Source organism: Synechococcus sp. MU1642 (genome assembly GCF_020514115.1).
Classification (GTDB): Bacteria; Cyanobacteriota; Cyanobacteriia; order PCC-6307; family Cyanobiaceae; genus Parasynechococcus.
In genome coordinates this window covers 1-55,428 of the sequence record NZ_VTKZ01000009.1, presented here as the reverse complement: position 1 = coordinate 55,428, position 55,428 = coordinate 1, and the positions used below count along the sequence as shown (strand labels likewise).

Here is a 55,428-nt window from a genome sequence, read left to right as displayed (position 1 = left end):
CCCAGCGGTACAACGAGGAGCGCTACGCGGAACCTCCCCGCTACGACGAGCGGCCGGCTGAGCGGGCTCGGACCTTCAACGCGCCCGCGCCCTACGAGCAGGAGCCTGCCTACGAAGAACAGGCTGCTTACGAAGATCAGCCCCCACGGCGGGCCATGCCAGCCTCCCGCCGCGCGGTTCAGCAGTCCGGCGAACCCCTGGATGTGGAACCGATGGAAGACAGAGCGCCCCAGCGCCGGAGCCAGGATCTCGACGATCCCTGGTGAACGGGCCGGAGGCGCAGAAAGTAGTTCAGGACGCCTTGAAGTCCAACGATGCGCTGTTGACGCAATAGCGCTGGCCCGTAGGCGCGGGGCCATCGGGGAAGACATGCCCGAGATGAGCATCACATTGAGCGCAATTGATTTCGGTGCGCACCATCCCGTGGGTCAGATCCTCCTTGGTGGTGATCGCCTCGGCACTCACACCGTCCCAGAAGCTGGGCCAGCCCGTGCCCGAATCGAACTTGGCCTCAGAGTTGAACAGCGGTGCACCACAGCAGACGCAGTGGTACATCCCCGTAGCTTTGTTGTTCCAGTAAGCCCCGGTGAATGCCCGCTCCGTGCCGCCGCAGCGGGCCACCTGGAACTGCTCCGGCGTGAGTGATTGCTTCCACTCCTCAGCGCTGCGTTCGACCGGATTGGACGGGGTCATGGTCGTCGAAACCAAGGTCGATTGCAGCCTAGGAAGCGTTGAGCTCTCGAGGAAGCAACCCCCTCACCTCGGCGGCCAATGCCGCCACAGCCCCTGGCTCTCCCCGCAAGGCCTGGAGGTCCTGGCGCTGCCCCTCCAACCGCTCGGGCGCCTTCAGCCAATCGCAGGCCTCCAGCGCAATCGCCTCGGGGGTGATCGCCCCCACCCGCTCCGGCACCACGGCGCGGCCCGCACTGATGTTTGGCCAGGCCATAAACCCGTTGTTGCGCAGACGCCAGAGGGTCAACAGAACTCCGATCAGACGCCGCAGACCAGGCAGCCGCGCTAGCAGCCCCAGCCCGCCGTCCCAGGCCTGCATCACCTCCAGGTGCTGGGTGGGAACAATCACGATCATCGGCACCGCAAGGGCACCGAGTTCGGCTGTGTTAGCACCGACCGTGGTCAGGGCCAGGGCGCACTGGCTCAAGGGGCCATGGGCCGGATGCTGCTCCAGCAGAAGAATTCGGGTCCCCGCCGCAGTCACGATCTCAGTCACAGACCCACTCCGGTCGAGCGACGCCACAGAGGCGCTGTAGCGGGCAGCAATCGGGTTGGATGCGCCGGCGAAACGCAGCAGCTCATCAACGCTTGTGGTGGGAGCCAGTGGCAGCAGAAAGCGGCATCCGGGTTGCAACCGAGCCAGACGATCTGCGGTGTCGAGCAGAAAGGGCATACCAACGCTCAACTTGGCCGACTTAGATCCCGGCAGCAGGGCCACCCACCGGCCCTCAGGGAGGGGATCCTCGCGGCGAGCGAAGGACGTCAGATCCGCCATCAGATCGCCTACAACGCGGCATCGAGGCTGGTAACGGACCGGCAGCTGGCGCCGCACCGCGTCCGACATCGCCGCAATCCGATCGTTCCAGCCCGGCCAACGCGCCACCCACTCGGCATAGGTGATGTGGCGGTAGCCGAGACGGGCCGAGAGCAGGACAGTCCAGAACTGATCACCGCCCAGGAAAACCACCACACCCTTTTGCGGCCATGGGCCATAGCGCTGGGGACGCAACAGCAGGGACCAGAAGCGCCCTGCCGGCACGATGCGCTCAAACAAGCCCCAGGGCTCAGCTGCCGCACGCTCCTGGCCAGTGGCATTGGGACAGGGCACCAACACCAAATGCAGTGATGCTGGTGCATTAGAAGACCGAGGACGCAGGCGAACGCTGGCGTGCAGCCGTTCGGCCAGTGGGCGGACCCAGGTAGTCAACTCACCGGGACCGTTCGAAACAAGAACTACAGCCGGTCCTGGTTCTGCTGGGCGGGGTCGGGCCAAAGAAAAAAATGCGGATGGCGAGACTTGAACTCGCAAGGCCGAAGCCACACGCCCCTCAAACGTGCGTGTCTACCAATTCCACCACATCCGCGTGGTCGACTTCACCACTCGGGTGTTGTCGAGGTCAGATCATACCGGGCGAAGTCTTCGCTCTCGGCATCTTCGGTCTGCGCTGATACGATCCGGCGTCAGGCCTGAACATGCTGCGGGATGCCCATCGGCAAAGTGCTGATCGCCAACCGCGGCGAGATTGCCCTCAGGATCATTCGAAGCTGCCGCGAGCTCGGCATTGCCACCGTGGCGGTTTACAGCTCGGTGGATAAAGACGCTCTCCATGTGCAGCTCGCAGATGAAGCGGTCTGCGTCGGCGAAGCCTTGAGCAGTAAGAGCTACCTCAACATTCCCAACATCCTGGCGGCCGCAACCTCCCGCGGTGCTGACGCCATCCACCCCGGTTACGGCTTCTTGGCTGAGAACGACAAGTTCGCCGAGATGTGCCGTGATCACGGCCTCACCTTCGTTGGACCGTCCCCCCACGCGATTCGCTCGATGGGGGACAAGTCGACCGCGAAGTCGACCATGCAGTCGGTGGGGGTTCCGACGGTGCCCGGCAGTGCAGGTCTGCTCAGCAGCACAAAGCAGGCGGCCGCACTTGCCGAAGAGATGGGCTACCCCGTGATGATCAAGGCCACCGCCGGCGGCGGCGGTCGCGGCATGCGCCTTGTTCCAGACGCCAGTCAGCTGGAAAGCCTCTACAAAGCAGCCCAGGGTGAAGCGGAAGCCGCCTTCGGCAACCCCGGCCTATACATGGAAAAATTCATCGATCGGCCGCGCCACGTGGAAGTGCAGGTGTTGGCCGACCGCCACGGCAACGTGGTGCACCTTGGCGAGCGGGACTGCTCGATTCAGCGCCGTCACCAGAAACTGCTTGAAGAGGCCCCAAGCCCCGCCCTGGATCCCGAGTTGCGCCGCCGCATGGGCGAAGCCGCCGTAGCTGCTGCCCAGAGCATCAATTACGAAGGCGCCGGAACGGTGGAATTCCTACTGGACCGCAGCGGGGGGTTTTATTTCATGGAGATGAACACCCGGATCCAGGTGGAGCACCCTGTAACCGAAATGGTCACGGGTGTGGATCTGATCGCTGAGCAGTTGCGCATCGCCGGCGGCGAACCCATCAGCGTGCGTCAGGAGGAGATCCAACTCACCGGCCATGCGATCGAATGCCGGATCAATGCTGAGGATGCACGCCATAACTTCCGTCCCGCCCCCGGACGAATCACCGGATGGCTGCCCCCCGGAGGGCCGGGTGTGCGCGTCGATAGCCACGTTTATACCGGCTACGACATCCCACCCTTCTACGACTCCCTGATCGGCAAGCTGATCGTTTGGGGCAAGGATCGCGACCACGCCATGACCCGGATGAAGCGGGCCCTGAACGAATGTGCCGTCACTGGGATCCCAACAACAGTGGAATTCCACCTGGAGATGCTGGATCGGCCTGAGTTCATCAACGGCGATGTACACACCAAGTTTGTGGAGCAAGAGATGCTCCCCTGAGCTCAGGCAGCCGCCTGGGAGTTCATCAGGATCTGTGATAGCAGCCCCTGCTGACCGACTAATAACTCGCGCACGAGACTGATCAAGCCCACCCAAATCACCGGGGTGACATCGACCCCACCGATCGGGGCGACCACGCGGCGGCTGACGGCCAGCACCGGCTCCGTCGGCCAAGCCACCACAGGCCAAGCCCCCTGATTCAGGTCGACCTGGGGATACCAGGTGAGCACGATGCGCAGCAGGAATGTCAGGGTCCAGGCAGCCAAAAGCAGGCCGAGAAACAGATGGAGAACTGGCAGGGCCTGGAGCAGCAGCGGCGTCACAAAGCTCAAAGCAAATCGTCTCCTCATCGTAGAAAGACGGCATCGCTTCTTAAGATCGTCGCGGCTTTGATGCAGACGGCAGTAACCCCATGACCCCCTCCCTCTCCAACTTCCTGAGCAGCCTCCTTTGGGGAGGCGTGATCGTCGTGATTCCTGCCTCCATTGCCCTGTTCCTGCTAAGCCAGACCGACCAAGTCGATCGCAAGCTCTGATCTGCCCCTGGCGCCCCTCGTAGACTGACCCCTAAGCGGAAGCAGAGCTTTGGTTAACGCCAGTCTCAATTGGGCCAGCATCGTCGGCATCGTTCTGGCCGTCGGCGGCGCTCTGCTCTATTTCATGCGGTCGTTCAAGCCCGCCCTGGCCCGGGACTACGACGTGTTCTTTGCAGCCATCGGGCTGCTCTGCGGCGGCATCCTGTTCTTCCAGGGATGGCGCCTCGACCCGATTCTCCAGTTCGGCCAGTTCCTTTTGGCGGGAACCACCGTTTTCTTCGCCTATGAAAGCGTGCGCCTGCGCGGCGTCGCCACCGAGCAGGCTCGGCGCTCCGCCTATTTCGATGACGAACCGGCACCGGAACGAGGCGGAGGCCCAGGGGGTCTCCGAGGCGGTTGGGAAGAAGGCGGTTACGACCGTTTTGATGAACCCCAACCAGTGCGACGCCGCTTCTCCGGCCGCGACGATGACGCCGAAGACCGGCCCGAAGAAGAGTTCTACAGGCCGCGTCGCGCCAGCCGTGCCGCCATTCCTGAGGAAGCCGCCAGCCGTCGCTCCGCAGGACCTAATCAAGGCGATTCCGGCTGGGAGCAAAACGATGAACGCTCCCGCCGCATGGCTCGCTTCCGTGCCGGCGAAGCAAGGGATGAACGACGCCCCGACTTTGGCTCCAGAAGGACAGATCGAGACGAACAACGCCGCGGCAGCCGTCCGATTGGGCGCCCTGAGCGTCCTTCCGGCGAACCCGCTCCAACAGGAGCAGAAGATGCCGCCTTCGCCCCCAGCCGCATCTCAACGCCGAGCAGTGCGGTACCGAAACGGGGACGCCCCAGCTCCAATGCGAGTGCCGCGAGTGACTCCAAGCGATCCGCGGAACCGCCACTGGCCTCGAACCGGCCCAGCAGCAACCGCCAACCCCCCCGCAGCTCACGGCCCTCGTCCGGCAGACCACGGGACAACAGCTCCCGCTTCGACGACTGAGCCAGTTGCCTCGCCCGCTGCTGATCCTGCTGGCCAGTCTGATGCTGGCGGGCTGCAACGGTCGCAGTGAACGGGCCGGTGGTGCCTTACTCGCTACCAGTCAGCAAGCACCAGCCTTGAGTGGCAGTGGTGAGTGGCTGGCTGTCATCAGCGATCGCGGCGGCAGACCCACGGTGCAGCTGCGCCGTCTTAGCGACAGATCAGTTGTGTCTGTTCCTCAGCTGAGTCGACATCAGCCCCACAGCTCCCCCTCTTTGAGCTGGAACGGCCGCTACCTGGCAGCGATCACCCAGCGGGGGCGCCGCAGACTCGCTGTGGTGACCGACCGTCTAAACGGCCGGATGCATCCCCTGCCGCTCCCCGGGGGCCGAGACCCAGTGCAGCTCAGCCTGGCGCCGGATGGACAGCAAATCGCCCTCCAGGTGACGGATCAGGGCCGGTGGCGCGTGGAACTGCTGGATCTGAGTGATCTGCTCGAACCGGACCGTCCTCCGGGGCAGAGCCTCTCCACACCAGCGTTGTCGTCAGAGCCATGATCCGCATCGCTCTGCTTTTAAGCCTGATGCTGATGACCGGGTGCAGCAGCCCCAGGCCCACCCCCCGGCCCGACCTCAACGGCATGCTGCGTCAATCGGTGAACAGCCGGCGGGATCCATCTCTGGGGGGACGCTGGCTAGCCAGCCTGGGCCAACGCAATGGACGGGAGCGGGTCGAACTGATTGACCTACGCAGTCGCAACCCTGTGCCACTGCCGGGCCTCAACCGTGCGGATGCCCAACCGATCAGTGTCAGCGTCAGTGCCGATGGGCAACGTTTGGCTGTGGTCCAGCAGCGGGAAGACCGCACCGAACTGGTGCTCTACCGGCGCAACGTTGGGGCGACGCAACGGCTTCCCCTGGATCCACCGGGTGTGCCCCGCAGCGTCAGCCTGGACGGCTCAGGCCGGCGATTGGCGGTGCAGGTAAGCCGAAACGGCCGCTGGGATGTGGATCTGATCCGCCTGCCCTGATCACGGAAGCAGCCCCGCCCAGTGCAGGAACGTGTCGCCGCTGAGGACCTCGATCAGCAGCACAGCCACAAAACCCACCATGGCGAAGCGGCCATTCACCCGCTCGGCATAGCCACTCCAGCCAAAGGCCGGCACATCGTTGGTGGTGGCGGACGTCTCCGGAACGGACGTGGTGTCAGGGGTCTCGCTAGTGGAGGTCATCCGGCCGGTTCAGGAACGCCCGAAGTCATAGCTGGTCGCCGGGATCAGCCGCCAGTCTCGATCGCCGCTGAGCTCAAGAACAGTGTCATGGAAGTCCTTCAGGGTTGGCCGGTGACCCACGCTGATGAAGGCCACCTCCCGGTCTCGCAACAGGGAATACAGGCGGGATTCGGTCTCGACATCCAAGGCACTGGTGGCTTCATCCAGCACCACGACCTTGGGCGAATTGAGCAGCAGCCGCGCAAAGGCCAGCCGCTGCTGTTCACCCAAAGAGAGCAGCCGCGGCCAGTCCTGCTTGATGTCGAAGTCGGGATAACGCTGCAGCAATTTGCCCAGCATCACCTGATCCAAAACAGCCCGAAGCTGCTCATCGCTGAAACGGGCCTGATCGAGGGGATAACAAAGCTGTTCACGCAGGGATCCCAACGCCATGTAGGGCTTTTGGGGAATGAACAAAAGGTCTCCCTGCTCCGGGGAATAGACGGTGCCCGTCGGCGAGCCCCAAAGACCACTGACCACCCGCAGCAGTGAGGTTTTGCCACAGCCTGAGGGCCCCACCACCAACAGCCCCTCGGCGTTGTCCAGTGAAAAACTGAGGTCACGAACCAGCACGTTGTCTGTGCGCGGTGTTTTGACCGTCACCCCCTGAAGCGCCAGGTGTTCGGATGGCACAATCCGCGGCACGTAATCACTCCACTCCTCGCGATCCAGGTTGGAGATGTTCGATTGAAAACCTTCAAGCCGGTTGATCGATGCCGAAAAACGAGCCAAGGCTTCGATGTTGTAGATGATGAAAAACAACGATCCCTCAACCAGGTTGTAAGCAACGTTCGCCTGAGCGAAGCCGCCGTAATCCATTTCACCGGCAAGAATCGGTGCTGCAAGGATCAGATAAGGGATGAAATTGCTGGCGTAGATGCTTGAGCGCTGCAGCACCCGCAGCAGCACCTCCCAGACAATCAGCAGATTGAAGTTCTCAACGACGGTGGCCAGACGACGCGTCACCTCCTTGGCTTCCTGCTGCTCTCCGGCATAGAAGGCAATCGATTCGGCGTTGTCCCGCACCCGCACAAGGCCATAGCGGTAATCCGCTTCAAAACGCAGCTGGAAATTGTTCAACCGCACCAACTTGCGGCCAGCCACAATCATCAGAACGGACACCGCCGACGCATAGGCCAGAAGCGCGAAGGTGAGACCCTCACTCACCGAGTAGAGGATGAGGATGTTGAGGGAAAAGGTGAGGATCGAGTCAAAGATATTCAGCGCGAATCCCAGGGCCTGGGCCGTGAAATCACGAACATCCTCGGAAATGCGCTGATCAGGGTTATCAACATTGGTGGCCGCTTCATCATTGGGATTGAGCACGTAATAGGCCCTATCCCGCAGGTAGTCGTCCACCAGGCTCAGCGACAACCATTCCCGCCAGAACAGCCCCAGTTTCTGGGTGAAATAAAACTGCAGGCTGCGAATCGGCAGCGCGACCGCAAAACAGGCGCCATAGATCCAGAGGTTGCGATACGACGCATCGCCGTCTTTGGAGATCAGCGCATTGGTCAGATCCCTGGCGATGAATGTGATGCCGGCATTGATGCCGTTCACGCTCAACAGCATCAGAATGATCAGACCAAGAAACAGCCACGGCAGCCAGCGGCGATGCCTGAGTTGGCCCCGCACGGAAGCGAAGACCACAGCCCCCAGGACAAACAGGGCACTAATCCCCGCCCCCCATCCACGGGACCAGAGCATGGCCAGGGAGGACTGGACACCACCGAGGTACTGGCCGGTCAACTCAGGCAACAGCCACGACAGGCCGTTCATCAACCCGGTGACCAGGAACAGCACGATCCCGGCCACACAGAAGAGCAGGCTCACCAGCAGTCCTAAGAACTGCCACCCGTTGTCTTCTGTGTAAGGGAAAAAGTAGGGCTGCGAAAGCCGACGCAGCTTGGCGGCCTGATTGCGCAGGTTCTGAAGCTGGTGGGTCATGCCACTGCTGAACTGTGCTCAGTCTGGCTGTCGCCGCGCCGCTTCGCCGCTGACATCAACCGGGAGGCCATGCCAGAGGACGCCCACCGATCACGTGCACATGAAGGTGAAACACCGTCTGACCAGCACCAGCGCCGCTGTTGACCACCGTGCGGAAGTCATACAGCCCCTCCTGTTTGGCCACGCGCGCAGCCACCAGCAACAGATGGCCCAGCAAAGCCGCATCCTCAGCAGCAGCGGAACGCAGGCTCTCGATCGGCTTGCGGGGAATCACCAGCACATGCACCGGAGCTTGGGGGGCGACATCGCGAAAGGCCAGGCACTGCTCATCGCTGTAGGCCTCATCACACGGGATCTCGCCACGAAGAATCTTCCCGAAGATCGTGTCGTCTGCCATAGGCCTCGAAAAGGAAGGAACAGCGGGACCGGTGTGACAGCAGAGGCATGAATCTCCTGCGTCACCTTCCACAGAATGCTGGCACGTTGTCTCAGTGCATCCCTGCAAGGCCTGGAGGCCAGACCGGTGGTGGTGGATCTCGCCCCGGGTCTACCGGGCGTCCAGCTGGTGGGTCTGCCGGACAAAGCGATTCAGGAATCACGGGAGCGGGTCCGCTCCGCCCTGCGCAACAACGGCTTCCGCGGCCACCTGGTGCGCGTGGTGATCAACCTGGCACCTGCCGATCTGCGCAAGGGAGGTCCCTCATTTGATCTCCCCATCGCCCCGACCCTGTTGGTGGCCAGCGGGCAGCTCGCCCGCTCTCAGCTGGAGGGCCTCTGGTGCGCCGGAGAATTGGGACTCGACGGCAGCCTGAGGCCCTGTCGCGGGGTGATTGCCCTCGCCGCAAAGGCCCATCTGCAAAAGGCCCGGGCCCTGGTGGTTCCTCCTAAGAATGCCCATGAAGCCAGCCTGATTGAAGGGCTAGCGATCCGCACAGCGCCCAACCTGCGCGCGCTGGTTCAGCACCTCAAAGGGAAACAACCCTGATCCGGGATCGGCTGCAGCGCTGCGGCAAAGCGGAGCCAGCGAAACAACGGCACTCGACCTCTTGCAAGAGCTGATCAACCAGCACGGCCTGAGCACACGCAGCAGCCTTCAACTGTTGCGCGAGGCGCGCACCATTGCCGACCTCAACGATCGGACCAGCGTCGATCGAAACGCCCTGGCGGAAGCGAGTTGCTTCCGCTGCACAGATCTGGTCAGGCAGCCTGGATCTCAGTAATCGCGAGCTCGCTTATCAGGCGTGTCCCGGTAGGGCTGGGTGCCAATCGGTGGGGGCTGGAGATGGCGGTCATCGAACGACCCCAGCGCATGGGTCATCGCTTCACCGAACCAGTGGAACCATTGCACAACCGTTGTTTTCATCACAGCCTCCTGGGGTCTTCCTTCAGTGTGAAATCACTGACAAAGAAGAACAACAGGTGTTTACACCGGTTCTGCACTGGCTCAGTAGGACGGAGCAGTAGAACTCTCGCTCTGTTCAGTCTCAGCAGGCAACTTGTTTGGGCTGGAACCAGCCACTGGTGCGCTGTCCCGATAAACGTAGAGATGGCCCAGGCTCTTCTTGCCGTAGGCCCGTCGCTTCAAGGTCCAGCCCGGCTCAAGCTTGAGCTGAACAAAGCCGCTTGCGGCACCACCGGCCCGAGCCACGAGCATGGTCGGCTGGGAAGGATTCTTTGTCGGAGTGGCCAGCAAATCGATATCTCTACCGGTGTTCACCACGCTGAGCCGGTATCGGGTGCCGAGGTCATTACCACCGATGCGCAGGGAATAACCATTGCCATCGATGTAGCGGTTGCAGACCCCTGTGAAATCAAACTTGGACAACAAGGGATCCACCATGGCCGGTGATCCTGCGGCCACAGCGAAACAGGGACGTTTCGTGGTGCGCTGCTCGTAAATGTTCAGCTGCGAACGCTCGCCCTGACCGATCGGGGCCGACACCAAAACGAAATTGCCTAACTCCACGGGCACCGCCGTGAACAGCGAACCCTGGGCTAGGGCCACCGGTGCAGAGGTCGCTGCGAGAGCGAGGCCGGCAGCGGCCACGAGTCGAAAGCGTGCCATCACGTCCATGGAGGAACTGAGCGGATCGTAAAAGTGATGCCTAGATCGGTCCCCCCCGATCAGGCCGGTTTGTTCAGGCGAATGGCGAACAGAAGAGTCCCCACTGTTCCAGGGGCCGCAAGGGCCAAGATCCAACTGGTGGTTTTGACCCCGAGATCGGGATCGCCGTAGGCAAGTTCAAACACACAGCCGGTGCTGGCGATACCCAGAACACAGGCGAGGGCCAGGAAAACGCCGGCCAGGGGTTTCATCGGCATAACTCAGGCGACGCTCCGCACATCTTGGCGCTCGAAACCTTTCTCCTTGAGCTCCTTTTGCAGACCGTCTTCATCGGTGACGCGATCAACAAACAACACGCCATTGAGATGGTCCATCTCGTGCTGAATGCAGCGGGCCATCAGGCCATCGGCCTTCATCTTCCGGGGCCGACCCATCTCATCGCGGAAGCTCAGTTCAATGGCAGTAGGGCGTACGACATCGAGGTAAACCCCAGGGATGCTGAGACAGCCCTCTTCGTAGGTGTCGAGCCCAGCGCTCGCCGCCGTGATTTCCGGATTGATCAGCACCAGGGGCGGCGTGGCTGCATTTTCAAGATCGAGATCAATCACCAGCAGCTGCTGGTGGATCCCCACCTGAGGAGCCGCCAGGCCGATGCCCTTAGCGGTGTACATACTGCGCAGCATGTCGCGAGCCAGCTCCCTCACCTGCTCATTCACCTTGCCGATGCGGCGCGCGGATTGACGCAACACCTCATCGCCCAGGGTGTGAATCTCCAGCGGAGGTGTTTCGAGGGCCGTCTTGGGCAGCAGCATCGTGTCCCGTGACTTATCGGCCTGACGGGCCAACTCTGCAAAGCTTCCTGCCAAGACCAATGCCGCGTTGATTCAGCATGGTAATTGGCCTGAATCAGCCGTTATGGGAGCCGTTCCGTTATCCGCGCAACATGCCGTTGGCCGTTTGCCAGGACTCAAGGAACCGTCCCTGGTCAGTGGCCCCGATGCAACGCTGTGGCTGATCTGGCTGGAACAGCGCCCCCAGGAGCGCGGCCGCACCACAGCCTTGATCCGCCGTTTCGGCGATTCCGAGGCAACGCCCCAGGAGCTGACGCCGGCCCCCTGCAATCTGCGCAGTCGCGTGCATGACTACGGCGGCGGCGTGGTCGCCACCGCTGTGGAGCAGGACAGGTTGATCCTGACCTGGATCGAGCAGGGCTGTCTCTGGTGTCAGGACTGGCACCTGCCGCAGACCAGCACAGATCACCCCACACCCCAGGCAGCAGCCCAACGGCTCAGCCTGGAGGGCGACTGGGAGCTTGCGGATGGCGTCCTCGATCTGCCGAGACAGCGCTGGATCGGAATCCGTGAAATCAACGGCCATGACGAGCTGGTGATGCTCAAGCTGAACGCAACGGATCAGACGCCGCTTCTACTGCACCAACCGACGGACTTTGCCGGCTATGGCTGCTTGAGCCCCGATGGCCAGCGGTTCGCCTGGGTGGAGTGGCAGCAACCCGCCATGCCCTGGGACAGCAGCAGTCTCTGGTGCGCGGAGTTCAGCGACACGGGCGGGCTGCTCAGGTCCCGTCAGCTGGCCGGAGGTGACGGCGTCTCGGTGTTTCAACCCCAATGGCTGCCCGACGGGCAGTTGCTTGTGGCGGAGGACAGCACGGGTTGGTGGAACCTGATGCTCCAGCCCAGCGCCGACGCCGCTTGGGAGAGGCCCTGGCCAATGGCTGCCGAAACTGCCATGCCCCAGTGGATCTATGGGATGAGCACCACGGCCTGGGATGGCGAAAGGCTGATCGCTGCCGTCTGCAGCCGCGGGGCCTGGTCGTTGCAACGGCTCGGTCTGGATGGAACGGTGCAGCCGTTGTCGCAACCGTTTGATGACCTCGCGGGATTGAGCGCCTGCCACGGTCGCGCCGTGGCCGTGGCCAGCAACAGCACCAGCGTGGCCGGTCTGCTGGAACTCGACCTGCGACCGGCCACCCCGCTCTGGAGCCACAGCCCCGCCATCGAGGCACCATTGCCGGTTGAGGCGATCAGCGTGGCCGAACCGCTGTGGTTCAACGGACATCAAGGGGAACGCACCCATGCCTGGTACTACCCCCCCAGCGGCAACCAAACAGGGGCCGCCCCACTGCTGGTGAAAAGCCACAGCGGACCAACGGCCATGGCCCGCCGCGGCCTCAGCCTGGCAATTCAGTACTGGACCTCCCGGGGCTGGGGCGTCGTGGACGTGAATTACGGCGGCTCAACGGGATTCGGCCGGGACTATCGGGAGCGCCTAAACGGGTGCTGGGGCGTGGTGGATGTGGCCGACTGCGCCGCCGCAGCCCAGGCCCTGATCGAGGCCGGTCGCGCCAATCCCGGCAAGATCGCCATCGAAGGCGGCAGTGCCGGCGGCTTCACCTCCCTGGCGGCCCTCTGTTTCACCAAAGTGTTCCGGGCCGGAGCCTGCCGCTATGCGGTCTGTGATCTCACCGCCATGGCTGAAGACACGCACCGATTTGAAGCGCGCTATGTGGATGGCCTGGTGGGGGAATGGCCCGCGGCGCGTTCTTTGTATGAGCAACGGTCGCCACTGCTTCATGCCGATCAAATCCGCTGTCCGGTGCTGTTCTTCCAGGGTTTACAGGACAAGGTGGTACCTCCGGAACAAACCCAGCGCATGGCCGAGGCCCTGCGAAGCAATGGCATCCCGGTGGAAGTTCGGTTGTTCAACGACGAAGGCCACGGCTTCCGCAACCAGGCCACCCAGATCGAAGTACTTGAGGAGACCGAGGCCTTTTTCCGACGTGAATTGGGCCTGGCGGAACAGCCGACTTAAACACTAACAAGAATGCTCAAATCACGACAGGTCGAGACAAATAAACAACAGAATTCAAACTCCCAATAGGATTAAAAGACATTTATATTCAGACCATCTTTCGGCGCTGGCACAGAGAATTTGTTGAGTTCTTTTGCACCAAGGGAAACGCTCTGAGCGTCGCCATTGCATTCATCGTGGGGCAGCAATTCACAAGAATCATTGACTCCATCACCAAAGACGTCCCTACGCCACTGCTCAACCCATTGGTATCGAGCGGAAGCTTCAAGGAAATCAAAATTGCTTACTTCTGCGGCGCCATTGAAGTTGGCAACTTGATTGACACGGTGTTTGAAGCGTTATTGGTGGCCTGGATTCTCTTCCTCATCGTCAAAGCGATGAAACGCATGGAACGACAAACCCCGGCCGACAGCAACGAGGGCTGAACTGCCACACGGTTACAACCCACACAACCCTGTTCAGCAGTTGTGATGGGTTGAGCGAGCATCCAGCAGGAATGTTCAACCTGTGCCTCACGGAACCCATCGAACATCGGCAAGCCTGACAAGGTGACTGCTGTTTCGAAAAAACTGATGCGGATCCTGCGTTATCGCGGTAACAGCTATGCCAGCCCTGAACCGATCAACGCGGCTCCCCGTCCCGGCGCACGCTCTTACCGCTGGGTGAAGTACGCCATCGAGACCAACAAGGTTGTCCCCCTGCGCCAACGCGAATCATCAGCAAGCAACGATCAGCTGGCGGCCTGAGCCAGCTCAGCTGTGTTCGCGCAGGAAGGAGACGGTGGAGGCAAGCTCCTCGCTGAAACGATCAATCTCCTCAAAGGTGCTGGTGAAGCTCAAGCTGGCCCGCGCTGAAGCCGTCACGTCGTAGAGACGGTGCAAGGGCTGACAGCAATGGTGACCACTGCGGATGCATATCCCGGAGGCATCGATCAGAGCGGCAATGTCGTTGGCATGCACCCCATCCACCAGGAATGTGGCCAGGGCGCCGCGCTCGGGCTGCTGATCCGGCGTAGGGCCCAAGATCCGCACACCATCAATGGCCTCCAGCCGGTTAAACAAATGCCGGGTGAGCTGGGCCTCCCAGGCCTGAATCGCCTCCAGACCAACCGACTGCAAATAACGAATCGCGGCCCCCATGCCCACCGCTTCACCAATAGCAGGGGTACCCGCTTCGAACTTGTGGGGCAACACCGCCCAGGTGCTGTGGTCGAGGTAAACGTCTTGGATCATCTCCCCGCCGCCCAGGAAAGGAGGCATTGCATCTAGGAGAGACTCCCGCGCCCAAAGGAAACCCATACCGGTGGGGCCGCAAAGCTTGTGGGAGGAACCCACCAAAAAATCAGCATCGAGAACCGCCACATCAATCGGCTTGTGGGCCAGGCTCTGGCAGGCATCCACGAGCACACAGGCACCCACGGCATGGGCTGCGGGGATCACCTGATCAAGGGGGTTGGAGCAACCCAGGGAATTACTGATGTGCACCAGGCTCACCAGCCGAGTGCGCTCGTTGAGCTGAGCCCGGAAATCCTCGAGATCCAGCTCACCGGATTCAGTGATGCCAACGTGGCGCAACACGCAGCCGGTGCGCTGAGCCAGCAGTTGCCAGGGCACCAGGTTGCTGTGGTGCTCCATCACCGTGAGGAGAATTTCGTCCCCTTCCTTTAAGTAAGAGTCACCCCAGGTGCGTGCCACCAGATTGATCGCTTCGCTGGCATTGCGGGTGAAGACAATCTCGCGGGCACTGGCGGCACCCACGAATGCCGCAGTCGTGCTGCGGGCGGCTTCGAAGGCATCGGTGGCGCGTGCACTCAGCTGGTGAGCACCGCGATGCACGTTGGCGTTGTCGCAGCTGTAGTACATCTGCAGCGCCTCGAGCACCTGGCTGGGCTTCTGGCTGGTGGCAGCGTGATCGAGATAAATCAGCGGTCGGCCGTCAGGAGCACGCTGCTCAAGAATCGGGAAATCGGCACGATATCGAGACGATAAATCTACAAAATCAGCACTAGATCGTGCTTCGGCGGCGATCGTCATGAGGCGAGACTCTCCATCACACGCTCCAAAGGACGCCAAACCTGCGCCGCAGCAGGAAGCTGGGCGATCACCTCCTGGCAGGCCCCTCGCAGCAGCAACGCCGTTGCCTCCGCCGCAGCGATGCCCCGGCTCTGGAGATAGAACAGCTCATCGTCCTGAAGCTGCGACACGGTGGCGCCGTGGGCGCAGCGCACATCGTCCGCCACGATCTCCAGCTCGGGCTTGGTGTCCACCCGGGCCCGATCAGACAGCAGCAGGTTGCGGCTTAACTGGGCCGCGTTGGTGCGCTGGGCATCGCGAGGAACATTGATGGCGCCGTTAAAAATCGCGTGGGAGCGGCCGCCGGCCAGGCATTTCTGCAACTGATCCAACTCCCCCTCAGGCCCGTCGAAGCGCACCGCGGTGTGGGTGGCCAACTGCTGATCGGCGCCAGTCACGGCCAGACCTTTGAGCACGGTCTGCGCCTGGCCATCCACTTGCACAACCCGAGGCTCAAGCCGTCCCAGGTTCCATCCCTGAACCACCGAGGTGAGGGAATAGGAGCTGCGGGGCTCCTGCTCGACAGCCAAATGGGCCATCAGCGATGACGCGCCATCCGCCGTTGCCAGCACGCCATGGCGCAGTTGGGCCTCCTGCCCCAGATGCACTTCCAACAAATGACTGTGAGCCGACGCCCCCTCCGCCAACAACACCTGCATCAGCTCCAGCTCTGCCTTTTCCTCGACAAGCAGCAAAACCCGCGTGGCGTTCAACCCGGCACCGGCCGCCAGGACCAGCTCCAACGGTCCGACCCTTCCACGCACCCTGAGGGCCAGGATTTGCTGGGCCTTAGCGTGATTGAACTCCACGGGCCAGACCTGGGCACAACCGCAGCGGTCCAGGGTATGGCCGAGGGCCTGCTCCAGCTCTTCGGCATTCAGCGCCGTGATTCCCTCCGGAAGAACCTGCCCAGCCAAGGGATCGTCAAACCCATTAATCACCATTCGGGTCACCCCTTTCAGGCTGGCCGGCAGGGAAGTCGGCAGCGGCGAGGAACTGGCCGGCAATGCCGATACGGCCTCAAGCCGTTTGAGGTCGGTCAGACGCCAGGGCTCCTGGCGGCGGTTGGGCAAACCAAGCTGTTCCAGGGCGGCTCGACCACGCTCCTGCACTGGCGCCAGCACACTGCTCGCCATGGTCAAGCAGCTCCTTGAGCGGCCAGCTCCTGATCCACCCAGTCGTATCCGGTCTGCTCCAGCTCAAGGGCCAGTTCCCGACCTCCGGTGCGCAGGATTCGACCTGCCGCCATCACATGCACATAGTCCGGGGTGATCTCATCGAGCAGACGCTGGTAGTGGGTGATCAGCAGAGTGGCGTTGTCTTCCGTCGCCAGCTGATTCACACCTCCAGCCACGATGCGCAGCGCATCGATATCCAGGCCGGAATCAGTTTCATCCAGGATCGCCACAACAGGTTCCAGCAACGCCATCTGCAGAATCTCGTTGCGCTTTTTCTCTCCCCCGGAAAAGCCTTCATTCACACTGCGTTCGAGGAAGGCAGGGTCCATCTGCACCACCTTGAGCTTGTCGTGCACGTGGTCCTCGAAGGCAAAGGTGTCGAGCTCCTCCTCGCCCTGCTTTTCCCGCCGGGCATTGGTGGACACCCGCAGGAATTCCAGGTTGCTAACGCCAGGAATTTCAACGGGATACTGAAATCCAAGGAACACCCCAAGACGGGCCCGCTCTTCAGGCTCCAGCTCAAACAGATCTTGGCCGCGATAACGGACGGTGCCGCCCGTGACCCGATAGGCCGGATGTCCTGCCAGCACCTTGGAGAGGGTGCTCTTGCCACTGCCGTTGCGGCCCATTACGGCATGCACCTCACCAGCCCTCACCTGCAGGTTCACACCCTTGAGGATGGGCTTGTCCTCGACGGAGGCATGCAGGTCTTGGATGTCGAGCAGCAGCTCAGCGTCAGGGCGAATCACGGAAGGCGTCGTTGAAAAAACAGAGACAAAGCGGGGGAGGGAATCAGCCCACAGACCCCTCGAGTTTGAGAGCCAGCAATTTGTCAGCCTCAGCGGCAAACTCCATCGGCAGCTGGTTGAAGACGTCGCGACAGAAGCCGCTGACCATCATCGAGACGGCCTCTTCAAACCCAATGCCACGGCTTTGCAGATAAAAGAGCTGGTCTTCGGAGATGCGGCAGGTGCTGGCCTCATGCTCGATGGCCGCCTGCGGCTGCTGCGAACGGATGTAGGGGTATGTGTTCGCAGCGGCTTGGTCACCGATCAGCATCGAATCGCACTGGCTGTAATTGCGAGCGCCCTTGGCATTGGGGCCCATTTGCACGAGACCGCGATAGCTGTTGCTGGAGCGGCCGGCACTGATGCCCTTGCTCACAATCGTGGAGCGGGTGCGAGGTCCGACATGGACCATCTTGGTACCGGTATCGGCCTGCTGGCAGTTGTTGGTGAGGGCCACGGAATAGAACTCACCCACCGAATCAGCACCCTGCAGCACGCAACTGGGGTATTTCCAGGTGATGGCTGAACCGGTCTCCACCTGGGTCCAGCTGATGCGGCTGCGATCACCGCGGCACTGGCCTCGCTTGGTCACGAAGTTGTAAATCCCTCCGACGCCGTTTTCATCACCCGCATACCAGTTCTGAACCGTGGAGTATTTGATGGAGGCGTCGTCGAGAGCCACCAGTTCCACCACCGCCGCATGCAGCTGGTTGGTGTCGAACATCGGTGCCGTGCAGCCCTCGAGGTAACTCACCGAGGCACCTTCTTCAGCCACGATTAAGGTGCGCTCGAACTGACCGGTGTCACCAGAATTAATCCGGAAGTAAGTGGACAGCTCCATCGGGCACTCAACGCCCTTCGGGATGAAGACGAAGGATCCGTCGCTGAACACCGCTGAATTCAGTGTGGCGAAATAGTTGTCGTTGCTGGAGACCACTGTCCCGAGGTAGCGCTCGATCAGCTCGGGGTGCTCTTTGACCGCCTCACTAAAGGAGCAGAACACCACCCCGTGTTCCGCCAACTTCTCCTTGTAGGTGGTGGCAATCGAAACGCTGTCGAAAACAGCATCCACCGCAACGTTGCTGAGACGCTTCTGCTCGCTCAGCGGAATGCCGAGCTTGTCGAAGGTTTCCAGCAGCTTGGGGTCCACCTCATCGAGGCTGGCCTTCTTCTCCTGCTGCTTGGGAGCTGCGTAATAAACAATGTCTTGATAATCGATCTCGGAATAACCAAGGGCAGCCCAATCAGGCTCCTCGAGAGTGAGCCAGTGGCGAAACGCCTTGAGCCGGAACTGCAGCAGAAAGTCCGGCTCTTCTTTTTTGGCCGAGATCAGGCGAACGACCTCTTCACTGAGACCTTTGGCGATCTTGTCGGTCTCGATCTCGGTGACAAAGCCGTACTTGTACGGCTGGCTGACGAGATCCCGTGTGGAGGTGCTGGTCATTCGGCTCAGCCGGCGGTGGCGTTGATCGTTTCTGTGGAGATGGTCTGCGTCTTCTCAGGGCAAGCGAAGGGGTTGTCCTCGGTGAGGAAAAGCATGCAGTGGCATTCCTTACGCTCGCGCATCGGAACACAGGGGCAGTTCCAGAAGGCTTGCGAGACCTCGGCCTCCTTGTCTTCGTAATGGCGGCAGGGGCAAAGCGCTCCGCCCAGATCGTCCTTGTGACGCGCCAGACCCTTCAGAACAACAGCTGTAACGCTTGGGTCTGCACAGAAATAGGTTCCGGTGCGCTGCGCATAGGTTTCAGCGAACTTGCGGATGACCTCGAGACTTTCTGCTGTCGGCTCTTGAGGGGCGTCAGACATGGAAGTGGAGGGAGCGGCGAATTACGAAACCCCGCGGTTTCCTTACTGGAAGCCTAGGCCAACAGCCCTCCAGTCAGCGGGCTTCCCATTGTGACCCTCAACTCGGCCGACAAGACGAGGCAATTCGATGGCATCGTGTGGGGAGGTTTCGCCTCGTCATGAGCGCCTCGGCCCCCGACAGCACCCGCGACGCCGTGCTCTCCCTACTACTGGAGCGCGGAGAGGAGGACGCTGGCGCCCTGGCCTGCGCTGTGGGCATTTCCGTTCAAGCCATGCGGCGTCACCTGCGCTCCCTTGCCGACAGCGGCCTGGTCTGCGCCAGCAGCAATGCCAGCGGTCCGGGTCGTCCCAGCAACCGCTGGTGCCTCACCGACGAAGGACGGGCCCGGTTCCCTGATGGCAGCGGCCGCTTCGCCCTCGGCCTGCTGGATTCGATGCGCAGCCATCTCCCCGAAGCGACCGTGCGCCAGCTGCTGGACCAGCAGGCGGAGTCGAAGGCCAGTCAGTACCGGCAAAGCCTCGGCGAAGCCTCCCTGGAAGCTCGACTCGAACACCTGGCACTGTTGCGGCGCGACGAGGGCTACGTCACCGTCTGCAGCCGGGATGACGACGGCATCAGCTGGAGGCTCGAGGAAGCCCACTGTTCTGTGCAACGCATTGCCGAAGAATTCCCCGCGGTGTGCGACCAGGAATTGCTGCTGATCCGACGCACCGTGCCGGACTGCCGGGTGGAACGCGTGCATTGGCGACTCGAGGGCGGCCACGCCTGCGGCTTCCGCATCACCCCGTTGGCGCAGGGCTGATGGCCATCGACAGGGCCACGATTGAACGCATCGACGCCACCCTGCTGCCCCAGCTGGATCGCCATCACCTGCGGGTGTTGAGCCACTGCCTGGACAGCTTTCAGACCATGGCTGCTCCAGAGAGGACTGGCGCGATCCCCGACGAAAGCCAACGACGCCTCTGGTGCCAGCAGCAACCCGTTGTCGCTGAAGATCCGACGTTCCTCGATACCCTGCTGCTGCAGTTCAATGCTGCCGCCGAGCAATTGGATCAACTGGCCCTTGAGCTGGGCAAGCCTCCCCTGGAACTGACCCTCGACGATCTGATCAGCGCCTCTGAAGCCCGCTGCCGTGGCTGACATGGCTGTCGTGACTGAGGCGGTCGGGCTGCCATCATCGACCCACTTCCTCAACGCCGGCGATGCTTGAGATCTCGGACGCCCTCAGCTTCTTTCGTCTGAGCTGTGGCCGCTGGACCTCACAGCGCAGCCAACACCACCTGCTGCATCGCCGCGCCGAAGCCGGGGCCTCGTTCATCGTGGTGGAGGAACTACTGAAGGGGGACGAACGCCTAGCGGAGATCGCCGAACGCAACAACGCCAGCGTCGAGCAGATAGTTGGCGGCTGCTGGGTGCGCTGGAGCGGATCGATGGCCTGGGATCGCGCCGGCGAATCCCATGAAGACCAAACCATGTTCGGGCTGATCCCCGAAGACGAAACGGGGCGACGTGGCCTGTTGCTTCGGGATCGCGGCTACGCCGAAAAAGCACCGGTGGCGGGCAAGTTCCGCATGGACGACGAAAACGGCCTGATCCTCACAACGGACTACGAAATGATGAGTTCGCTCGAGCGCTTCTGGTTCGCCAGCGAGAACGTGCGACTGCGCACCAGCACGGTGCAAGGGCTCTCCAACAACGCCTCCTTCTGCATCGAGACCCGGCAGCTGGACGATGTTGATCAGACCAGCCCAGCGATTGCTTCGAACGGAGCTGCTCTCGCCCCCTTCGGCTGGTAAGCAGAAATACTTAGATCAAGTATTACGGCATGTAATCGCTGCAACAGCAGCTGAAGGGGGCAAGACCCAGCACTTCTACGATCGCCGGCAGTGGATGCTGTAGCTCGCGTGGCCATTCCTCTTCTGGAGTACGCACCGATCACTCAGAACTCTCTGAGGTCAGGTGTTCCGAACCTTCGTGTCGGCTCCGAGGAGGGATCACGGGCTTATTCCCTGGAGATTGCGGACGATCGGGACAACTTCGACACCGTCGTCGAAGCCGGCTATCGGCAGATCTTCTTCCACGCCTTCAAAACGGATCGGGACGTCAATCTCGAGTCCCAGCTGAAGGATGGCCAGATCACCGTTCGCGATTTCATTCGCGGCCTACTGCTCTCGGACACCTTCAAGCGCACCTTCTACGGCTTCAACAGCAACTACAAAGTTGTCCGCCACCTTTGCGAACGGATCCTGGGCCGCAAAGTGAACGGCAAGGGCGAAGAGCTCTCCTGGTCCATCGTGATTGCGACCAAGGGCCTGGAAGGTCTTGTCGACGTGTTGCTCGACAGCGCCGAGTACCTCGACGCCTTCGGCTACGACACGGTTCCTTTCCAACGCAACCGCGTGCTTCCCGGCCGCGAGCTCGGTGACACTCCCTTCAACATCACCACCCCCCGCTACGACGAGTACTACCGGAACATTCTTGGCTTCCCTCAACTCGTTTTCACTGGTGGGCCTGCCAAGCGACTGCCAGAGCGAGCGAAGATCAAAAAGGGTGGCTCTCCGCAGGACTACATGGCATGGGTGAGCGAAATCGGCAATCCCCGACGAGTCGGCCCGAGTACCAGTGCCGATATGGACTACTTGACCAAGGTGCCTTACCGGACCATCGGCCGCTGATCCAAGCACCAAGCTTGTTCACAAAAGCGGGGCTTCGGCTCCGCTTTTTTGTGTACCTGACTGTGATCCCCGGGATCGAGGTTCATCCAGTGGTCAGCATCCACTGACCCTTGGCCACTTCACGCTTCGAAAAGGAATTTTTCGGATCACAATGATCCCAAACGAAACATGGAGTTTTTGGACGTGTCCCCAACCCTGTCATCACTGGCACGTCTCACACTTCGTCAACTGCGTCAGATCGCTAGCGACTTAGGGGTGCCGCTCTACAGCCGCAAGAGCAAAGAGACCCTGGTCGACGAGGTTGCCCAGCGTCAGCAGAAGCGTGGTGGAGACCTGAAGGCCATTGAGGCGGAACTCAACGCACCGGCCATGGGCAGCAGCGACACCCGCGTTGTGTTTCTTCCCCGTGATCCTCAGTGGGCCTACGTGTTCTGGGAGATCTCGGACGCAGATCGCAAGGTTGCCCAAAAAGATGGTGCCAGCCGACTTTGCTTGCGCCTGGCGGACGTGACCGGCATGCAGGACGGCAATGCCCATCCGCACACCTTGCAGGAAGTGCCCGTAGATAGCCACAGCACGGAGTGGTACTTGCCTGTGCCTCTCTGCGACCGGGATTACCGGGTGGAGTTGGGATATCGCATCGGCACCACTTGGATGTCTCTGGCCTTCTCCTCCGTAGCGCGCGTGCCCGCTCTGCACCCCAGCGAGCAGATCCTTGATCAGTTTGTGCCCTTCAGCCTCGATTCGGCACCGGCCGAATCCGCTCCAGCTCCCGTCACTCCTATTGATTCAAGCAACAGCGGTTTGCATGAACGGCTGTACCAAACCGCCACGGTTCACTTCAGCCGCCGTCGGGTTGGCTCTGAAGAGTTCCAAGAAGGCTTTGATGTCTCAGGCGACATCAGCGGCTTGAACGACTCGGGTGCTGGTCTCTGGGCAAGCGGCCGCAATGAATCTGGCCTTGGTGGTGTGGCTCCTCGCCAACGCTCCTTCTGGCTGGTGGCTGACGCCGAACTGATCGTCTACGGCGCCACCGACCCCTCCGCTCGTCTCACCATCGGCGGCGAAGAAGTGCCCCTCTCCACCGACGGAACATTCCGAATCCAGGTGCCCTTCCGGGATGGCGAGCAGATGTACGCCATTGAGGCGACTGCCTCGGATGGAGAACAGAAGCGCAACATTACGCTCAACTTCAAACGTGAGACCCCGGAAGACAACAGCAACCCCGCCAGCGAAGCCCGCGCCGAGTGGTTCTGAACTCTTCCGATTCCAAGGCACCAGCGTCCTTGCGCTGGTTCGTAGCCATCACCCCCCTTGCGGGGGCGATGGTATTTCCATTAGTGGTGCCTTTAGTGATGGCGCGGGTAAGCATCGGAGCCGGTGTGGGAGTCGCCCTCGTATTGAGTGGACTCTGGTTTGTTGCGATGCTGAATACATCTGAGATGCCCCACTAATGATCGGGGAACTCTGAGAAGCCAAGTTCTTGATCTGGACATGGAGCGGCTCTGGGACAGCACTGAACTGGGGATCGCACCAAATATCCAATGAAAACTCGATTGTCAAAAAATCCGTAGAGATCGGAGTAACGAGTAACTGAAAAACCAGGTCAAACGAAAGATAATGAGCGTCATGAACTTCCCTGTCCTGATTCGCACCTTCATGGTGTTATCCATGACTGTCCCGACTATGGCTGCTGACCCCTATGTGGCTTGGCCCAGCAAAGAGCAACTGCGAGGCATCGAACAGGCCGCCTACGCATGTTCCCGAGACAACTCAACAGAGGCCTGCACGCGAGTGCGTCAGCTTGCTGATCCTTTGATGGATCACTCCAGGTTGCCCGAACGCTGCAAAGACGTTTTGTGGATATTGATGGACGAAGCCAAGGTCGCCAACAACAACGACTTCAGACGCAAAGACACCATTACAAACACGGCCCGGCGTATCCCAAGATTCTGCGCAGAGCCGGTGACCAAAAAGGAGAAACTCAAATCGCGGCAGGCTTGAGCCAAGTTCAGTAATCACAAACTGACGGCAGTCAATACCTCCCCAAAAGCCACCGGCAAGCGAGGGGCTCGCTTGCCGTTCTGCGTTGCATAGTCCTCTGTGTTGTTGCGGCCGAGGGGGTAGCGACATCAACTGGTCGCGACCGACGCCTCGCAAATGGATTTCCATGTTTAGGTTCCGTATACAGCCCCCATCCGTCGTGATGACCACCTCGGCCCCTGCGGAACCGACCCAACGCCAGGTGCTCCTGGCCACCCCTTTCACTGATCAGAAGCCAGGGACCTCCGGCCTACGCAAGAGCAGTCGCCAGTTCGAGGAGCCCCATTACTTGGAGAGCTTCATAGAAGCGTCGCTTCGCACGCTGCCGGGCGTGCAGGGCGGCACCTTGGTAGTGGGGGGCGACGGCCGTTACGGCAACCGCCGTGCCATCGATGTGATCTTGCGGATGGGAGCCGCCCACGGCCTGAGCAAGATGATCGTCACCACCGGCGGCATCCTCTCCACCCCTGCCGCCTCCAACCTGATCCGGCAGCGTCAGGCCATAGGGGGCATCATCCTTTCCGCCAGCCACAACCCGGGTGGTAAGAACGGTGACTTCGGCGTCAAGGTCAACGGTGCCAACGGTGGCCCCACCCCCGCCTCCTTCACCGATGCGGTCTTCGAGTGCACCAAGACCCTGGAGCAGTACACGATTGTTGAGGTTCCAGAAATCCCACTGGATGCTCCTGGTCTTCACAGCATCGGCGCGATGCAGGTGGAGGTGATCAATGGCGTCGATGATTTCGTTGCCCTGATGCAGGAGCTGTTCAACTTCGATCAGATCCGCGAGCTAATTCGCAGCGATTTCCCCCTGGCCTTTGACGCCATGCATGCCGTCACCGGGCCCTACGCCACTCGCTTGTTCGAGGGGCTGCTACATGCACCGGTGGGAAGCGTGCGCAACGGCACACCCCTAGAAGACTTCGGCAACGGTCACCCCGACCCCAACCTCACCTACGCCCACGACCTGGCTGCACTGCTGCTCGAGGGAGATGAGTACCGCTTCGGCGCTGCCTGCGACGGCGATGGCGATCGCAACATGATCCTGGGCCAGCGTTGCTTTGTAAATCCCAGCGACAGCCTCGCCGTTCTCACCGCGAACGCCACGGTGGCTCCGGCCTACGCCGAAGGACTGGCCGGGGTGGCCCGTTCGATGCCCACCAGCGCTGCGGTGGATGTGGTGGCCAAGGAGCTGGGGATTGACTGCTTCGAAACCCCCACAGGCTGGAAGTTCTTCGGCAACCTGCTGGATGCCGGCAAGATCACCCTCTGCGGTGAAGAGAGCTTCGGCACCGGCAGCAACCACGTGCGCGAAAAAGATGGCCTCTGGGCCGTGCTGTTCTGGCTGCAGATCCTGGCCGTGCGCCGCTGCAGCATCGCCGAGATCATGGCTGAACACTGGAAGCGCTTCGGACGCCACTACTACTCGCGTCACGACTACGAGGCCGTCGCCAGCGACGCCGCCCATGGTCTCTACGACCGCCTCGAATCCATGCTGCCGAGCCTGGTGGGCCAGGCCTTTGCCGGACGCACCATCAGCACCGCAGACAACTTCAGCTACACCGACCCCGTCGACGGTTCCGTGACGTCAGGCCAGGGTCTGCGCATCCTGTTGGACGACGGCAGCCGCGTTGTGGTTCGCCTCTCCGGCACCGGCACAAAGGGAACGACGATTCGCGTCTACCTGGAGAGCTATGTGACCAGCAGCGGCGACCTCAACCAGGATCCCCAGATCGCCCTGGCCGAGATGATCAGCGCTATCAATGACCTGGCAGAGATCAAGCAACGCACGGGCATGGATCAACCCACCGTGATCACCTGAACCTGGCGCATCACGGCTTAGAAGCAAAAGCCACCCCGAGGGGTGGCTTTTTGATTGCCGTGGCCAAACAGTCAGCGACGATGACCTCGATGGGAGTTCTTATGCCGATACGCAGGATCAGTAGCCCCAGCCTGCAACTGACGCATCATCTCAATCGCAAAGCCCCCTAGACCACCAGAGCTGATCACCATCAAGTAGAAAAGTCTCAGGCGGCGCAGATTCACATCGGCAGGACTGTGGTCGATCAAAACCTTGAGGAAATAAGCCACCGCGCAGCCCAAAAGCAAACCGATCGCGAGGGCCAACAAAACTTTGATTCCACTGAATGACTGACCAGAATTGAGATTTTTAGGGTTGGGAGTCATTAGCTCATCACACCCGAAGTGTCCCCTCCTGTCTTCGACTTGAAATCCCCAATCAGAGTCTTCATCACCACGTAAAAGACCGGAACCACAAGGGTGGAGAGGAAGGTGGCCACCAACAGACCACCGAAAACCACAAGACCAAGGGATGACTGGCTCTGGGCACCAGCACCGCTAGCGAGCATCAACGGCAGGAATCCCGTGAGGGAAGAGATCGCCGTCATCAGAATCGGCCGCAGACGCGACTTGGCGGAGAACTTGGCGGCTTCCAGCGCCGACTCGCCCTCACCCATCTTCTGGTTGGCCAGGTCGACAATCAGGATGGCGTTGCCACCAGCCAGACCGATCAACATCACCAAACCCACCTGGGCATAAATGTTGAGCACCTGACCCGCCGACCCAAGAAAGACCAGGGCCCCCAGCAACGCAGTCGGTACGGTTAGCAAAATAATGATCGGATCTGTATAGCTCTCGTACTGAGCCGAAAGCACCAGGAATACCGCAAGGATGCCCAGGGCGAAAATCACCACCGCAAGTGAACCTGCTTTGACCTCCTCGCGAGAGATACCTGTCCAGTCGTAACCGAGTCCGGGGAAGCTCCCCTGGCTGAAGACTTGCTTCATCGCTGAAATGGCCTGGCCGGAACTGTTGCCCTCCTTAGGAGTGCCCTCAATCTTGATCGAGCGGTAAAGGTTGAAGTGGGGTATGACGCTGGGGCCAACGGTTTGTTTGACCGTGAAGAACTCAGAGATGGGAATCTGCTCGCCCCTGGCATTGGCGATGTAGATCGCAGAAAGTTTCTGCGGTGTGGCACGACTGATGTCGTCAGCCTGCACATACACCCGACGCACCTTGCCTTCCTGGAAGGTGTCGTTCACGTAGGCCCCACCGAAGTTGATGCTGAAAACCGACATGGCCGAGCCGAAGTCGACCCCAAGTGAGGCCATCTGCTCACGGTCTACATCGATCTTGTACTGCGGAGCCTGGGGAGAGAAAAGCGAATAAGCGCGGTTCAAGATCGGGTTGGCATTTCCAGCCTGCATGATTTGCCGCGCGGAACCAAAAAACTCGTTCAACGCGTACACACCACTGCTTTTATCCAACAGCTGGAACTCAAAACCACCACCGTTGCCATAGCCGGGGATCGACGGGGGCTCCACGACGAACACCCGAGCACCATCGATCAGGCCATACATCTTGGCGTTGAGTCGCTTCACCACGGCACCAACGGTGTGTTCTGGGCCGGGCCGCTCATCCCAGTGCTTCGTACCAAAAAAGAAAAAGCCTTTATTGGGTGCGTTTCCATCAAGGCTGGCGCCACTGAAAAGGGCTGCTGAGGAGATGTCCTCTTCCGAGCGCAATACAGCTGCTACCTGACGGCTAATGGCCTGCGTTTTCGCATTGGAAGCACCATCGGGCGCTTGGATGAAACCGATCGCATAGCCCTGATCTTCAATTGGAACAAAGCCTCCGGGAATTCGGGTGAAGGCAAAGCCCGTCAGCAGAATTCCCGCTGCCAAAGCCGCCATCACAATCGGACGGGCTTTCAGCACGGCATCCAGGATCAATGCATAACGCTGCTCGAAACCTCTGTAAAAACGGTTGAAATTGGCAAAGATCACTGGGATGAAATAGCCGACTCCAAGACCGATGGAGGTGAAAAGAAGAACCGGAAGTGGATTGGAGAAGAGCACACCAGTAATCACCAAACCCACCGCCGCTCCACCGACTGCAAAGGGAAGCCGTAAGGGCATGCCGGTGATCTTGGAAGCGATGAAGCCAATCAGGCCACCAGACACCGTGGGGACGATGACGGCTGCGGAGCCATTGCCAGCACTCAGCAGGCCGTATACGAAACCCAGCGCCACACCAGCCGTGGCGTACTGCTGACGGCTGAGTTCTTTTGTCTCCTTAGACAACAACAGCGCCGAAAGCATCGGCGAGAACGTCAGTGCGTTGAAGGTGGAGATGCCGATCGAGAAAAGAATCGTGGCGGCGAACTGTTTGTAAATCGTGCCGGTGGCACCGGGGAAGAAAAGCACGGGCAGGAACACGGCCATCTTCACCAGGGAGGTAGCGATGACAGCCCCGAACAGCTCGTCCATGGTTTCCATGGCGGCCTGCACCGACGTCATCCCTTCCGCCTTTTTGGCGGAGGTGTCTTCCACCACGGTGATGGCGTCATCCACAACAAGCCCGGTTGCCAGCACAAGACCAAAAAGGGTGAGCTGGTTGAGCGAAAACCCGAATGCAAGCACCAAAGCAAAAGTGCCAATTAGCGCCACGGGAATCGCGATAGCCGGCACGAGGGTGGCCTTCCAGTTCTGCAAGAAGAGGAACAGGATCAGCACCACCAGAATCACTGCGTCCCGCAGGGAGTTGGTCACACCTTTGATCGACTGGTTGATGAAGTCGGTGGTGTCGTAGATCTTCTGCACCCCGAGACCAACCGGAAGGGTCTGTTCAAACTCAGCCAGTACGTCCTTGACGCCACTGGATACGTCAATGGCATTGCTGCCAGAAAGCTGATAGATCGCGAGGCCGACAGAAGAAGCACCTTTCAGATCGATGGCATCGATTCCATAGGTCTCACCACCCAGCTCAACGCGGCCCACATCCTTGAGCCGCACCAAACCACCGGCCTCAGTACTGCGCAGGATGATGTTTTCGAATTCCTGGGTGCTGGTCAGACGCCCTTGAAGCTGCACCGTGAAGGTGTATTCCTGACCTTCCGGGGCGGGAGATCCGCCAATCTTTCCGGCAGGAACGAGGCGGTTCTGACTTCGTAATTGGTTGACGACATCGGTGGCCGAAAGATTGTTAGCGCTTAACTTCTCGGGATCAAGCCAAATGCGAAAAGCGATCTTGCGGTTACCAAAATAGGCAATGTCTCCGACACCCTTCACCCGTTTGATGTTGTTGGTGAGGTTCTTATCGAGATACCCACTAATCGTCTCCACCGAATATTCAGTTTTGGAGGGGTCTTCGTTGACGAAGTTATAAACAAGCAGAATTGAGTTGGAAGCCTTGTTGACCGTGACACCGGACTTGCGCACTTCCTCTGGAAGCTGCGGCTCCGCCAAGGAGACGCGGTTCTGAACGTTCACCTGGTTGATATTGCCGTCTGTGCCGCTGTCGAACGACACCGAGATGGAACTCACACCATCCGACGAGCTGTTGGAGGTGATGAAGTCCATGTTCTCCACCCCATTGATCTGCTGCTCAAGCACGGAGGTAACCCCCTGCTCAACGGCAACCGCATCGGCACCCACATAGGTGGACTGCACCTTCACCGTTGGAGGAGCAATGTCGGGGAGGTTTTCAATCGGAAGGATCGGAATCGCGATCAAGCCGACAATCACGATCAAAAGACTGCAAACCGTGCTGAGTACCGGTTTGGTGATGAAGTTATTGGAAGCAGACATCGTTCAACCTCAGTTCGCCTTGGCGGGATGCACCTGCACAGGCATCCCGTGTCTGAGGTTCAGCAAGTTGGTGGTGGCCACCTTCTGATTCAGTTTCAGGCCCTTGGTGATTGGGTACAGGTTGTTCTCCAATTCGCCCACCGTGACCGGCGTCTGCAAGGCAAATTGCATGTTTGAGGGAAGCTTGCCGGCCTTAATTCCCAGCTCCAGCCTCCTTAAATCCGCCTTGCCAGGGTTCTCCCTTAGCTCATCGAAACTTCCAAGCCGAAAGACAAAGCTCTGGCCCGAGGTCTGGGTGACAGCGGCGAAAGGAACAGCCAACTGCTCCTCAGCCTTGATCTGCACTCGCGTATGCAGTCGCAAACCATCTCGCAGTGTTCCGTCGCTATTAGGGAACGCCGCTATCACCAGCAATCCTTGGGTGTTGGGGTTGATGCGTGGATCAATTGATTCCACTGCACCTGTAGCAATTATTTCTTCGCTGCCAGGAGCCATCAGCAAAACGGGCTGGCCCTCCTGCAGCCGGGCCGAGAAGATTGCAGGCACTTCCACCTTTGCTTCCAGTTCATTGTTCTGAACCAGGCTGGTGAACACCTGGCCCTGCTGGATCACATCACCCGCTTTCACCTTCACGTCAGCAACCGTGCCGGCGGAGGGTGAAGTGAGATTGCTGTAACTGAGCTTGGCCTTCGCTTCGATGTACTGAGTCCGGTAGCGATCCAACTCCTTCTGCGAAGTTGCTCCAACTTCAGCTAGGTAGGCGTAGCGCTCGTAATTGGCTTTGGCGGTGTCTGCGTTGGCCTTTTCCTCGTCTTGATCAAGCACCAGCAGAAGCTGACCGGCCTCAACCTCATCACCTTGGCGAATCTTCAGCTGCTCAATTCGTCCACCCGATTGGGCGGCCAACTCCACAAGGTTGCTTGCCTCGAGCGTGCTGACGGTGTCGATCCCCTCGGTAAATTCCACCAGCCGAGCAGCAGCAGCCTGAACGTTCGGCGGCGGCGGCAGCTTCGGTGCTTCGCTCCTGCAGGAACTAACCGTGAGCAGAGCCGCGACGGTAAGCAGGAGGCGCTGCAGATGAGGCACGGCAAAAAGGCTTTAGAAGGAATTATGCGGTGTTCATGAGGAACGGGCCGCGAAGATTTGCAGGCCTGGAAAGAGGCAGACCCCAAAAGCTTCCGATTTGGACCAGCTCAAGCGCTGATTGAGAACTTCAGGGACACTGGGGCATCGCCGATGGTGTGTTGGCTCAAGACCTCTTCGCTTTTCACGGTGAGCAACAACGGCGGCGGCTGGCCCCACTAGCCGATCGCATGCGTCCGCGCACACTGGAGGAATTTGAAGGTCAGAGCGGGATACTGGCCGACGGACGGCTCCTGCGCCGTGCCATCAAGGCCGATCGGGTCGGCAACCTTATCCTGCATGGCCCGCCCGGGGTCGGCAAAACCACCCTGGCGCGGATCATTGCCAACCACACCCGCGCTCATTTCAGCAGCCTCAACGCCGTGCTGGCCGGCGTCAAAGATCTCCGGATCGAGGTAGATGCTGCACGCCAACGCCTTGAACGGCACGGCTTGCGCACGATCCTGTTCATCGACGAGGTGCACCGCTTCAACAGCGCCCAACAGGATGCACTATTGCCTTGGGTGGAGAACGGCACCGTCACTCTGATCGGTGCCACCACAGAAAACCCCTATTTCGAAGTCAACAAGGCGCTGGTCAGCCGCTCTCGGCTGTTTCGTTTACTGCCACTGGAGCCGGATGATTTGCAGCGGCTGCTGCAACGCGCCCTGACAGACAACGAGCGGGGCTATGGCGACCGCGCCATCGTTATCAACAGTGATGCCGCCAACCATCTCGTTGATGTGGCGGGAGGAGACGCCCGCAGCCTGCTCAATGCCCTTGAACTGGCGGTGGAGAGTTCCGAACCCGATGGCGACGGAGTGATTCAGATAAACCTGGCCATCGCCGAGGAATCGATTCAGCAGCGGGCTGTGCTCTACGACAAGCACGGCGATGCCCACTACGACACGATCAGCGCTTTCATCAAATCGCTGCGGGGCTCCGATGCCGATGCGGCGCTGTTCTGGCTGGCACGCATGGTGGAAGCGGGTGAAAACCCCCGCTTCATTTTTCGGCGGATGCTGATTGCAGCGGGGGAAGACATCGGCCTGGCCGATCCGCAGGCCATCGTTGTGGTGGAGGCCTGTGCCGCAGCCTTCGAACGGGTGGGGCTGCCCGAAGGCCTGTATCCCTTGGCCCAGGCTGCGTTGTACCTGGCAGGCACCGAAAAGAGCAACAGCGTTCTGGGCTTCTTTGATGCCCTCAAAACCGTGCGCGATGCGCAAAAACAGGACGTGCCCGGGCATTTGCGCGATGCCAACCGGGATGGAGCCGCCTTCGGCGATGGCGTGGGCTACCGCTACCCCCATGCCTACGCAGAACACTGGGTGGAGCAGCAATACCTCCCCACACCCCTGCAAGGCGAGGTGTTCTGGCAGCCCGGACAACTCGGTTGGGAGGGAGAACGACGCGAGCGGATGGCGGAACGCCGGGCAGCCCAACTCGCCGCGGCCGCGGAACTGGCGGCCGACCAGCCTTTGCTGTTGAGCAGCGGGCCCGACCGTCCGGGAGTGGAACGCTGGGTGCAGCGCCAACTAGGACAGGAGGGGGAGCGACTGCAGCGCCTGCGCGAGCGGCTCTGGCGGGAGATCCCCTGGACCCGTCGAGATCGGGTGCTGCTGCTGGGGATGCGCTCGCTGATATGGGCCCTCGATCCATTGAGGGCCACCCCGGAAGGAGGCGTGACCGTGCTTTGCGAGAACGAAGCCGACCGCAGCCGGCTGGAAGCGCAGATGGATTTGCTCGAGCCGGAGCATCGACCAGAGCTGTTAACCGGCAACCTCGACGCTCTGCCCGAAAGCCAAGCCTTCGATTGGATCGGAGGACGACTCGCCGCAGCCGATCTTCAAAGGCAGAACTGGACGGAGCTGCTGGAGACAATCAATCAACATGCCGAGCCCACAACGGGGTTACGGCTGCTGATCAGCCGCGCCGAACTGGGGCCCGCCGGTGCATTGCTGCAAGACGGCGATCCAACAGAGCTGTTCAGCGATCTTGTGGCTCAAGAACAGCAATGGCTTGAGCGGCAGCAGCGTCCGGACGAGTTATTTACGGACGCCGGCTGGCAGCTCCGTTGTGAAGAGTGGCTGGAACATCTCACGCTTCCAGGGGGCACCGAACTGGCTGAGCGATGGCTTGCCGAAGGGTCGCCCTACCGGCAGGCCATGGGGGAGATCAGCAAGGAGTTGATGACGCAGTTGCGCCAATCGTTGAACGACCTGGGCGAGATCGGCCTGCGACTGCCGATGCGCCATCAATTAATCCAAGGCGAGCGCTGCACGCCATCAAAAAAAACCGCCGAAGCCAGGACTGAAATAAAGAGATCAGAGCTCTGAATTAGCTTTGATGCAAGCAGGCAGAAAGACGTACCAGGAAAGCAGCGAAGTGGACTGGGCTCCGCTCACCTTGTCAGGAGCACAAACCCTCTGCCTGCCGTCATTCGGTCCGTTATCGGATAAACGGAAGGCGACGGGCAGATGTTTCATGATGCCGATTGAGCTAATGAGCCCATCCTTGGCATCCGCGATGATGGCGGCCCGCAGAGCCCTTGCCGCCGTCGCCTTTTGGCGCCAATAAGGGACATAAGACCTTGTTTGATCATCCAGGAAGGCTTTACCAGCGTCGGAATAAAGGAACCGGGATACACCGGCGAGGTCAACTGCATAGGTCTTGTTCAAACCAAAACGGAGCTCTTCAGCGGTCCAGCCAGATATCCGAATGGCCTCCTGAAGAGCACGATCTGTGACCTCGCCGTCAACAAGAAATGATTCGAGCTCGCTGTAAGTGGTGGTACTAACTGAGCCACCCGTGTTCCAGCGCACCGGTTGCTGAGTACCTGCTTTTGAAAACGGTCCAGGAATGACCGCGAGGTACGTACAAAAAACAAGAGATGCCAGGGAACCTGCGATTTGCTCGACCCTGATCCGCGACGCCATGGCCCAACACATGCAGGTTGATTGCAACGTAGGAAGCACGGAGAGTCTTGTCCTGATGGCCGTACGCTGCAGCCACTGAACAAGACTTTTCCGTGAGTCTGCAAATCGGCGACGCCGCCCCCGAATTCACCCTTCCCGATCAAAACGGTGATTCCATAAGCCTCGCTTCACTGCGCGGGAAGAAGGTTGTTCTGTACTTCTATCCCAAGGACGACACCCCGGGCTGCACCAAAGAAGCCTGCAACTTCCGCGACCGGTGGGAGCAACTGAAAGCAAACAACATCACCGTTCTGGGCATCAGCAAGGACGGAGCCACCTCCCACAACAAATTCATCAACAAGCACGAACTTCCCTTCACCCTGCTCACCGATGAGGAGCCCTGTGCCGTCGCCAGTCTCTATGAGAGCTATGGGCTGAAGAAGTTCATGGGGCGCGAATACATGGGAATGATGCGCCACACCTTCCTGATTGATGAAGAGGGAAAACTCGAGCGGATTTATCTCAAAGTGAAAGCAGCCACCATGGCCGACACGCTTATCAGCGATCTCGGCCTGAGCTGAGCCCAGAACCCAGGCTCAGCAGTGCTTGCAATTGAAGATCACCCTCCAGCTGCAACAACTCCGTTGCACCGGACCAATGTTTCTTCAACAGGGCAGCGTCACCACCGCAGATCCACAGCAAGCCTTGGGCATGCTGTTGTGCCGCTGCAATTGAGGCCAGCATCCCCTCCAGCACACCGCGCTGCATGGCGGCCACAGTTTGTTGCGGAAAAGCCTCTTGCAGAGCGTCGTTATTGGGATGCTCAGGGGTTGATGGCAAACCGAGGGTTCCCTCGGCCATCGCCTGGAGCTGGAGCCGATAGCCCGGGATCAGCTGACCGCCTCCAAAACAACCATCCGCCGTCACCCGGGTGAGGCTCAACACAGTGCCGGCATCCACCAGCAGCAAGCCCTTGGAACAGTCGAGCTGTTGCTCCTGACTGCAGCGCCAGGCCATCCATGCCCCGAGAGCGCGGTCCACCCCCAACCACGGGGGAGCCTTGGGCAAGGGCACATCCTCGAGGCGAATGCGCAGATCCTGGTATGCCATAAGCGGCTCAGGCACCGGCCCCACCGCCGCCCAGACCGGAGGGTTGGTCCCGATGCGACCAGGGTCTGGAGACCCATGATCCACGCGAACAACGTGGGCTTGCCGCTGGGCCCAATGCCAACGGCTGTTACCAATCAGCAGAACGCGGTCTCCGCCCCGTGTAGCCCCTGTCACTTAGATGCCTTCACCCATCAGCCCTTCATTCACCTCCTGGGGCAGATGAATTCCACACTCCTGCTTCAAACCACCAAATCGAGTGTCACGACCACTCAGATCGCCCACATCAGGACCACTGGAATGCCAGTCGCCGACCGTGGAATAACCCTGCTCAAACAACGGATGCTGGGGAAGATTGTTCTCCTGCATGTAGTAGTACACATCGCGCTTTGTCCACTCGAGCAGGGGGCGCAATGACCAACGCTCCCGAATCCGATCCAAAGCGGTCATCGAGCGGCGGTGATCGGTCTGACCACGCCGCACGCCGCTGGCCCAGCAGCGCGTGTTCAGGTCGTTGAGCGCTCGCTCCAGTGGTTCAACCTTGCGGATCCGGTGATAGGTCTCCAGGTCTTCCACGCGACCGGACTCCCAAAGCCGCCCGTGCAGGGCCTCCATCCGAGCCGGGGACATCTCGCTCTGACTCACCACCAGACGAATCCTGAGCTGCTGGGTGAGTTGAGCGGCGTAGGTGTAGGTCTCTGGAGGCAGATAACCGGTATCGATCCAGATCACCGGCACCGTATTACCCCCTGGGAGGGTGCTCAACATGTGCAGAAGCACAGCGGATTGGATCCCGAAACTCGTGGTGAGAGCGAAATTCTCACCGAACTGCTCCAATCCCCAGGCCAGACGCTGCTGCGGTTCCATCGCCTCCAGCAGCTTGCGCCCTTCGAGTAACTCGTTTTGTACCTCCATGGGCACCATGGCCTCAGGAACCTCCGTCATCAAGCCATCTTCTCCTGCCGTGGGGCAGGGTGTCGTTCCTATCGTTTGAAAAACCGGCGGCTCCTTTCATGCGTTCACCCTCGTCCCCATCGGATGCCGTGGTGATCGTTGGCGGTGGATTCGGAGGACTGTTCACAGCACTTGCTCTTCAGCGACGGCAGCCCAACTGCCCCATCGTTCTGATCGAACCGCGGGATCGCTTTCTGTTTCAACCGCTGCTGTACGAACTGCTCAGCGATGAACTTCACAGCTGGGAGGTGGCCCCTCGCTACGACCAACTGCTGAACAACGGCATCTGCTGGATCAAGGACAGCGTTGTTGGCATCGATCAAATAAGCCAGAGCATCGAATTGGAAGCCGGGGACAGCTTGAGCTGGTCACAACTGGTGCTGGCGACGGGCTCGAAACCCAATGATTTCGGCATTCCAGGCGTCAAAGAACACAGCTCCGGCTTCCGTGACCTCAACGATGTGAGGCGGCTCAAGCAATGGCTCAACAACCTGCAACAGCAACGGGCTGAGGATGCCGGTCTGATCATTGTTGGCGCGGGACCCACCGGAGTGGAACTGGCCTGCAAGCTGGCAGATCTGATCGACGGTGCTGCCAGCATTCGACTCGTGGAGATGGGCGATGAAATCCTCCCCGGCAGCACAGCGTTCAATCGGGAGCGGGCCCAGGCCGCGCTGGAACGCAAAGGGGTGGTCGTCCAACTGAACACCAGCGTGAGCGAAGTGAAGTCCAACAATGCTGTTCTTGCCGATGGTGCTGTTCTGCGTCATTCAGGCTTGGTCTGGACCGCAGGGAGCAGCCCCTACATCCCTGCCATCTCACCCACACCTGTGCTGGAACGAGGGCGTCTGGCCGTTGACGATGACCTGCGCCTGGTGGGCTGTGCCAACACGTTCGCCCTCGGGGATCTCTCAGCCCGACCAGGCAGCCCATGGCCCGCCAGCGCCCAGGTGGCGATGCAGCAAGGCGATGCCACTGCCGCAGCCATCGCAAAGCTGCGGGTGGAGGAAGAGCCGCAACCCTTTCAGTTCGAGGACCGAGGCGAAATGCTCAGCCTCGGTGTCGGTGACGCCACCCTCACCGGCATGGGGCTCACCCTGGCTGGCCCCCTGGCCTTCCAGTTGCGACGGGCCACGTATCTAACGCGCCTGCCAGGGCTCTCTCTGGGTCTGCGCTCGGCAGGCGCCTGGTTGTTGAACCGTTGAAGCAATCCCACCTCGGCGGGCGTTGCCGTGGTCTGCGCCCCAGCCAGCAACGGCAGCTGGAGCGGTTGAGCCATCGCCGTCATCCCGAAGACTGCGGCGCCGATCTGCTGAGCCTCGAACGCTTAGCCGACCTGGTGCTGGATCTGGAGATGGCATTACATCTGGTGCTGGACGGCCGCGGCCTCTGCCGCCTGCTCTGGCTGGGGCCTCTCACCGGTAGCGATTCGCTGCTGCAGCATCTGCCGGCTGCGCCGCGGCGGAGCAGCGGGGGATGGCGACTGATCAGCTGCCCTTTCGCCCGCAAAGGGCTGCACTCAGATCCCCGCGACGCCGTAGTCGCCCTTGACATAGCTCCTCGGCACTGGCTGCGCTTTGCACCCTGCCCGGGAGGCGATGGAGCTCGCCCGGCCGAACTGTTGATCCCTGACCCGTCTCAAGCCGATGGCTGGAGATCGTTTGAACAAGGCGACCTACGGGATCTTTGCGTTCTTATACCGGACGAACCCCATCCCCAAAGCATCAGTGCCACGACCGGAGTCGAGCGGGTGCTTCTGCTCACGCTCACCAGTGGCGATGAACAGCGCGACCAGCGGGATCTGGCTGAGCTGGAAGGCTTGGTGCGCAGTGCCGGCGCCGAACCAGTGGCCCGGACCAGCCAGCGCCGGGGCCAAACCAATCCCCAAACGCTCTGGGGCTCTGGAAAACTTCAGGAAGCTGCGCTCGAGATCCGCCGCTGCCAGGCCTCCCTGGTGATCACCGACCGGGAGCTCACCCCCGTGCAGGCCCGCAATCTCGAACGGCTACTCAGCTGCCCTGTCTCCGACCGCAGCGAATTGATCCTCGACATCTTTGCCCAGCGGGCCGGCAGTGCTGCAGGGCGGCTTCAGGTGGAACTGGCTCAGCTGCGCTACCAGTTGCCGCGCCTACTGGGGCGGGGCAGCAGCCTGTCGCGGCTGGGCGGCGGCATCGGCACGCGCGGTCCAGGGGAAACACAGCTGGAAAAAGACCGAAGAGCCATCAGCCGGCGCATCGAACGACTGCTTCGGGATCAACGCCAACTTCAATCCCACCGCATCCGCTTACGGGATCAGCGGCGTGATCTGCCGCGGGTAGCACTTGTGGGCTACACCAATGCGGGCAAATCCAGCCTGCTCAATGCCTTGTGCGGCAAACGGGTCAGTGATCGCGTTCTGGCGGAGAACAAGTTGTTCGCGACCCTGGACCCCACCACCCGCAAACTCGACCTTCCCTGCCTTGGGGCACGCCCCGAACGGTTACTGCTCACCGACACGGTGGGCTTCATCCGCGATCTCCCCGCCCCACTGGTGGAAGCCTTCCGCGCCACGCTGGAGGAGGCGCTGGATGCCGATGTGCTTCTGCTGGTGGTCGACCTGGCTGACCCCGACTGGCAGGGCCACCTGGACACGGTGCATCGGCTGCTCGATGAGCTTGGCAGCACCGCCCTCCGACGGGTGATCGCCAATCAAATCGACCGCTGTGAAGCAACTGAGATCGAGATGATTCATCAGCGGGAACCCGACGCCCTGTTTCTGTCGGCGGTGCGGGGGGATGGGCTGCAGGGCCTAAAACAGTGGCTGCGGGAGCAATTTTTTGATCCCGGGGCAGAATCGCAACAATTGACGACCGGCGACTCGCCGCCATGGCAGAGCTGAGCATCGCTCTTCAGAACCCTCAGGCGTTGATCACCCTGGCGGTATTGGCTCTGGCAGTGGTGCTGTTCATCACCGGGTTGATTGCACCAGAGCTCACCGGGTTGCTGAGTTTGAGCCTGTTGATCGCCACCGGGGTGCTCAATCCCCAGGAGGCCCTGGCGGGGTTCGGCAGTCCTGCACTGGTCACTCTGTTGGGCCTGTTCCCGGTCTCCGCAGCACTGTTCAAAAGCGGTGCCCTGGATCGACTCAGAGATCTGATCGCCTCAGAACGGATCCGGTCTTCGCGGCGTCTGATCGCGCTGATGGCCTTCGTGATTGCCCCGGTGTCAGGAATTGTTCCCAACACACCCGTGGTGGCATCGCTGCTACCCGTGGTGGAGGGCTGGTGCCAAAGGCGCGGCATTTCGCCATCCCGTGTGCTGTTGCCGTTGTCGTTTTCCACGGTGCTGGGGGGCACCCTCACCCTGCTGGGAAGCTCTGTGAATCTGCTGGTGAGCGACATCAGCGAACAGCTGGGCTATGGCTCCCTCGATCTTTTCAGCTTCACCCTGATCAGCCTGCCGGTCTGGCTGGCAGGGGCCATCTATCTAATGTTGGCTCCAAGGGTGCTGTTGCCGGACCGAGGTGCCAGCACGGATGACCTCGGCGGCAACCCCAAGACCAGCAGCTACTGCACCGAAGTGCGCATCCCACCCGAGTCGGAGCTGGTGGGCAGCTCCCTCCTGAACAGTCGATTGCAACGTCGTTTCGACGTTGACGTGCTGGAACTACAGCGCGGTGGAGAGCGACTCCTCCCACCCCTGGCTGACCGTCGTCTTGAGGCCGGCGATCATCTGCTGTTGCGGGTCACCCGCCTTGATCTGCTGCGGCTCCAGCAAGATCACACAGTTCAGCTCACAACCCAGGGGCAGAACGCTGGTTTCAGCCTGAACACCGAAGAGGCCAGTGGACAAAAAACCGTGGAGGTTCTGTTGCCTGCTGGCTCTACCTTGGCCGGTGCCAGTTTGCGGGAACTACGGTTCCGGCAGCGGCACAACGCCACGGTTCTCGCCCTGCGCCGCGGCCAGGAGACCGTTCAAGAACGCCTCGGCCAGGTGATCCTGAGGGAAGGCGATGTGCTGCTACTGCAGGCACCAATCGACTCCATCCGCGGTTTGCAGGCCAGCAACGACCTGTTGGTGCTGGATCGCCTTGAGGATGACCTGCCCACCGTGCGGCGCAAGCCCGTGGCCGTCAGCATCGCCCTGGCGATGCTGATGCTGCCAACTCTCACCCCCATCCCACTGGTAGCAGCGGTGCTGTTGGCCATGGTGAGTGTGGTGGCTACCGGCTGCCTTCGCCTTGGTGAACTGCAGCGCTCAATTCGGCTGGACGTGATCCTGCTGCTGGGATCCCTGACCAGTTTCAGTGTTGCCATGCAGAACACGGGCCTGGCCGATGCCCTAGCCCTTGTGCTTAAGCAGGGGCTGACGGGCTGGCCGAGCTATGCCGCTTTGATGGTGGTCTTCATCGGCACCACGCTGTTGACGCAGGTGATGAGCAATGCGGCCTCGGTGGCCCTGCTGGCGCCTGTAGCGGTGCAACTGGCACCGTCCCTGCAGCTGTCGCCCACCGCCTTGCTGATCACAGTGCTGTTCGGGGCCAGTCAGTCCTTTCTCACCCCCGTCGGGTATCAGACCAATTTGATGGTGTTCGGCCCAGGCCGTTATCGCTTTCTGGACGTCACCCGCTACGGACTTGGCCTCACGGTCATCATGACCATCCTCGTGCCGGCCTTGATCCTCTGGCATTACGGCGGATCCTGAACAACACTGGTCAGATCTCGCGCGCGCCTGTGCCGATCGGAAGGGTCATCGAACGCAGCCAGGGCTGGCATCGTCGGCTCACGGTTCCCCAGTTCACCGTGGTGACTGGCTTGCTGGTAGTGCTGATCGGCACACTGCTTTTGGCCACTCCGCTGTGCTCCTCAAGCCGCGTTGGGCTTTGGGAAGCTCTGTTCACAGCCACATCCGCCATCACCGTGACGGGGCTGTCGATCATCGACATCGGCACCGATCTCACGACCTTTGGTCAGGTGGTGCTGGCTCTGATGATCCTGGCGGGGGGCCTTGGCTTGATGGCCATCACCACGTTTTTGCAGGGCTTTGTGGTGCAGGGAACAGCCCTGCGGCGCCGACTGGACCGGGGCCAGGCCCTGGATGAATTCGGCGTGGGGGGCGTTGGGCGCACATTTCGTGGCATTGCCCTGACGGCGACGCTGGTGATTCTGCTGGGGGCCGTGATCCTTTATCACTTCGGGTTCGATGACATCCCCAACCACGCCGAACGCCTCTGGGCTGCGGTGTTCCACAGCATCTCTGCGTACAACAACGCGGGATTCGGACTCTGGAGCAACAGCCTCGAGCACTACCGCAGCAATGGCGTTGTGAATGCCGTGGTGATGCTGCTGATCGTGGCCGGTGGCCTGGGGTGGCGTGTCACCAGCGATCTGAGCACGCAGCTGCTGCGCAGACGGCGAGGCCGGCGGCGGCTGAGCCTGCACTCCCGCCTTGTGTTGCGCACCACTATGCTTTTGATCGCCTTCGGAGCAGGAGGGCTGGCCCTAACGGAATGGTTGAACCAAGGCGAGATCTTCGCAGGCATGCCCTTGTCTGAGCGATGGCTCACAGCACTGTTCAAATCCATCACGGCACGCACAGCCGGCTTCAGCACCGTTCCGCTCTCGCTCGACACCGTCACCGAATCCAGCCTCCTACTGCTGATGGTGCTGATGTTCATCGGGGCCAGCCCCGGCGGCACCGGTGGTGGGATTAAGACCACCACCGTGGCGGCCTTGATGGCGGCCACCCGCTCCACCTTGCGGGGCCGGGAGGTGGTGGTGATCCGCAACAGAAGCATCAGCGACAAGGTGGTGCTGCGGGCCGTCGGCATCACGGTGGGCTCCCTGCTGTTCGTGATGGCCATGGCAATGCTGATCAGCATCGCTAGCAATTTGAACGGCAAGGATTCGTTCACCTTTATGGAAATGCTGTTCACCTGCATCTCCGCCTTTGCCACGGTGGGCCTGGATCTGGGGGTGACCGTTGAACTCCCCCGTTTCGGCCAAGCGGTGCTGATGGTGGGAATGTTTGTGGGACGACTGGGGATCCTGTTGCTGCTGAGTGCGATCTGGGAAGCGATGACTCAGGAACAAATCCAGATCAATCGCCAGAATCGAGTCGGTTACCCCAGCGAGGATCTGTATGTCTGAGCGCGATCAGCGGGGGAGGCAGCGATGAAGGAGTGGTGGCAGTGGAGTCCCGTCCAGGGTAGTGATCGCCTCGGCTTCGCGATCATCGGCGTAGGCCGTTTCGGCATCGCCGTATGCCGGGAACTGCTTCAGAACGGAGCGGATGTGCTGGCCGTGGACCGTTCAGAGCGTGCGGTGGATGAACTGCGTCAAGTGGAGCCCAGCGTGGAGGCCCGCGTCGTGGACTGCACCGACGAAGAGGCCCTGCGGGAAGCCGGCGTGCTTGAAATGGGTACCGTCGTGGTGGCAATCAGTGAACCGATCGAGGCCAGCATCACCGCGACCTTGATCGCCAAAGACAGCGAGGGGAGCCGCGTGCGCCAGGTGATCGCGAGGGCAACGAGTGACCTCCACGAAAAAATGCTGAAGCGGGTGGGGGCCGACAGGGTGATCTTTCCCTCGCGAATGCAGGGCGAGCGCCTGGGGCTTGAACTGGTGCGCCCCAACCTGATGGAGCGGCTAGCCCTGGATGAACAGCACTGCATCGAGGAGATCAAGGTTCCAGAACCGTTTGTGGGACGCTCGCTCAGGGATCTGAATTTGCGCAAAAACTTCAGGGTCAACGTGCTGGCGGCAGGACCACAAAGCAGCCTGATGGTCAACCCACCGGCATCCCACGTGCTGGAGGAGGGGCATCTGCTGGTGGTGATGGGACTGGTGGACGACCTGCAACGGCTCCCGAAAAACTGAGCCGATGCACTGCCTCGGGCTGATGAGCGGAACCAGTGCTGACGGTGTCGATGCTGTGCTGGCGCGCTTCGACGGCCCATCCCAGCGTCCTCAGTGGTCCCTGCTTCACCACCACCATCAGCCCTATCCGCTCCAACTGCAGCAAGAGGTGGTGGCAGCCGGCCAGGGCGCACCGATGCCGGCTGCCGTCTGGCTGGAGCTGGCGGAAGCCATCACGGAGGTGCAAGCCGACGCGGCACTGGCCTGCGACCCGGGTGCACAAGCTGAGCTGATCGGCTGCCATGGCCAAACCGTCTGGCACCGCCCCCCGGCCCAAGGGGCAGGGGGGGGCAGCTGGCAGATGCTGCAGGCCCCACTGCTGGCCCATCTGCTGCAAAGGCCAGTGGTCCATGACTTCCGCGCGGCTGATCTGGTGCTTGGAGGGCAGGGAGCACCGCTCGTGCCTCGGGCCGATGCGGCGCTGCTGGGACACACGCAGGGCTGGCGGGCACTACTGAACCTGGGCGGCATTGCCAACCTCACCCTGATCCCCCCCGGCAGTGGGAGCGACCGCCATAGCGCTGTCTTGGGATGGGACTGCGGACCAGCCAACAGCCTGATCGACCTGGGCATGCGCCACTTCACCAATGGAGCCCAACCCTTCGACAAGGGTGGAGTGATGGCAGCGCAGGGCCGTGCGGATGAGGGCTGGATCCAGCGCTGGCTTCAAGAGGATTACTTCCAGCTGACACCACCGAAATCCACGGGACGGGAGTGTTTCGGGCAGGACGACCTCACCCGGCGCCTGCGTCAGCTCGATGGAGCCTCAGCGACAGACGCCATCGCAACCCTGACTGCCTTTCCCGCTGCTGTAGTTGCCCAGGATCTTGAGCACCTGCGCCAAAGACGTGGCATCGCACCAATCGAAATGATCACAGCTGGAGGTGGCAGCCAAAACCCCGTGTTGATTGATGAGCTGCGGCGGCGCTGCCGAGGCTTGCGGCTGGACGAGAGCAGCAGGCTGGGGGTGCCGACTGAAGCCCGAGAAGCCCTTGTATTCGCGTTATTGGCCTGGTGGCACCACAAAGGGCATCCCGGCAATGTGCCCGCCGTCACCGGAGCCAGTCGGGAAGCCGTGCTCGGCGTGCAGGTGAATCCGGCCTAACCAGGCCGGTGCAGGCGCAAGCGCCTGGGCGCGCCCCGCAGACGGCGTGGCTGCTGTGATTCCAAGGCGGACCGCAGGCGCTCCTCTCGGGTCGGGGCCGGTGCGGACGCCTCCAACTCCTGCTCATGGCGTTGCACACCCTGCTGGATGAGAACCCGCGCCATGTTGCTCACCGTGCGGGATTCCAGCTCCGCCATCGCCGTGAGACGCGCGCAGAGGTCCTCAGGCAGAACCACCTGAATTCTCGGGGACTTGGGCTTCCCACTGGATGAGGTCTGACGGGTGGGCACGACCGGATCCCCAAGAAGAGGCTCTGCTACTAAAAAGTGTACAGAGATGGTCAAGGATAGTATCCATGACTATGGTGGGGGCATTGGTCCTCCTCGGAGTACCCCATGACACAAGCCTCACCACGCTCCCGTCGCAGTCCAGCCGGCTCCCGCGCTCAGTCCCGACGTCCCCGTCGCAGCGCTGAAAACAGCGACGTGCTGGTATCAGCCGTGATCAGCACCTATCTGCTGACCCACCTGCACCATGTGTTGCAACGGGCCGAATACAGCGCCTCCCAAGAAGGACGCGGCACCCAGGCCGCCAACTACGCCCAACTGCGCAAGGTGCTCTGCATGGATGCCCGCAGCATGAAGGACGCATCGGCCTTGGGGCAGCAGGATGACGGCATCGAACAAGCCGCCTGACAAGACCTTCAGCACTGAATAGCGTTTGAGCAGTTGCTCAGATCGCGATGGCTTCCAACGCCGCAGAGCTGTACACCCGAATCAGTAGCAATCCGGAGCAGACCCAGGCGCTGTTCCGTCAGGCGCTGCAAGATCCCAACGGCGCCATGGCCAGCATCTGCAGCCTGGGCGACCAACTGGGGCTACCCGTCACAACCCAAGAGGTGCGGGAGCATCTGGCCAGCCTCGAAGATGAAGACAGCCAACGCTGGCTGGTCAAGGCGAGAGGCGGTCTTTGAACTCTGCAGCTTCGAATGACAGCAACGCCTGGGGCTCAGTGCGCTGACGGCGTTCGTATCCGCCACCTCCGGCCCAACTGAAAAAGAGCAAATAACTCACGATCGCCAAGCCTGCGGCCACCAAGAGAGCGGCCAGCTGCTCAAGTTTCAGCATGGCGACCATCCTCCGGGAACCATCACCAGTTTGCCGACAGGGATGATGGGGGGCATCACGCCTTCCGCCGGTGCTGCGACTCGAAAACGTCAGCAAGATCTACCCGACTGGGGAAGTGCTCCGGGCCGTGACCTGGGAGGTAAAACCCGGAGACAGGATCGGCCTGGTGGGGGTGAACGGCGCCGGCAAGTCCACCCAGATGCGTCTGATTGCCGGGCACGAAGAGCCCACCAGCGGCCAGGTGGTTCGGCAAGGGGAGCCCCGCATCGCCTACCTCCAGCAGGAATTCGACGTGGACCTGGAGCGCACCGTGCGCCAGGAACTGTTTCAAGCCTTCGGCGAAGCCGCCGAGGTGATGAACCGGCAACAGCAGGTGGAAGAAGCCATGGGGTCGGAACGCGCTGCTGAAGATCCCGATCATCTGGACCAGCTGATCCAACAACTTGGACAGCTGCAGAGCCGCTTCGAAGCACTACATGGCTACGAACTCGATGCCCGCATCGACAAGCTCCTGCCCACGATCGGATTCACTCCGGAGGGCGCTGAGCTGCAGGTGAAGGACTATTCCGGGGGCTGGCAGATGCGAATCGCCCTAGGGAAAATCCTGCTGCAGGAACCGGATCTGCTGCTGCTGGACGAACCGACCAACCATCTGGATGTCGAGACCATCCAGTGGCTGGAGAACTACCTGCTGGAGCAGAGCGCTGCCCTCGTCGTCATCAGCCACGACCGCACCTTCCTCGACCGGGTCTGCAATCAGATTGTCTCTACCGAGAGGGGGGTGTCCCGCAGCTATCTGGGGAACTACACCGCCCACCTGGAACAGAAACAAATGGAACGGGAGGCCACGCAGGCGGCCTTCGAACGCCAGCAGAAAGACATCGCCACCCAACAGGCCTATATCGATCGTTTTCGTGCCAGCGCTACCCGCAGCACCCAAGCCAAAAGCCGAGAGAAGCAACTGGAAAAGGTTGAACGGGTGGAGGCACCGAGCGAATCCGTGGCAGGGCCGAGTTTTCAGTTCCCGCCCGCTCCGCGCTCTGGAGCTCAGGTCGCCCTGATCGACAACGTCACCCACAGCTACGGAGACAAGATCCTGTTCCTGGGGGCTGAACTGGAGGTTGAGCGGGGTGACCGCATCGCCTTCGTCGGCCCCAATGGTGCGGGCAAGTCCACCCTGCTGCGCCTGGTGATGGGTGTAGAACCCCCCGATGAAGGCAGTGCCAGGCTTGGGGAGCACAACGTGATTGCGGGCTACTTCGAACAGAACCAGGCCGAAGCCCTGGATCTGTCCAAGACCGTGATCGACACGATGTATGAAGCGGTTCCCGATTGGACCCAGACCCAGGTTCGTTCGCTGCTGGGCAGCTTCTGCTTCAGCAACGACACGGTGTTCAAGGAGGTCGGGAAGCTCAGCGGAGGCGAGAAAGCCCGACTAGCACTGGCGCTGATGCTGCTCACCCCCTGCAATCTTCTGGTCCTGGATGAGCCCACCAATCACCTCGACATCCCGGCCAAGCAGATGCTCGAGGACGCCTTGATGGCCTACGAAGGAGCCGCGCTGCTGGTCTCCCATGACCGCTATTTCATCTCCCGCGTGGCCAACCGGATTGTCGAACTGCGAGAGGGCGAACTGGTGATGTACAGGGGGGGTTACAACTACTACCTCGAGAAAAAAGAAGAGGAAAGAGCTGAAGCCAAGGAGAAAGAACTGGCTGTGGAACGAGAGGCCAAGCGGAAAGCCAACAAAGAAAAGCAGAAAGCCCGAGATGCCCGACGTAAAAAGGCGGCCTGACTGAGATCAGACCGCAGCAACGAAAACTTCACACAGCCTTAGGCAGGAAGACTTATTTCTCTTTACCTGCAGTTTTCGTCTGCATAAGCTGACAAAACTGAACCGCAGCAACGATGAACATGGTTTCCGGCCCAAGCAACAGCGCAGCCGTTGGCGGTTCATCAGCACCAGGCCCGGCACCCCATGAACAGACCTGGGACGCGGTGGAAACCTATTTCCAGTGCATCACCACCTGCTCGCTCGACGATGGCGAGTGCATCACCCAATGCGTTGAACAACTGAGGGACGCCGACGAGGCCTAAGCCCGCAGCATCAGCCGGGAGTCAAGGCCGATAAATCGACCGGCTTGACGTCAATCGTGACCAGCTCCTGACCACGCTCCACCTCCAGCACAACCGTTCCACCGACACCGCGACGTTCAATGGCACTGACCACCGCAGCAGGGTCAGCGACAGCCTGACCATCAAATCGCGTGATCACATCATCAACCTTGAGCCCGGCGCGGTCCGCTGGCCCTCCAGGCTGGACCGCGCGAATCACCGCACCTGGAGGTACATGGGATGTGGGAGTGGGCCGAGGCACCGGCGACAGACGGATGCCAATCACAGGATGACGGGCCTTACCGCTGGACACGAGCTGCTGGGCAATGGTTCGAGCGCGATTGATCGGGATGGCAAAGCCCAGCCCTGCCCCAGGCCCGGATCGGACCAAGGTGTTGATGCCGATCACTTCACCATCGGCATTGAGCAGTGGCCCGCCCGAGTTGCCGGGATTGATCGCCGCGTCGGTCTGAATCAGATCAAGACGTTTGCCGGAAATTCCCAGCTGGGCAACATTGCGATTGAGGTTGCTGATGATTCCCAGGGTCACCGTGCTTTCCAGCCCATAGGGATTGCCGACGGCAATCGCCCAGTCGCCCACGCTGAGCCGGTCGGAATTCCCCAGATGGGCAACAGGCCAGGGCCCAGAGGCCTCAAGACGCACCACAGCGAGATCGGTGAGGTTGTCTTTTCCCACCACTCGGGCGGGCACCCTTCTGCCATCGGAGAGGCCCACGGACAGTTGATCTGCCCCCTCAACCACATGGGCGTTGGTCAGCAGCAGGCCCTTGGCATCGAAAATCACCCCACTGCCTTGGCCGCGCTGCACCCCGGAGCGCGGGGCTGTGGAGCGTGGGATGCCAAAGAAGTGGCGAAACAACGGGTCCCGCATCAGAGCCGGCGGCACACCCGCAACACTGGACTTACTGACGGTCCGCGCCGTCTCCAGGGTGACCACTGCCGGACCACTGCGCTTCACAGCGGCTGCCACGAATGAGTCACGACGGATCGCCGGGCGCGCCTCGGCCTGCTGAGGGGCAACGGCCAAGGGAAGCGCCGACACGCCGGCCACCAGCAATCCCCCCGCCAAAGCGGAGACGACAAGCGGGCGGGACTGGGATTTGACCACAGCTTCAAGGGCGATCAGCTGCCTCGACGCTACGCAGAGCAGATCTCAAAAAGCCAAGTTCCATGTCAAAGCTGTGACCACATGCGACCGGGGTCCCGATAGCGTGAGGATGCAGACATTCAGCTGGGTCGGAGGGTCATGCTCGGTTCGCTGTTTCCCCTCATCTACGGAGCGCTGTTCGTGGCCCTGTTGTGGCAGGCCTTCCGCGTGATGAGCAAAGGTTTTCGCGCTGCCAGTGGTCCGATCAACAGCGTGCCCAGCAACGCTCCTAGCGACCGCACAGGCCAGGTAACCGTTCACCCAGAACTGCTGGACAGCGAGGGACGTATTACTGAAGAGGCCCTGCTCACGGTGCGCTTTGGTGGTGAAGATGACGAAGCCTCGACGGCCGCTGGACCCGGCACTGAATAAATTGGGCGCTTGGAGTCGACAGGGGTCGCCTGAGTGGATCAGAGAACACGCATCGTTGCCGCGGTCATCAAGGGCCTCAAGCTGCCCCCCCGGTTTCGGCTTCGGCTGATGAAAGAAGATCCGGTTCGCCTGGAGTTGAGCCTTACTCCGGCCTACGGGAAGGACCCCATCACCGTGGGGCTTGTCGAATCTCTCGATTTAGTGGCCCGTCGTGACCGGGAAGGTCGGATCCCCCGCGACCTTCAGGGCACCTGGGACTGGACCGTCCGCCACGGCCAGGTGAGCACTGGAGGCTGGAACCCTTATCTCAAGGAAGCGCTGCAGACCATGTTCGAGACGGGCCTCCCGGCCATCGTGTTTGAGGAGCTCACTGGAGAGGAGTACCACCCCGTGGATGGGACCCGCCACGTGCGCTGATCAAGCACGGGAATTCTGTAAAGGCGTGCGAATGAATGCAGCGACGCGACAGACAAGGGAGCTAGACCGGAATCGATCCGGCCTTTAATAAAGTCTTCATGGCCTCCCTTGCTGTTTCCATAGGCCCGCTTGTGCTGCTGTTGGCCGCCGTCGGCGCCATCAGCAGCCTTGCGCTTTTCGGCCTAATGAATCTCGTCCCATGAAGCGAGCGGCAACACCGCTTTGAGCCAGTTCCCGATCGACGCCCTGTTGGAGCAGATCTGCTCTGAGGTCCGCCCAGGACAAACGCTTCTGCTCCAGGCGCCGCCTGGGGCTGGCAAGACCACACGGGTTCCCCTGGCGCTGATCGGAGCCCTGACAGAAGGCCCGTACGTTCTTAAAAACCATCAGAAAATCTGGATGATTGAGCCGCGGCGGCTGGCCACCAAAGCTGCCGCCGCCCGCCTTGCCGAGAGCCTGGGAGAAGACATCGGTGCGCGCATCGGTTACGCCGTGCGCGGGGAACAGAAACGATCCGGCAGCACCCAGGTGGAGGTGATCACTGGCGGCCTCTTCCTGCGGCGCTTGCAGAGCGACCCCTCGCTGGATGGGGTGGGGTGCGTGATCTTCGATGAATTTCATGAGCGGGGGCGTGATGCGGACCTTTCCCTCGCTTTGCTGCGAGAGGCGAGACCTCTGCTGAATCCCGATCTCGCCGTGATCTTGATGTCGGCCACGCTGGATCTATCCGATCTGAGGGAACGGCTGCCCGAAGCGACGGTGCTGGAAAGCCCGGGCCGCTGTTACCCGGTGGAAACCCACCACCAACCACCACGGCCGGACGAACCCCTGCCAAAGCAGGTGTTACGCGCCATCGAGCAACACACCCTCGACCAACCGCCGGGGAGCGGCGTTCTTGTCTTCCTTCCGGGGCTAGCGGAGATTGAACGCTGCAGGCAGACCCTGACGGCCGCCCCTTCCCTGCAGAACTGGAAGATTCAAACGCTGCATGGTCAACTGCCCCTGCAGCAACAGAGTTCAGCCCTGCAGCGCTGCGAGCCAAACCAGGACGGCAGCATCATCTTGGCCAGCGCCATTGCCGAGAGCTCCCTCACCATCGATGGGGTTCGCCTGGTGATTGACAGTGGCCTCAGCCGTCAACTGCGCTACGACCCCAATACCCGCATGGAGGGCCTGGAGACGGTGGTCTCCAGCCTGGCCAGCGCGGAGCAGCGCAGAGGCCGGGCAGGACGACAGTGTCCGGGCCGCTGCATCCGCCTCTGGTCACCAGCAGAGCAACAAAAACGGCCACCCTTTCACCCCGCTGAACTACTGCTGGCAGATCCTCAGCCGGTGCTGATGGAACTGGCCCAGTGGGGGGCTGGGCTAGGAGAAGAGTTGCCGTGGCTGGACCCTCCCCCCGCAGCAGCCATGCGGGAGGGACAGCACGGACTGCAACAACTCGGCCTGCTGGAGCACGACGGCCGCATCAGCGAGCGAGGACGTTTGATCTGCGGTCTGGGTGTTCACCCCCGTCTCGGCATGCTGCTGCTGGAAGCCCATGAACAGGGCGCCCCCCAGCTGGGATGCGATCTGGCGGCCATCCTCAGCGAACGGGATCCCTTCGATCGCCGCCAAATCGGCAGCGATCTCGAGGCCCGGCTCTCCAACATTCAGCGCCATCCATCCCTGCAAAAGCTCAGCCAGCAACTCCGCCGCCAACTGAAGCGACTGGGCACCTCACCCCAGGCACGAGGCGCGTCTGTCAATGCTGGCGATCTGATCCTGGCGGCCTTTCCGGAATGGCTGGCGCAACAGCGTCCAGACCAGACCGGTCGCTATCAGCTGCGTCAGGGCCGCGGAGCCACGCTGCTGCCCTGGGATCCGCTCCTGGGCAGTCCAGCCCTGGCCGTTGCCAGGGTCGACACGGGCGGCAGGGACACGCGGATCCAGATGGCAGTGGCCCTCAGCCAGAGCACTCTTCAGAACATCGCTGAACGGGACGGCCAGTGGCAGGACGAGGTCAGCTGGGATCCTGACCGCCAGCGGGTCCGCGCCGAACGCCAGCTGAAACTGGGGGCGTTGGTGGTGAGCCGCACACCACAGCCTTCGCCAGCGGCAGCGCTCTGCCGCACCATGCTGATCGAGCAGCTGAAGAAGAGTTCCAGCCTTGATGCCCTGCCCTGGACGGACAGCTGCCATCAGCTGCGCCAACGGCTGGCATTGATGCAACAACAGATTGGCGCCCCCTGGCCTGCTCGCGATCTAACAACACTGCTGGAGCAGGCTGACACCTGGCTTGGTCCAAGTCTGGAGAGCTGCCTGGGCTGGAGCGACATCAGCGTCACAGCCTTGGAAGAAGCACTTTGGGGCGATCTGGACTGGAGCTTTAGGCAACAACTGGATGGTCTGCTGCCGCGCCGCATTCCGATCCCCTCCGGCCGTCAGGCGGCCCTCCTTTACACCGCCGATGAGGTGATCCTCGCCGTGAAATTGCAGGAGATGTTCGGATCTGACGACGGCCCCCACGTGCTGAATGGCCGCATCCCCGTCACATTGGAACTACTCTCTCCAGCCGGTCGTCCCCTTCAGCGCACGCGCGACCTCAAAGGCTTCTGGCAAGGCAGCTACCAGGAGGTGCGCCGGGAGATGCGGGGGCGCTACCCCAAGCACCCCTGGCCCGACGATCCCCGCGAAGCTCTGCCGACGTCCCGGACCAAGCGCCGGTCGGACGGATGACAACCTTGAAAAACGGGCGAATGCCCAATTGAGTAGCCCTTAGCACATGCAACAAAACTCCAACCTTTGTTACATTGATCTACATCCAAACGATTCAACCCATGTCTGACAACGCACGCTTCGGCTTCGTCAACTTCGCTGAGACCTGGAACGGTCGCCTGGCCATGATGGGCTTTGTTATCGGCCTCGGCACCGAGCTCCTTACCGGCCAAGGCATCCTGACTCAGATTGGCCTCGGCTGATTTCCGATTCACGGATTCACAGAACCCCCCGTCCTATCGGGGGGTTTTTTGTTGTCTCTCAACCAGCCACCGCTGATGCAGCACAGTGGGAAGGATTCCGCCGAGGCTGTCGTTGGCACCGCTTTACGTTCAGAACAGACGTGATGGATCAAGGCTGCTCAGCAGCGCCTTGGTGATCTGCACGATTGGTGCCACTCAAATCCACCAGCACTGGGGCGTTCTGCTGACAAGCATCTCGGCCGTTGTCTGCATTTACTGGGGTTACGCCTACAGCCGCCTTGAGCGTTGATCGTCTTCCGACCTATTCCGTTGCTGAGCTGAACACAGCCATCGGAAGCCTGCTGGAACGCGGCTTTGCGCCGCGTTTTTTGCTGGAGGCAACGGTCTCCCGTCCTCAACTCAAAAAGGGCCACCTCTGGCTCACGCTCACCGACGGCACCACCAGTATTTCCGGTGTGGTGTGGGCTTCAAAACTGGCGCAGTTGAGCTACCAGCCCAAGGACGGGGACGGCGTCACAGTTGTGGGCAAGCTCAATTTCTGGGCAGCGCGGGCCAGCCTTACGGTTCAGGCGCTGGACATCCGCCCCAGTCTCAGCACGGTGCTCCGCGACTTTGAACGGGTGCGTCAACTGCTGGAACAGGAAGGGGTGATCGACCCCAAGCGTCAGAGGCCGCTTCCGAGCCAACCCTCCTCCATCGCAGTGCTCACAAGCGTGCCCAGTTCCGCCCTGGCCGACATGCTCCGCACCGCGGCGGAACGCTGGCCCCTTACCCAACTGTTCGTGGTGCCGATTCCTGTGCAGGGATCCGTGGCTCCGATGATCATCAGCACCCTGGAGAGCTTGGCCGAACGCTCCACCGAGCTGGGACTTCAAGCTTTGGTGCTCGCCCGCGGCGGTGGCAGCCGAGAAGACTTAGCAGTGTTCGACAACGAGGTCCTTTGCCGCCTCCTGGCGCACTACCCCATACCGGTCGTGACTGGCCTGGGCCATGAGGACGATCTCACCGTCGCCGATCTGGTGGCAGACCATCGCTCAGCCACGCCAACGGCGGCGATCGTGGCACTGCTGCCCGACCGCGAGGCAGAACGCCAGGGACTTGTGCAACGGCAAAGCCGATTGAAAGACGCACTGCTGGGAAGGATCCATCGCGAGCGTCAGAGGCTCCAGGATCAGGCCGTTGCGCTGCAGCAACAGTCTCCACTGGAGAAGATCAGGCGCTTACGCCAGGGGCTTGCCCAAAAGCACCAATTACTCAAGGCGCTTTCACCGGAACGCTGGCTGAAGCGCGGCTTGGCCCTAATCAGCAACGAAGCCGGCGAATCCATCTCAGGCCTGGAATCCGTCAAGATCGGTGATCAGCTCAACATTCGAATGAGCGACGGAAGCCTTGAGGCCCGGGTCGATCAGATCCAGCGCAGTGAACCCAACACCACCTCCTGATGAGCAAGCGCCAAGTCAACAAAGAACACCGTGATCGCATCGAAGTGTGGCGAAAGGATGCCGAAGGCCTTAGCTACGAAGAAGCCATGCAGGCTCTGGATCTGCTACTTGCTGAGCTGCAGAACGACAATGTTCCCTTGGCGGACTTGCAGCAAAAAGTTCTCCACGGCGAGGTTTATCTGAGGCGTTGCCAGAACCTGCTCGACAGCGTCGAAAAGTCGATTATCGAACTTGATCCCACAACCCTCAATGCCACGAACAATGCGTAAAGCCCTGCCTTGGATCTATCTGCTTCTGGCTGTGTTGGGAGCGATCCTGCCCTGGAAAGCCAACCTGGAGTTCATCGCTGAAGGAGGCGGACAGGCCTTTGATTTGGCACGATTTATCGCCGATGCCAGCAGCACAGTCGCCTCACGCTCCTTGAGCGCTGACCTGCTGGTGGGAGCCAGTGCCGTCACGTTATGGATATGTGTGGAAGGCCCACGTCAGAAGATCAAAGGCTGGTGGCTGGCCATCCCCTTAAGTTTTGGCGTTGCATTCGCCTGTGCTGCTCCGTTTTTCTTGTTCCTGCGGGAACGACAGCTGCAGGCTCAAGAATCGCAATCCACGTCCTGAGCGACCACGTCAATGGTGAGATCACTGGCAGGAGTAGATGGGGCTGCCGCACTGGCAGGATTGTCTTCTGCACTCGGATAGGGCGTTCCACAGAGCGCACATGCTCCAGCCCCCTTCAGTCCGGTGGAACCGCAAGCGGTACAGCGAATCATCCTGGACTGCAAAAGCTTCCAACCAATCCAGCCAAGCCCCGAGAGGATCAGAGGGAGCGCCAAAAGAGCCAGCAGCACACCACCGGCGAGATCAAGCATGAGACGACCGGCAGCGGTTGGCACCAGCAGCAGCAAAACAACTGCAATCCACAACACTGCTGATGGTCGATTCATTGGCTTCAACGGAGAAGGTCCGCTTAATCAGCTTCGCAGAATTGAATCAAAGTTCAAGACGTCACACTGTTCGGTTCCCCGAGCCGAGGCTTGGCAAGACGAACTGCAACCAATTCCACACTTAAACACTGGCCAAAATAAAGAATTACACCCACCAACCAGACCCAAAGCGTCAAGACCAAAACACTGCCAATTACGCCGTAGGCCTGATAGCGATTGCCTAGGGAAACAATACTCAAACTCAGAATTTTATTGAGAAAAGCCAAACCAAATCCAATCAACAACGAGCCGGGAATGAGAGGAATCGAAGGAACACGACGACTGGGCAACACCACCTGAAGCAGCCAGGCCATCAAGGACAAGATCAAGGCGGGCACCAGAATCCGCCCGAGGGGAAGAATGGGACTGGAGCGCACAAATCCCATCAAGCCAGGGATAACCCCATCCAAGACGCCAAGCATCTCTTCTGGAAGCTGCCCGACGCTAAGAACCAACTGTTGAAAAACAATCAAAACAGATATGGCAAAAACCGTCAGAAAAGCCTCAACACGCGTTCTACAAAACTGCACAACCTGTTGCCACCAAGACAAACCAATTGATGGCTCCGGCAGAATGTCGGACCACAGCCGATCAGCTCCACGCTGGAGCGTTAAATAGGCATTACTAGCCGTAAGAAGCAAAACAACAACACCGAGGATTCCAGCCCCGAAGCCTTGATCGACCAAGCCACGCAAAGTTGAATCAACCAGACTTATTGCTGATGGCGGCAAGACCTGCGTCACGGAGGCCAACACATTATCCACACTGTCAGTTTTGCCAAATACCCGCGCAGCGATAGACAACGCGATTAAAAGCAGTGGGAAGAACGACTGAAGAACGAAATAAGCAAATGCAGCACTTAAATCAACACATTCAGCGTTATTCCAACGCTGGCAGGCCTGCCAAATCTGCCCACTTAAGCGTCGAAGAAGCGAACGTCTCGGCACAGATAAGCGCAAAAGACCATTAAAACCTTACAACAAAAAAGCCACCTCATGACGAGGTGGCTTCTTCGTGGATGGTGATGTTGATCGCTTCAGCAACCAGCACATCATCAGCCTATTAAGAGAATGTTTTACCTGGCATCGAGCTATTTTCTCAGGGGGCTACCCCCCAAATATCGTCGCCGCTGATGCGTTTCACAACCGAGTTCGGGATGGATCGGAGTGGGACCACACCGCCATGGACACCAGGATAGATAAACATTCTCAAGGGGTGAACCCTGAGAACTGCATAGGATCTGCAACTAACGCTGCACGTCTGAATTAACAAAGAAATGAGTCTTCAGGCAAGAACCAAAATGTTGGTCAAGCCCTCGGTCTATTAGTACTCCTCCGCTGCATCCATTACTGGACTTCCACGTAGAGCCTATCAACGGGTGTTCTTCCCGTGACCTTACTGGGTTAC

Annotated in this window: 64 protein-coding genes, 1 tRNA gene, 2 rRNA genes and 1 pseudogene (1 of these 68 only partly in view); 39 read left to right on the top strand and 29 right to left on the bottom strand. The window is 60.7% G+C overall.

Features of this window, described 5'->3' with window-relative positions; translation table 11 throughout:
- Positions 1-266: the 3' end of a PRC-barrel domain-containing protein gene (locus FZZ85_RS09550; RefSeq protein ID WP_370631177.1), read on the top strand. The gene continues 802 nt to the left of window position 1, outside the view; 266 of the gene's 1,068 nt are visible here — the last part of the coding sequence; its start codon lies beyond the left edge, outside the window; the stop codon is at positions 264-266.
- A 25-nt stretch (positions 267-291) separates the two neighbouring features.
- On the opposite strand, the gene msrB is transcribed toward FZZ85_RS09550, so the two are convergent.
- The 3 genes from msrB to FZZ85_RS09535 form a co-directional block, all read right to left on the bottom strand.
- Complete coding sequence (msrB, locus tag FZZ85_RS09545; protein ID WP_226414515.1) at positions 292-693, bottom strand: peptide-methionine (R)-S-oxide reductase MsrB; 402 nt, start codon at positions 691-693, stop codon at positions 292-294.
- Between the two features lie 28 nt (positions 694-721).
- Positions 722-2,005 carry a glycosyl transferase gene (locus tag FZZ85_RS09540; RefSeq protein WP_226414512.1) on the bottom strand — a complete coding sequence of 428 codons (1,284 nt, stop codon included), beginning with the start codon at positions 2,003-2,005 and terminating at the stop codon, positions 722-724.
- A gap of 9 nt (positions 2,006-2,014) precedes the next feature.
- Positions 2,015-2,096 (bottom strand) — tRNA-Leu (locus FZZ85_RS09535).
- Between the two features lie 119 nt (positions 2,097-2,215).
- On the opposite strand from FZZ85_RS09535, the gene accC reads away from it, so the two are divergent.
- Positions 2,216-3,562, top strand: coding sequence for an acetyl-CoA carboxylase biotin carboxylase subunit (accC, locus tag FZZ85_RS09530; protein ID WP_226414510.1), 1,347 nt, complete (start codon positions 2,216-2,218; stop codon positions 3,560-3,562).
- A 2-nt stretch (positions 3,563-3,564) separates the two neighbouring features.
- Here the strand turns inward: accC and FZZ85_RS09525 are convergent, their stop codons facing one another.
- A complete protein-coding gene (locus FZZ85_RS09525; protein WP_226414507.1) occupies positions 3,565-3,885 on the bottom strand; it encodes a YggT family protein in 321 nt (106 codons plus the stop codon).
- Between the two features lie 89 nt (positions 3,886-3,974).
- On the opposite strand from FZZ85_RS09525, the gene psbX reads away from it, so the two are divergent.
- From psbX to FZZ85_RS09505, 4 genes are read left to right on the top strand one after another with little or no spacing between them, the layout of a single operon-like run.
- A complete protein-coding gene (psbX, locus tag FZZ85_RS09520) occupies positions 3,975-4,097 on the top strand; it encodes a photosystem II reaction center X protein (RefSeq protein ID WP_006851281.1) in 123 nt (40 codons plus the stop codon).
- Between the two features lie 49 nt (positions 4,098-4,146).
- Positions 4,147-5,079, top strand: coding sequence for a Ycf66 family protein (locus FZZ85_RS09515; RefSeq protein WP_226414505.1), 933 nt, complete (start codon positions 4,147-4,149; stop codon positions 5,077-5,079).
- A 5-nt stretch (positions 5,080-5,084) separates the two neighbouring features.
- The gene (locus FZZ85_RS09510; protein WP_226414503.1) at positions 5,085-5,615 is read left to right on the top strand and encodes a hypothetical protein; all 531 of its coding nucleotides are present in this window, start codon (positions 5,085-5,087) and stop codon (positions 5,613-5,615) included.
- Positions 5,612-6,088, top strand: a complete 477-nt coding sequence (locus FZZ85_RS09505) for a hypothetical protein (RefSeq protein WP_226414501.1) — start codon at positions 5,612-5,614, stop codon at positions 6,086-6,088. Before FZZ85_RS09510 ends, FZZ85_RS09505 begins: the two co-directional genes overlap by 4 nt.
- Here the strand turns inward: FZZ85_RS09505 and FZZ85_RS09500 are convergent, their stop codons facing one another.
- From FZZ85_RS09500 to FZZ85_RS09490, 3 genes are read right to left on the bottom strand one after another with little or no spacing between them, the layout of a single operon-like run.
- Positions 6,089-6,289, bottom strand: a complete 201-nt coding sequence (locus FZZ85_RS09500) for a chlorophyll a/b-binding protein (protein ID WP_114988677.1) — start codon at positions 6,287-6,289, stop codon at positions 6,089-6,091. It abuts the gene before it with no gap.
- A gap of 9 nt (positions 6,290-6,298) precedes the next feature.
- Positions 6,299-8,275: an ABC transporter ATP-binding protein/permease gene (locus FZZ85_RS09495; RefSeq protein ID WP_226414499.1), complete on the bottom strand. Its 1,977-nt coding sequence runs from the start codon at positions 8,273-8,275 to the stop codon at positions 6,299-6,301.
- Between the two features lie 55 nt (positions 8,276-8,330).
- Positions 8,331-8,672 (bottom strand): histidine triad nucleotide-binding protein, encoded by a 342-nt coding sequence (locus tag FZZ85_RS09490; RefSeq protein WP_226414497.1) that lies wholly within the window; start codon positions 8,670-8,672, stop codon positions 8,331-8,333.
- A gap of 75 nt (positions 8,673-8,747) precedes the next feature.
- Here FZZ85_RS09490 and FZZ85_RS09485 point away from each other — a divergent pair.
- Together FZZ85_RS09485 and FZZ85_RS09480 are read left to right on the top strand one after the other, a co-directional pair.
- A pseudogene (locus FZZ85_RS09485) lies at positions 8,748-9,257 on the top strand (magnesium chelatase domain-containing protein); the annotation flags it as partial.
- Between the two features lie 22 nt (positions 9,258-9,279).
- Positions 9,280-9,495: a hypothetical protein gene (locus FZZ85_RS09480; protein WP_226414553.1), complete on the top strand. Its 216-nt coding sequence runs from the start codon at positions 9,280-9,282 to the stop codon at positions 9,493-9,495.
- Here the strand turns inward: FZZ85_RS09480 and FZZ85_RS09475 are convergent.
- The 4 genes from FZZ85_RS09475 to def all read right to left on the bottom strand — a co-directional run bounded on the left by FZZ85_RS09475 (position 9,489) and on the right by def (position 11,206).
- Positions 9,489-9,638, bottom strand: a complete 150-nt coding sequence (locus tag FZZ85_RS09475; protein ID WP_226402759.1) for a hypothetical protein — start codon at positions 9,636-9,638, stop codon at positions 9,489-9,491. The two genes, FZZ85_RS09480 and FZZ85_RS09475, sit on opposite strands and share 7 nt — an antisense overlap.
- Before the next feature lie 81 nt (positions 9,639-9,719).
- On the bottom strand, positions 9,720-10,349 hold the full coding sequence (locus FZZ85_RS09470; protein WP_226414495.1) for a DUF3747 domain-containing protein: 630 nt from the start codon (positions 10,347-10,349) through the stop codon (positions 9,720-9,722).
- A 50-nt stretch (positions 10,350-10,399) separates the two neighbouring features.
- Positions 10,400-10,597: a hypothetical protein gene (locus FZZ85_RS09465; protein WP_006850702.1), complete on the bottom strand. Its 198-nt coding sequence runs from the start codon at positions 10,595-10,597 to the stop codon at positions 10,400-10,402.
- 3 nt (positions 10,598-10,600) lie between these two features.
- Positions 10,601-11,206, bottom strand: a complete 606-nt coding sequence (gene def / locus FZZ85_RS09460) for a peptide deformylase (RefSeq protein ID WP_226402755.1) — start codon at positions 11,204-11,206, stop codon at positions 10,601-10,603.
- A 49-nt stretch (positions 11,207-11,255) separates the two neighbouring features.
- On the opposite strand from def, the gene FZZ85_RS09455 reads away from it, so the two are divergent.
- From FZZ85_RS09455 to FZZ85_RS09445, 3 genes are all read left to right on the top strand, one after another.
- Positions 11,256-13,169: a prolyl oligopeptidase family serine peptidase gene (locus tag FZZ85_RS09455; RefSeq protein ID WP_226414493.1), complete on the top strand. Its 1,914-nt coding sequence runs from the start codon at positions 11,256-11,258 to the stop codon at positions 13,167-13,169.
- A gap of 65 nt (positions 13,170-13,234) precedes the next feature.
- On the top strand, positions 13,235-13,594 hold the full coding sequence (locus FZZ85_RS09450; protein ID WP_370631176.1) for an MscL family protein: 360 nt from the start codon (positions 13,235-13,237) through the stop codon (positions 13,592-13,594).
- A gap of 123 nt (positions 13,595-13,717) precedes the next feature.
- Complete coding sequence (locus tag FZZ85_RS09445) at positions 13,718-13,915, top strand: hypothetical protein (RefSeq protein ID WP_226414491.1); 198 nt, start codon at positions 13,718-13,720, stop codon at positions 13,913-13,915.
- A gap of 6 nt (positions 13,916-13,921) precedes the next feature.
- On the opposite strand, the gene FZZ85_RS09440 is transcribed toward FZZ85_RS09445, so the two are convergent.
- Genes FZZ85_RS09440 through FZZ85_RS09420 form a run of 5 tightly spaced genes read right to left on the bottom strand, consistent with a single transcriptional unit; the run spans position 13,922 to position 19,013 of the window.
- Positions 13,922-15,202, bottom strand: coding sequence for a SufS family cysteine desulfurase (locus FZZ85_RS09440; protein WP_226414489.1), 1,281 nt, complete (start codon positions 15,200-15,202; stop codon positions 13,922-13,924).
- Entirely contained in the window at positions 15,199-16,377 is a 1,179-nt protein-coding gene (gene sufD, locus FZZ85_RS09435) for a Fe-S cluster assembly protein SufD (RefSeq protein WP_226414487.1), read from the bottom strand. Before sufD ends, FZZ85_RS09440 begins: the two co-directional genes overlap by 4 nt.
- 2 nt (positions 16,378-16,379) lie before the next feature.
- Entirely contained in the window at positions 16,380-17,168 is a 789-nt protein-coding gene (sufC, locus tag FZZ85_RS09430; RefSeq protein ID WP_006852075.1) for a Fe-S cluster assembly ATPase SufC, read from the bottom strand.
- A 43-nt stretch (positions 17,169-17,211) separates the two neighbouring features.
- Entirely contained in the window at positions 17,212-18,651 is a 1,440-nt protein-coding gene (sufB, locus tag FZZ85_RS09425) for a Fe-S cluster assembly protein SufB (RefSeq protein ID WP_226414485.1), read from the bottom strand.
- 5 nt (positions 18,652-18,656) lie between these two features.
- Positions 18,657-19,013 carry a ferredoxin-thioredoxin reductase catalytic domain-containing protein gene (locus FZZ85_RS09420; RefSeq protein WP_226414482.1) on the bottom strand — a complete coding sequence of 119 codons (357 nt, stop codon included), beginning with the start codon at positions 19,011-19,013 and terminating at the stop codon, positions 18,657-18,659.
- Between the two features lie 158 nt (positions 19,014-19,171).
- On the opposite strand from FZZ85_RS09420, the gene FZZ85_RS09415 reads away from it, so the two are divergent.
- The 8 genes from FZZ85_RS09415 (at position 19,172) to FZZ85_RS09380 (ending at position 25,554) form a co-directional block, all read left to right on the top strand.
- A complete protein-coding gene (locus FZZ85_RS09415; protein ID WP_226414480.1) occupies positions 19,172-19,816 on the top strand; it encodes a metalloregulator ArsR/SmtB family transcription factor in 645 nt (214 codons plus the stop codon).
- Positions 19,816-20,154, top strand: a complete 339-nt coding sequence (locus FZZ85_RS09410; RefSeq protein ID WP_226414478.1) for a hypothetical protein — start codon at positions 19,816-19,818, stop codon at positions 20,152-20,154. The genes FZZ85_RS09415 and FZZ85_RS09410 overlap by 1 nt, the downstream gene beginning before the upstream one ends.
- 62 nt (positions 20,155-20,216) lie before the next feature.
- A complete protein-coding gene (locus tag FZZ85_RS09405; protein ID WP_226414476.1) occupies positions 20,217-20,810 on the top strand; it encodes a phycobiliprotein lyase in 594 nt (197 codons plus the stop codon).
- A 90-nt stretch (positions 20,811-20,900) separates the two neighbouring features.
- Positions 20,901-21,689 (top strand): phycobilisome rod-core linker polypeptide, encoded by a 789-nt coding sequence (locus tag FZZ85_RS09400; protein ID WP_226414474.1) that lies wholly within the window; start codon positions 20,901-20,903, stop codon positions 21,687-21,689.
- A 183-nt stretch (positions 21,690-21,872) separates the two neighbouring features.
- Positions 21,873-22,946 carry a DUF4912 domain-containing protein gene (locus FZZ85_RS09395; RefSeq protein ID WP_226414548.1) on the top strand — a complete coding sequence of 358 codons (1,074 nt, stop codon included), beginning with the start codon at positions 21,873-21,875 and terminating at the stop codon, positions 22,944-22,946.
- Positions 22,937-23,143 carry a hypothetical protein gene (locus FZZ85_RS12215; protein ID WP_226414472.1) on the top strand — a complete coding sequence of 69 codons (207 nt, stop codon included), beginning with the start codon at positions 22,937-22,939 and terminating at the stop codon, positions 23,141-23,143. Before FZZ85_RS09395 ends, FZZ85_RS12215 begins: the two co-directional genes overlap by 10 nt.
- Before the next feature lie 217 nt (positions 23,144-23,360).
- Entirely contained in the window at positions 23,361-23,693 is a 333-nt protein-coding gene (locus FZZ85_RS09385) for a hypothetical protein (RefSeq protein ID WP_226414470.1), read from the top strand.
- A gap of 202 nt (positions 23,694-23,895) precedes the next feature.
- Positions 23,896-25,554 (top strand): alpha-D-glucose phosphate-specific phosphoglucomutase, encoded by a 1,659-nt coding sequence (locus tag FZZ85_RS09380; RefSeq protein ID WP_226414468.1) that lies wholly within the window; start codon positions 23,896-23,898, stop codon positions 25,552-25,554.
- Between the two features lie 71 nt (positions 25,555-25,625).
- Here FZZ85_RS09380 and FZZ85_RS09375 read toward each other — a convergent pair whose 3' ends face one another.
- From FZZ85_RS09375 to FZZ85_RS09365, 3 genes are read right to left on the bottom strand one after another with little or no spacing between them, the layout of a single operon-like run.
- Positions 25,626-25,859 (bottom strand): hypothetical protein, encoded by a 234-nt coding sequence (locus tag FZZ85_RS09375; protein ID WP_370631175.1) that lies wholly within the window; start codon positions 25,857-25,859, stop codon positions 25,626-25,628.
- Between the two features lie 59 nt (positions 25,860-25,918).
- Positions 25,919-29,341 (bottom strand): efflux RND transporter permease subunit, encoded by a 3,423-nt coding sequence (locus FZZ85_RS09370; protein ID WP_226414464.1) that lies wholly within the window; start codon positions 29,339-29,341, stop codon positions 25,919-25,921.
- Positions 29,342-29,350: 9 nt separating this feature from the next.
- Positions 29,351-30,427, bottom strand: a complete 1,077-nt coding sequence (locus FZZ85_RS09365; protein ID WP_226414462.1) for an efflux RND transporter periplasmic adaptor subunit — start codon at positions 30,425-30,427, stop codon at positions 29,351-29,353.
- Between the two features lie 158 nt (positions 30,428-30,585).
- On the opposite strand from FZZ85_RS09365, the gene FZZ85_RS09360 reads away from it, so the two are divergent.
- Positions 30,586-32,799 (top strand): AAA family ATPase, encoded by a 2,214-nt coding sequence (locus FZZ85_RS09360; protein WP_226414460.1) that lies wholly within the window; start codon positions 30,586-30,588, stop codon positions 32,797-32,799.
- On the opposite strand, the gene FZZ85_RS09355 is transcribed toward FZZ85_RS09360, so the two are convergent.
- Positions 32,788-33,399, bottom strand: coding sequence for an alpha/beta hydrolase (locus FZZ85_RS09355; protein ID WP_226414457.1), 612 nt, complete (start codon positions 33,397-33,399; stop codon positions 32,788-32,790). The genes FZZ85_RS09360 and FZZ85_RS09355 overlap by 12 nt on opposite strands.
- 92 nt (positions 33,400-33,491) lie before the next feature.
- Between FZZ85_RS09355 and bcp the strand changes: the two genes are divergently transcribed.
- Entirely contained in the window at positions 33,492-33,959 is a 468-nt protein-coding gene (gene bcp, locus FZZ85_RS09350) for a thioredoxin-dependent thiol peroxidase (protein WP_226414454.1), read from the top strand.
- Here bcp and FZZ85_RS09345 read toward each other — a convergent pair.
- Together FZZ85_RS09345 and FZZ85_RS09340 are read right to left on the bottom strand one after the other, a co-directional pair.
- Positions 33,937-34,662 carry a type III pantothenate kinase gene (locus FZZ85_RS09345; protein WP_226414451.1) on the bottom strand — a complete coding sequence of 242 codons (726 nt, stop codon included), beginning with the start codon at positions 34,660-34,662 and terminating at the stop codon, positions 33,937-33,939. The two genes, bcp and FZZ85_RS09345, sit on opposite strands and share 23 nt — an antisense overlap.
- Positions 34,663-35,430 (bottom strand): phosphoadenylyl-sulfate reductase, encoded by a 768-nt coding sequence (locus tag FZZ85_RS09340; RefSeq protein WP_370631174.1) that lies wholly within the window; start codon positions 35,428-35,430, stop codon positions 34,663-34,665. It abuts the gene before it with no gap.
- A gap of 68 nt (positions 35,431-35,498) precedes the next feature.
- On the opposite strand from FZZ85_RS09340, the gene FZZ85_RS09335 reads away from it, so the two are divergent.
- From FZZ85_RS09335 to FZZ85_RS09310, 6 genes are read left to right on the top strand one after another with little or no spacing between them, the layout of a single operon-like run.
- Positions 35,499-36,644 (top strand): NAD(P)/FAD-dependent oxidoreductase, encoded by a 1,146-nt coding sequence (locus FZZ85_RS09335; RefSeq protein ID WP_226414449.1) that lies wholly within the window; start codon positions 35,499-35,501, stop codon positions 36,642-36,644.
- Entirely contained in the window at positions 36,641-38,317 is a 1,677-nt protein-coding gene (hflX, locus tag FZZ85_RS09330; protein ID WP_226414446.1) for a GTPase HflX, read from the top strand. Before FZZ85_RS09335 ends, hflX begins: the two co-directional genes overlap by 4 nt.
- Complete coding sequence (locus FZZ85_RS09325; RefSeq protein WP_226414443.1) at positions 38,305-40,122, top strand: SLC13 family permease; 1,818 nt, start codon at positions 38,305-38,307, stop codon at positions 40,120-40,122. Before hflX ends, FZZ85_RS09325 begins: the two co-directional genes overlap by 13 nt.
- 29 nt (positions 40,123-40,151) lie before the next feature.
- Positions 40,152-41,567 carry a potassium transporter TrkG gene (locus tag FZZ85_RS09320; protein WP_226414440.1) on the top strand — a complete coding sequence of 472 codons (1,416 nt, stop codon included), beginning with the start codon at positions 40,152-40,154 and terminating at the stop codon, positions 41,565-41,567.
- A gap of 24 nt (positions 41,568-41,591) precedes the next feature.
- A complete protein-coding gene (locus FZZ85_RS09315) occupies positions 41,592-42,296 on the top strand; it encodes a TrkA family potassium uptake protein (protein WP_226414438.1) in 705 nt (234 codons plus the stop codon).
- Positions 42,297-42,300: 4 nt separating this feature from the next.
- Complete coding sequence (locus FZZ85_RS09310; protein ID WP_226414436.1) at positions 42,301-43,440, top strand: anhydro-N-acetylmuramic acid kinase; 1,140 nt, start codon at positions 42,301-42,303, stop codon at positions 43,438-43,440.
- Here the strand turns inward: FZZ85_RS09310 and FZZ85_RS09305 are convergent.
- Positions 43,437-43,730, bottom strand: a complete 294-nt coding sequence (locus tag FZZ85_RS09305) for a hypothetical protein (protein WP_011365246.1) — start codon at positions 43,728-43,730, stop codon at positions 43,437-43,439. The two genes, FZZ85_RS09310 and FZZ85_RS09305, sit on opposite strands and share 4 nt — an antisense overlap.
- A 105-nt stretch (positions 43,731-43,835) precedes the next feature.
- On the opposite strand from FZZ85_RS09305, the gene FZZ85_RS09300 reads away from it, so the two are divergent.
- Both FZZ85_RS09300 and FZZ85_RS09295 read left to right on the top strand, forming a co-directional pair.
- Entirely contained in the window at positions 43,836-44,135 is a 300-nt protein-coding gene (locus FZZ85_RS09300; protein WP_226414434.1) for a hypothetical protein, read from the top strand.
- A gap of 47 nt (positions 44,136-44,182) precedes the next feature.
- Positions 44,183-44,413: a hypothetical protein gene (locus FZZ85_RS09295; protein ID WP_226414432.1), complete on the top strand. Its 231-nt coding sequence runs from the start codon at positions 44,183-44,185 to the stop codon at positions 44,411-44,413.
- On the opposite strand, the gene FZZ85_RS09290 is transcribed toward FZZ85_RS09295, so the two are convergent.
- The gene (locus FZZ85_RS09290; protein ID WP_226414557.1) at positions 44,391-44,576 is read right to left on the bottom strand and encodes a hypothetical protein; all 186 of its coding nucleotides are present in this window, start codon (positions 44,574-44,576) and stop codon (positions 44,391-44,393) included. The two genes, FZZ85_RS09295 and FZZ85_RS09290, sit on opposite strands and share 23 nt — an antisense overlap.
- 61 nt (positions 44,577-44,637) lie before the next feature.
- On the opposite strand from FZZ85_RS09290, the gene FZZ85_RS09285 reads away from it, so the two are divergent.
- Together FZZ85_RS09285 and FZZ85_RS09280 are read left to right on the top strand one after the other, a co-directional pair.
- Positions 44,638-46,362: an ABC-F family ATP-binding cassette domain-containing protein gene (locus FZZ85_RS09285; RefSeq protein ID WP_370631173.1), complete on the top strand. Its 1,725-nt coding sequence runs from the start codon at positions 44,638-44,640 to the stop codon at positions 46,360-46,362.
- 113 nt (positions 46,363-46,475) lie between these two features.
- Entirely contained in the window at positions 46,476-46,664 is a 189-nt protein-coding gene (locus FZZ85_RS09280; protein WP_226414430.1) for a hypothetical protein, read from the top strand.
- Between the two features lie 10 nt (positions 46,665-46,674).
- Here the strand turns inward: FZZ85_RS09280 and FZZ85_RS09275 are convergent, their stop codons facing one another.
- Entirely contained in the window at positions 46,675-47,811 is a 1,137-nt protein-coding gene (locus FZZ85_RS09275; protein WP_226414428.1) for a trypsin-like peptidase domain-containing protein, read from the bottom strand.
- A 138-nt stretch (positions 47,812-47,949) separates the two neighbouring features.
- Here FZZ85_RS09275 and FZZ85_RS09270 point away from each other — a divergent pair, with 138 nt between their 5' ends.
- From FZZ85_RS09270 to FZZ85_RS09235, 8 genes are all read left to right on the top strand, one after another.
- On the top strand, positions 47,950-48,222 hold the full coding sequence (locus FZZ85_RS09270; protein WP_226414426.1) for a DUF2973 domain-containing protein: 273 nt from the start codon (positions 47,950-47,952) through the stop codon (positions 48,220-48,222).
- A 33-nt stretch (positions 48,223-48,255) separates the two neighbouring features.
- The gene (locus FZZ85_RS09265) at positions 48,256-48,639 is read left to right on the top strand and encodes a hypothetical protein (protein ID WP_006851931.1); all 384 of its coding nucleotides are present in this window, start codon (positions 48,256-48,258) and stop codon (positions 48,637-48,639) included.
- 222 nt (positions 48,640-48,861) lie between these two features.
- Complete coding sequence (gene hrpB / locus FZZ85_RS09260; RefSeq protein ID WP_226414424.1) at positions 48,862-51,357, top strand: ATP-dependent helicase HrpB; 2,496 nt, start codon at positions 48,862-48,864, stop codon at positions 51,355-51,357.
- A 101-nt stretch (positions 51,358-51,458) separates the two neighbouring features.
- Positions 51,459-51,599, top strand: coding sequence for a chlorophyll a/b-binding protein (locus FZZ85_RS09255; RefSeq protein WP_025362525.1), 141 nt, complete (start codon positions 51,459-51,461; stop codon positions 51,597-51,599).
- 85 nt (positions 51,600-51,684) lie between these two features.
- Positions 51,685-51,888 (top strand): hypothetical protein, encoded by a 204-nt coding sequence (locus FZZ85_RS09250; RefSeq protein ID WP_226414422.1) that lies wholly within the window; start codon positions 51,685-51,687, stop codon positions 51,886-51,888.
- The gene (gene xseA, locus FZZ85_RS09245; protein WP_226414420.1) at positions 51,878-53,041 is read left to right on the top strand and encodes an exodeoxyribonuclease VII large subunit; all 1,164 of its coding nucleotides are present in this window, start codon (positions 51,878-51,880) and stop codon (positions 53,039-53,041) included. Before FZZ85_RS09250 ends, xseA begins: the two co-directional genes overlap by 11 nt.
- Positions 53,041-53,310 carry an exodeoxyribonuclease VII small subunit gene (gene xseB / locus FZZ85_RS09240; RefSeq protein ID WP_226414418.1) on the top strand — a complete coding sequence of 90 codons (270 nt, stop codon included), beginning with the start codon at positions 53,041-53,043 and terminating at the stop codon, positions 53,308-53,310. The genes xseA and xseB overlap by 1 nt, the downstream gene beginning before the upstream one ends.
- Complete coding sequence (locus FZZ85_RS09235; RefSeq protein ID WP_226414416.1) at positions 53,303-53,656, top strand: DUF2834 domain-containing protein; 354 nt, start codon at positions 53,303-53,305, stop codon at positions 53,654-53,656. The genes xseB and FZZ85_RS09235 overlap by 8 nt, the downstream gene beginning before the upstream one ends.
- On the opposite strand, the gene FZZ85_RS09230 is transcribed toward FZZ85_RS09235, so the two are convergent.
- From FZZ85_RS09230 to FZZ85_RS09215, 4 genes are all read right to left on the bottom strand, one after another.
- A complete protein-coding gene (locus FZZ85_RS09230; protein ID WP_226414413.1) occupies positions 53,632-53,982 on the bottom strand; it encodes a hypothetical protein in 351 nt (116 codons plus the stop codon). The genes FZZ85_RS09235 and FZZ85_RS09230 overlap by 25 nt on opposite strands.
- A gap of 53 nt (positions 53,983-54,035) precedes the next feature.
- Positions 54,036-54,968 (bottom strand): YihY/virulence factor BrkB family protein, encoded by a 933-nt coding sequence (locus FZZ85_RS09225; RefSeq protein WP_226414410.1) that lies wholly within the window; start codon positions 54,966-54,968, stop codon positions 54,036-54,038.
- Positions 54,969-55,098: 130 nt separating this feature from the next.
- Positions 55,099-55,215, bottom strand: a 5S ribosomal RNA gene (gene rrf / locus FZZ85_RS09220).
- A gap of 109 nt (positions 55,216-55,324) precedes the next feature.
- A 23S ribosomal RNA gene (locus FZZ85_RS09215) occupies positions 55,325-55,428 on the bottom strand; the annotation flags it as partial.

Coding starts and splice junctions, on each gene's coding strand:
- FZZ85_RS09325 (WP_226414443.1), top strand. CDS start 38,305: ATGGCAGAGCTGAGCATCGCTCTTCAGAACCCTCAGGCGTTGATCACC.
- accC (WP_226414510.1), top strand. CDS start 2,216: ATGCCCATCGGCAAAGTGCTGATCGCCAACCGCGGCGAGATTGCCCTC.
- sufB (WP_226414485.1), bottom strand. CDS start 18,651: ATGACCAGCACCTCCACACGGGATCTCGTCAGCCAGCCGTACAAGTAC.
- FZZ85_RS09405 (WP_226414476.1), top strand. CDS start 20,217: ATGCTTGAGATCTCGGACGCCCTCAGCTTCTTTCGTCTGAGCTGTGGC.
- FZZ85_RS09500 (WP_114988677.1), bottom strand. CDS start 6,289: ATGACCTCCACTAGCGAGACCCCTGACACCACGTCCGTTCCGGAGACG.
- msrB (WP_226414515.1), bottom strand. CDS start 693: ATGACCCCGTCCAATCCGGTCGAACGCAGCGCTGAGGAGTGGAAGCAA.
- FZZ85_RS09380 (WP_226414468.1), top strand. CDS start 23,896: ATGACCACCTCGGCCCCTGCGGAACCGACCCAACGCCAGGTGCTCCTG.
- FZZ85_RS09335 (WP_226414449.1), top strand. CDS start 35,499: ATGCGTTCACCCTCGTCCCCATCGGATGCCGTGGTGATCGTTGGCGGT.
- FZZ85_RS09465 (WP_006850702.1), bottom strand. CDS start 10,597: ATGCCGATGAAACCCCTGGCCGGCGTTTTCCTGGCCCTCGCCTGTGTT.
- FZZ85_RS09440 (WP_226414489.1), bottom strand. CDS start 15,202: ATGACGATCGCCGCCGAAGCACGATCTAGTGCTGATTTTGTAGATTTA.
- sufD (WP_226414487.1), bottom strand. CDS start 16,377: ATGGCGAGCAGTGTGCTGGCGCCAGTGCAGGAGCGTGGTCGAGCCGCC.
- FZZ85_RS09385 (WP_226414470.1), top strand. CDS start 23,361: ATGACTGTCCCGACTATGGCTGCTGACCCCTATGTGGCTTGGCCCAGC.
- FZZ85_RS09490 (WP_226414497.1), bottom strand. CDS start 8,672: ATGGCAGACGACACGATCTTCGGGAAGATTCTTCGTGGCGAGATCCCG.
- FZZ85_RS09495 (WP_226414499.1), bottom strand. CDS start 8,275: ATGACCCACCAGCTTCAGAACCTGCGCAATCAGGCCGCCAAGCTGCGT.
- FZZ85_RS09370 (WP_226414464.1), bottom strand. CDS start 29,341: ATGTCTGCTTCCAATAACTTCATCACCAAACCGGTACTCAGCACGGTT.
- FZZ85_RS09420 (WP_226414482.1), bottom strand. CDS start 19,013: ATGTCTGACGCCCCTCAAGAGCCGACAGCAGAAAGTCTCGAGGTCATC.
- FZZ85_RS09295 (WP_226414432.1), top strand. CDS start 44,183: ATGGCTTCCAACGCCGCAGAGCTGTACACCCGAATCAGTAGCAATCCG.
- FZZ85_RS09300 (WP_226414434.1), top strand. CDS start 43,836: ATGACACAAGCCTCACCACGCTCCCGTCGCAGTCCAGCCGGCTCCCGC.
- FZZ85_RS09235 (WP_226414416.1), top strand. CDS start 53,303: ATGCGTAAAGCCCTGCCTTGGATCTATCTGCTTCTGGCTGTGTTGGGA.
- FZZ85_RS09315 (WP_226414438.1), top strand. CDS start 41,592: ATGAAGGAGTGGTGGCAGTGGAGTCCCGTCCAGGGTAGTGATCGCCTC.
- xseB (WP_226414418.1), top strand. CDS start 53,041: ATGAGCAAGCGCCAAGTCAACAAAGAACACCGTGATCGCATCGAAGTG.
- FZZ85_RS09455 (WP_226414493.1), top strand. CDS start 11,256: ATGGGAGCCGTTCCGTTATCCGCGCAACATGCCGTTGGCCGTTTGCCA.
- FZZ85_RS09470 (WP_226414495.1), bottom strand. CDS start 10,349: ATGGACGTGATGGCACGCTTTCGACTCGTGGCCGCTGCCGGCCTCGCT.
- FZZ85_RS09505 (WP_226414501.1), top strand. CDS start 5,612: ATGATCCGCATCGCTCTGCTTTTAAGCCTGATGCTGATGACCGGGTGC.
- FZZ85_RS09475 (WP_226402759.1), bottom strand. CDS start 9,638: ATGAAAACAACGGTTGTGCAATGGTTCCACTGGTTCGGTGAAGCGATG.
- FZZ85_RS09415 (WP_226414480.1), top strand. CDS start 19,172: ATGAGCGCCTCGGCCCCCGACAGCACCCGCGACGCCGTGCTCTCCCTA.
- FZZ85_RS09340 (WP_370631174.1), bottom strand. CDS start 35,430: ATGACGGAGGTTCCTGAGGCCATGGTGCCCATGGAGGTACAAAACGAG.
- psbX (WP_006851281.1), top strand. CDS start 3,975: ATGACCCCCTCCCTCTCCAACTTCCTGAGCAGCCTCCTTTGGGGAGGC.
- FZZ85_RS09255 (WP_025362525.1), top strand. CDS start 51,459: ATGTCTGACAACGCACGCTTCGGCTTCGTCAACTTCGCTGAGACCTGG.
- FZZ85_RS09410 (WP_226414478.1), top strand. CDS start 19,816: ATGGCCATCGACAGGGCCACGATTGAACGCATCGACGCCACCCTGCTG.
- FZZ85_RS09310 (WP_226414436.1), top strand. CDS start 42,301: ATGCACTGCCTCGGGCTGATGAGCGGAACCAGTGCTGACGGTGTCGAT.
- FZZ85_RS09355 (WP_226414457.1), bottom strand. CDS start 33,399: ATGGCGTCGCGGATCAGGGTCGAGCAAATCGCAGGTTCCCTGGCATCT.
- FZZ85_RS09290 (WP_226414557.1), bottom strand. CDS start 44,576: ATGGTCGCCATGCTGAAACTTGAGCAGCTGGCCGCTCTCTTGGTGGCC.
- FZZ85_RS09270 (WP_226414426.1), top strand. CDS start 47,950: ATGCTCGGTTCGCTGTTTCCCCTCATCTACGGAGCGCTGTTCGTGGCC.
- FZZ85_RS09280 (WP_226414430.1), top strand. CDS start 46,476: ATGAACATGGTTTCCGGCCCAAGCAACAGCGCAGCCGTTGGCGGTTCA.
- FZZ85_RS09230 (WP_226414413.1), bottom strand. CDS start 53,982: ATGAATCGACCATCAGCAGTGTTGTGGATTGCAGTTGTTTTGCTGCTG.